The sequence below is a fragment of the Marinagarivorans sp. genome (genome assembly GCF_982758155.1).
This window is the reverse complement of the sequence record NZ_CEXWTU010000001.1, coordinates 25838-78915: the sequence shown is the minus strand read 5'-3', so window position 1 is coordinate 78915 and position 53078 is coordinate 25838. Positions and strand designations below refer to the sequence as shown.

General features: G+C 45.5%; 40 protein-coding genes. 23 read left to right on the top strand and 17 right to left on the bottom strand.

Translation table 11 applies throughout. The annotated features are described in order from the left end of the window. Positions 1-7 precede the first annotated feature (7 nt). Positions 8-475, bottom strand: a complete 468-nt coding sequence (locus AC3A8L_RS00300; RefSeq protein WP_487960210.1) for a glutathione S-transferase N-terminal domain-containing protein — start codon at positions 473-475, stop codon at positions 8-10. A gap of 366 nt (positions 476-841) precedes the next feature. After that, positions 842-1579, bottom strand: coding sequence for an SDR family oxidoreductase (locus AC3A8L_RS00295; RefSeq protein ID WP_487960209.1), 738 nt, complete (start codon positions 1577-1579; stop codon positions 842-844). Positions 1580-1690: 111 nt separating this feature from the next. Between AC3A8L_RS00295 and AC3A8L_RS00290 the strand changes: the two genes are divergently transcribed. The 7 genes from AC3A8L_RS00290 (at position 1691) to AC3A8L_RS00260 (ending at position 12016) form a co-directional block, all read left to right on the top strand. Further along, on the top strand, positions 1691-2362 hold the full coding sequence (locus AC3A8L_RS00290; RefSeq protein WP_487960208.1) for a TetR/AcrR family transcriptional regulator: 672 nt from the start codon (positions 1691-1693) through the stop codon (positions 2360-2362). Between the two features lie 217 nt (positions 2363-2579). Further along, complete coding sequence (locus AC3A8L_RS00285; RefSeq protein ID WP_487960207.1) at positions 2580-3587, top strand: AraC family transcriptional regulator; 1008 nt, start codon at positions 2580-2582, stop codon at positions 3585-3587. A gap of 211 nt (positions 3588-3798) precedes the next feature. After that, complete coding sequence (locus AC3A8L_RS00280) at positions 3799-5913, top strand: carbohydrate-binding protein (RefSeq protein WP_487960206.1); 2115 nt, start codon at positions 3799-3801, stop codon at positions 5911-5913. Between the two features lie 378 nt (positions 5914-6291). Further along, entirely contained in the window at positions 6292-8340 is a 2049-nt protein-coding gene (locus AC3A8L_RS00275) for a cellulose-binding domain-containing protein (protein WP_487960205.1), read from the top strand. Between the two features lie 236 nt (positions 8341-8576). Further along, entirely contained in the window at positions 8577-9581 is a 1005-nt protein-coding gene (locus AC3A8L_RS00270; protein ID WP_487960204.1) for an AraC family transcriptional regulator, read from the top strand. A 400-nt stretch (positions 9582-9981) separates the two neighbouring features. Then, positions 9982-10482, top strand: coding sequence for a hypothetical protein (locus AC3A8L_RS00265; RefSeq protein WP_487960203.1), 501 nt, complete (start codon positions 9982-9984; stop codon positions 10480-10482). Further along, the gene (locus AC3A8L_RS00260) at positions 10472-12016 is read left to right on the top strand and encodes a carbohydrate-binding protein (protein WP_487960202.1); all 1545 of its coding nucleotides are present in this window, start codon (positions 10472-10474) and stop codon (positions 12014-12016) included. The genes AC3A8L_RS00265 and AC3A8L_RS00260 overlap by 11 nt, the downstream gene beginning before the upstream one ends. Before the next feature lie 243 nt (positions 12017-12259). Here the strand turns inward: AC3A8L_RS00260 and AC3A8L_RS00255 are convergent, their stop codons facing one another. The 3 genes from AC3A8L_RS00255 to AC3A8L_RS00245 form a co-directional block, all read right to left on the bottom strand. After that, entirely contained in the window at positions 12260-13693 is a 1434-nt protein-coding gene (locus AC3A8L_RS00255) for a DUF1552 domain-containing protein (RefSeq protein ID WP_487960201.1), read from the bottom strand. A gap of 17 nt (positions 13694-13710) precedes the next feature. Beyond that, positions 13711-16695: a DUF1588 domain-containing protein gene (locus AC3A8L_RS00250; RefSeq protein ID WP_487960200.1), complete on the bottom strand. Its 2985-nt coding sequence runs from the start codon at positions 16693-16695 to the stop codon at positions 13711-13713. Between the two features lie 83 nt (positions 16696-16778). Beyond that, positions 16779-17003 carry a hypothetical protein gene (locus tag AC3A8L_RS00245; RefSeq protein WP_487960199.1) on the bottom strand — a complete coding sequence of 75 codons (225 nt, stop codon included), beginning with the start codon at positions 17001-17003 and terminating at the stop codon, positions 16779-16781. Between the two features lie 89 nt (positions 17004-17092). Here AC3A8L_RS00245 and AC3A8L_RS00240 point away from each other — a divergent pair, with 89 nt between their 5' ends. From AC3A8L_RS00240 to AC3A8L_RS00230, 3 genes are all read left to right on the top strand, one after another. Next, positions 17093-17977: a CZB domain-containing protein gene (locus tag AC3A8L_RS00240; RefSeq protein ID WP_487960198.1), complete on the top strand. Its 885-nt coding sequence runs from the start codon at positions 17093-17095 to the stop codon at positions 17975-17977. 597 nt (positions 17978-18574) lie between these two features. Further along, positions 18575-19285: a heavy metal-binding domain-containing protein gene (locus AC3A8L_RS00235; protein ID WP_487960197.1), complete on the top strand. Its 711-nt coding sequence runs from the start codon at positions 18575-18577 to the stop codon at positions 19283-19285. 338 nt (positions 19286-19623) lie between these two features. Next, the gene (locus AC3A8L_RS00230; RefSeq protein ID WP_487960196.1) at positions 19624-23775 is read left to right on the top strand and encodes a two-component regulator propeller domain-containing protein; all 4152 of its coding nucleotides are present in this window, start codon (positions 19624-19626) and stop codon (positions 23773-23775) included. Between the two features lie 77 nt (positions 23776-23852). Here the strand turns inward: AC3A8L_RS00230 and AC3A8L_RS00225 are convergent, their stop codons facing one another. After that, positions 23853-24530, bottom strand: a complete 678-nt coding sequence (locus tag AC3A8L_RS00225) for a serine aminopeptidase domain-containing protein (RefSeq protein ID WP_487960195.1) — start codon at positions 24528-24530, stop codon at positions 23853-23855. A 110-nt stretch (positions 24531-24640) separates the two neighbouring features. Here AC3A8L_RS00225 and AC3A8L_RS00220 point away from each other — a divergent pair, with 110 nt between their 5' ends. Continuing rightward, positions 24641-25354, top strand: coding sequence for a pseudouridine synthase (locus AC3A8L_RS00220; RefSeq protein ID WP_487960194.1), 714 nt, complete (start codon positions 24641-24643; stop codon positions 25352-25354). Here AC3A8L_RS00220 and AC3A8L_RS00215 read toward each other — a convergent pair. The 4 genes from AC3A8L_RS00215 to AC3A8L_RS00200 all read right to left on the bottom strand — a co-directional run bounded on the left by AC3A8L_RS00215 (position 25336) and on the right by AC3A8L_RS00200 (position 29537). Next, positions 25336-26805, bottom strand: coding sequence for a CehA/McbA family metallohydrolase domain-containing protein (locus AC3A8L_RS00215; RefSeq protein ID WP_487960193.1), 1470 nt, complete (start codon positions 26803-26805; stop codon positions 25336-25338). The two genes, AC3A8L_RS00220 and AC3A8L_RS00215, sit on opposite strands and share 19 nt — an antisense overlap. Before the next feature lie 200 nt (positions 26806-27005). After that, complete coding sequence (gene fghA, locus AC3A8L_RS00210) at positions 27006-27845, bottom strand: S-formylglutathione hydrolase (protein ID WP_487960192.1); 840 nt, start codon at positions 27843-27845, stop codon at positions 27006-27008. Positions 27846-27864: 19 nt separating this feature from the next. Further along, positions 27865-28971, bottom strand: coding sequence for an S-(hydroxymethyl)glutathione dehydrogenase/class III alcohol dehydrogenase (locus tag AC3A8L_RS00205; RefSeq protein WP_487960191.1), 1107 nt, complete (start codon positions 28969-28971; stop codon positions 27865-27867). Further along, positions 28968-29537 (bottom strand): gamma carbonic anhydrase family protein, encoded by a 570-nt coding sequence (locus AC3A8L_RS00200; protein WP_487960190.1) that lies wholly within the window; start codon positions 29535-29537, stop codon positions 28968-28970. Before AC3A8L_RS00200 ends, AC3A8L_RS00205 begins: the two co-directional genes overlap by 4 nt. Positions 29538-29653: 116 nt before the next feature. Between AC3A8L_RS00200 and AC3A8L_RS00195 the strand changes: the two genes are divergently transcribed. The 5 genes from AC3A8L_RS00195 (at position 29654) to trhA (ending at position 35287) form a co-directional block, all read left to right on the top strand. Beyond that, positions 29654-31015: an NAD-dependent succinate-semialdehyde dehydrogenase gene (locus AC3A8L_RS00195; protein WP_487960189.1), complete on the top strand. Its 1362-nt coding sequence runs from the start codon at positions 29654-29656 to the stop codon at positions 31013-31015. Between the two features lie 59 nt (positions 31016-31074). Then, positions 31075-32043 (top strand): hypothetical protein, encoded by a 969-nt coding sequence (locus tag AC3A8L_RS00190; protein ID WP_487960188.1) that lies wholly within the window; start codon positions 31075-31077, stop codon positions 32041-32043. A 136-nt stretch (positions 32044-32179) separates the two neighbouring features. Next, positions 32180-34219 carry an oligopeptidase A gene (prlC, locus tag AC3A8L_RS00185; RefSeq protein ID WP_487960187.1) on the top strand — a complete coding sequence of 680 codons (2040 nt, stop codon included), beginning with the start codon at positions 32180-32182 and terminating at the stop codon, positions 34217-34219. Positions 34220-34221: 2 nt separating this feature from the next. After that, a complete protein-coding gene (locus tag AC3A8L_RS00180) occupies positions 34222-34467 on the top strand; it encodes a YheV family putative zinc ribbon protein (protein ID WP_487960186.1) in 246 nt (81 codons plus the stop codon). Between the two features lie 202 nt (positions 34468-34669). Further along, complete coding sequence (trhA, locus tag AC3A8L_RS00175) at positions 34670-35287, top strand: PAQR family membrane homeostasis protein TrhA (RefSeq protein ID WP_487960185.1); 618 nt, start codon at positions 34670-34672, stop codon at positions 35285-35287. Positions 35288-35581: 294 nt separating this feature from the next. Here trhA and AC3A8L_RS00170 read toward each other — a convergent pair whose 3' ends face one another. Next, positions 35582-36007, bottom strand: coding sequence for a hypothetical protein (locus tag AC3A8L_RS00170; RefSeq protein WP_487960184.1), 426 nt, complete (start codon positions 36005-36007; stop codon positions 35582-35584). A gap of 326 nt (positions 36008-36333) precedes the next feature. Next, positions 36334-36876, bottom strand: coding sequence for a MarR family winged helix-turn-helix transcriptional regulator (locus AC3A8L_RS00165; protein WP_487960212.1), 543 nt, complete (start codon positions 36874-36876; stop codon positions 36334-36336). Between the two features lie 481 nt (positions 36877-37357). On the opposite strand from AC3A8L_RS00165, the gene ectA reads away from it, so the two are divergent. The 7 genes from ectA to aroE all read left to right on the top strand — a co-directional run bounded on the left by ectA (position 37358) and on the right by aroE (position 44732). Then, on the top strand, positions 37358-37855 hold the full coding sequence (gene ectA, locus AC3A8L_RS00160; RefSeq protein ID WP_487960183.1) for a diaminobutyrate acetyltransferase: 498 nt from the start codon (positions 37358-37360) through the stop codon (positions 37853-37855). A 71-nt stretch (positions 37856-37926) separates the two neighbouring features. Then, positions 37927-39240 carry a diaminobutyrate--2-oxoglutarate transaminase gene (ectB, locus tag AC3A8L_RS00155; protein ID WP_487960182.1) on the top strand — a complete coding sequence of 438 codons (1314 nt, stop codon included), beginning with the start codon at positions 37927-37929 and terminating at the stop codon, positions 39238-39240. A 223-nt stretch (positions 39241-39463) separates the two neighbouring features. Beyond that, positions 39464-39874 carry an ectoine synthase gene (locus AC3A8L_RS00150; protein ID WP_487960181.1) on the top strand — a complete coding sequence of 137 codons (411 nt, stop codon included), beginning with the start codon at positions 39464-39466 and terminating at the stop codon, positions 39872-39874. 10 nt (positions 39875-39884) lie between these two features. Then, positions 39885-41321, top strand: a complete 1437-nt coding sequence (locus AC3A8L_RS00145; protein WP_487960180.1) for an aspartate kinase — start codon at positions 39885-39887, stop codon at positions 41319-41321. 331 nt (positions 41322-41652) lie between these two features. Then, the gene (locus tag AC3A8L_RS00140; protein ID WP_487960179.1) at positions 41653-43074 is read left to right on the top strand and encodes a sodium/proline symporter; all 1422 of its coding nucleotides are present in this window, start codon (positions 41653-41655) and stop codon (positions 43072-43074) included. 169 nt (positions 43075-43243) lie between these two features. After that, a complete protein-coding gene (gene tsaC / locus AC3A8L_RS00135; protein WP_487960178.1) occupies positions 43244-43855 on the top strand; it encodes an L-threonylcarbamoyladenylate synthase type 1 TsaC in 612 nt (203 codons plus the stop codon). Positions 43856-43910: 55 nt separating this feature from the next. Beyond that, the gene (gene aroE, locus AC3A8L_RS00130; protein WP_487960177.1) at positions 43911-44732 is read left to right on the top strand and encodes a shikimate dehydrogenase; all 822 of its coding nucleotides are present in this window, start codon (positions 43911-43913) and stop codon (positions 44730-44732) included. A gap of 44 nt (positions 44733-44776) precedes the next feature. Here aroE and AC3A8L_RS00125 read toward each other — a convergent pair whose 3' ends face one another. From AC3A8L_RS00125 to AC3A8L_RS00105, 5 genes are all read right to left on the bottom strand, one after another. Beyond that, positions 44777-46180 carry a DUF1552 domain-containing protein gene (locus AC3A8L_RS00125; RefSeq protein ID WP_487960176.1) on the bottom strand — a complete coding sequence of 468 codons (1404 nt, stop codon included), beginning with the start codon at positions 46178-46180 and terminating at the stop codon, positions 44777-44779. Between the two features lie 19 nt (positions 46181-46199). Continuing rightward, a complete protein-coding gene (locus AC3A8L_RS00120; RefSeq protein ID WP_487960175.1) occupies positions 46200-48872 on the bottom strand; it encodes a DUF1592 domain-containing protein in 2673 nt (890 codons plus the stop codon). Positions 48873-49152: 280 nt separating this feature from the next. Further along, complete coding sequence (locus AC3A8L_RS00115; protein ID WP_487960174.1) at positions 49153-50100, bottom strand: hypothetical protein; 948 nt, start codon at positions 50098-50100, stop codon at positions 49153-49155. A 262-nt stretch (positions 50101-50362) separates the two neighbouring features. After that, a complete protein-coding gene (locus AC3A8L_RS00110; RefSeq protein ID WP_487960173.1) occupies positions 50363-51865 on the bottom strand; it encodes a tryptophan halogenase family protein in 1503 nt (500 codons plus the stop codon). Positions 51866-51945: 80 nt separating this feature from the next. Beyond that, on the bottom strand, positions 51946-53078 hold a 1133-nt coding region (locus tag AC3A8L_RS00105; RefSeq protein ID WP_487960172.1), incomplete at its 5' end, for a TonB-dependent receptor domain-containing protein.

Here is a 53078-nt window from a genome sequence, read left to right as displayed (position 1 = left end):
AGTCTACCTAGAAAAATTGCTTTTTAGCATGTGAATATTTCATGCGTTTGCCCTGCTCACTAGGAGAGGCTGGCAATAACTGTCCAAATTTTTCGGCCAAGTATAAAAGAATAGTGCCCGACTCAAATATACGCGTAGGCGCAGCCGTAGAGTGATCCATTAATGCCGGTATTTTGGAGTTAGGATTAACAGCGACAAATCCACTCGAAAACTGATCACCAGCACTAATATCAATATAGTGGGCATCATATTCTGCCCCCGCCTCCCCTAGCGCCAACAACTCCTCTAGCATAATGGTGACTTTTTGGCCGTTAGGCGTCGCCAGCGAATGCAGCTGAAAAGGGTGATTACCCACAGGCAATGCTTTTTCGTGCGTGGGGCCTGCAATCGGGCGGTTCGTGCTACTCCAATTACCACCATTTTCTTGCTGCCACTGCCACACTTTAGGTGGTTGATAAGTTTCATTAGCGGACATGAGTGCTCCTTAATTTAACGGGCGTTTAAATATTTTTAGTAACTATTCAGCTGTAGAAAAATATTGCTCACCCAGAGGGCTGATTGATTTTTTTCTAGGCATTCACGCGCCGGGAGCGCGTGTATAGTGCCCATGGATGGCTAGAACGGCCTAGAAAATGATCAATTAGAACTCAAGGGACGAGGAAACAATATTTCATCCATTAATGCTTGATCTCGACCTCCTTACCTTCGTTGCTCAAAGCGTTACATGCCCCGGCATGCGCCCCTTTAAGCGCCTCGATAAGAAAGCCGATCTCTTCGCCTAATTGGATAAACTATTATTGCCTCGTCCCCAATTTCGCAGATAGCTGAATAGTTACTATTTTTATTCTGCAGCGGGTGCATGAATAACCGCATCAGCAAAACCTTGATAAGCCGCTTGGATATTCTTAGCCATGCTATCAGGGAATACATGAAAATCGCCACTGGCTAAAGCCGTAACTATGCCATCTGCAACACTCGATGCCGGGTCGGATTCCTCAAAACCGGCCTTAGCCGCCATGTCTGTTTTAATCGGGCCAGGGTGTACACTTAAAACCTGAATACCCAGTGGTAAAAACTTATCCCTTAAGCCCTGTGTAATTGAGTATGCCGCTGCCTTAGAGGCCGAATACGTGGTAAATGGCGTGAAATTCACAATGGATGCTACAGAATTTAATTGCACAAATGCCGCTTGATCTTTACTCGCCAAAACGGGAGAAAAAGCTTGTGCCATACGCATTAAGCCATAAACATTAATCTTCATTTCGTGAGCCAAAGCCGCTTCGGCATCGTCTGCTAGCGGGTCGGCCACTTCGAGCACGCCGGCATTATTCACAACAATATCCACATCTTGCGCTTGTGCAGCCGCTTGCTTAATGGATTCTGCATCCCCAACATCCAATTTCAGCGTGATGACTTTATCGCCATATTGCTGCGCCATCGGTAACGTAGACTCCGGATTGCGCACCGCCAAATACACCTTGCTCGCGCCCTGCGTAATAAAGGCCTCCACAATCGCCTTGCCAATACCTCGATTAGCCCCAGTAACTAAAGCCACTTTACCTTCAATTGAAAAACTCATATTCGTTGCCCCTTTGTTATGCGAATAAATGGTTGTGTGAATAAATGGTTGTGTGAATAAATGACCAGCGGTTATACCGAGTAGACTAAATTCGATTTTGTACCGATCGGTATGATTGATCGTATTGTACCGATCGGTATAATGATGTCAATACCCCCTCAAGCCCTAAATATTGGAAGCGTTATGTCCGGTGGAAGAAAAATTGCATTTGATAAACAGCAGGCGCTCGCTGCCGCAATGCATGTTTTTTGGAAGAAAGGTTTTGGCGCGGCATCGCTTACGGACCTCACCACGGCCATGGATATAAACAAACCCAGCCTATATGCCGCCTTTGGTAATAAAGAGTCTTTGTTTATTCAAGCCACCGACTACTATGTAGCGCACATTGCGAACGCCTACTGCCAGCCATTGCAGCAAGTTGGCGTCCCGCTACGCGAGCGCTTATCGGCCTTTTTAATGTCTGTACTCGCAGGGCAATGCGACGAAAGTACACCCAAGGGCTGCTACATATCCCTGTGCGCCGCCGAAACAGAAGCCGAAGCCACTCCACCAGCGGCTCGTCAAAAAATACAAGAAGTCAGTCAATTGTCGTACAACATGCTACTCACACTGTTTTCCCAAGACCCAGAGGCTAAACAATTAAAGCTAGATACCAATGCCGCCGAGAACGCTAACTTTTTAATAACGGTATTACACGGCTCGGCCTCAATGGCACGCACGGGGCACAAACACGATGCACTTGCGCCCATAGTGATGCAGGCTCTCAAGGGGCTGGGTATTTAATGCATAAATAAATCATCTGCAGTCACATTCAATATTCGCTGCCACTGCGCGATACCCGTACAATATCCCCTACTTATTTAACACGGTTATATTTAAACCCATCGTGATACTTTCCTTCAGCTTACATGACCTCGCGCTTGCAATAGCCGCTTGCTGCTCCTTATTAATTGCCGTACCCGTTTTATTTTTTTCAGCGGTATCGCAAGGGCGGCTTCCCTTGGGACTATTTTTTGTCTGCATAGGCTTGGGGCTGGGGTGTAAGCTTACGATTTGGAACCCCTCTTTTGATTCAGCGCCCTGGCTACTGCATACAACGATTACGCTGGTATACATCACAACCTGCTACCTGAAAGGCCCAATGCTGTTCTTATACATCAACAGCGCCCAGGCAGTACCCCCACCGCAAAAGGCCCGAGGGATTAGTTTTATTATTGCCGCATTTATCGCCGCAATAATAGCCGTAATGCTAGGCGCCGACCGAACCGTATTACAAAATAATTTCACGGGCCACGAGTGGCTACCTTTCCTGTTTATAGGCACACTGGGCCTTGTACCTTGGGTGTTTGCCATTGCAGCGCTTATCACCGTTAACCGAAAAATAACCACCAAAAATAAATACCTTCTGTATTTAACTTATGGCTATATTGCCGTTTGGAGCTGGGGCTTAATCGCGCATTTTTTGGGAAGCTTTATTCACGCCACCCTAGGCGATCGCATCCCCCATATTATTGGCGCGACCAATAACTATATTTCTTTGTTATTAACAGCGTTTTTGTATGCTAAATCGTATCGCCCAAATCAGGCAGCAAATACACAGCAACAATCGCCAACCTCCCCGGTTACGCCACCACAAGTAAAAGAATCACGCGAAGACACAGAGGCTCTAGAGTTAATCAACAGCGCACTCACTCACGATAAAATATATCTAGATAGCCGAATTAACCTTGTTCGCTTCGCCGAACACACCAAGCTAAAAACCAAAACGGTTTCGCGCCTTATCAAGCAATATCATCACTACAGCTTTATCGAGCTGATTAACCAAGAGCGCTTAAAAGAAGCTGAGCGCCTTTTAACCCACACACACGATCTAACCGCCCAACGAGTTGGTCAAGTATCCGGTTTTGCGAGTAGCTCATCTTTTTATCGTTTGTTCAAAAATGCCTATGGCGTCTCCCCTGCCCATTATCGAAAAAACAAAGCTAATCATTCAAAGACTAAAATCTAGCGCTCTCTTTCATCACAAGCCATAAGCCATAAGCCATAAGCCATAAGCCATCCATAATAAGGAGCAATTCACGCTCCAGGCCCTTTATAAAGTACTACTTTACGTATTTTTATTCCCAATATTAAATCGATAATGATTAAGAATAGGGAAATGTGAAGTCGCGCGCCTAGAATGCGCCCAGTCTTTAAACCGGCATACTTCGGAGATAATTATGCGCTTCAAACAACTGCTTTGTGCAGCTTCATTCATCAGTACCGCCTTTGTGGCAAGCCAACCTGCGCTGTCCGATATTCAATCCGATCGCTCGCTCATCATCACAGAAACACAAATTCTGAATCAGTTTAGCGCGCAAGCGATATTCGATAAGTTGTTAGCCGATGAAGGTGACGCCACCCATTCCGCGCAAGATATTCTGGATAACTGGCCCGGCTGTCTGCGCGACAGCAACCAAACATTTAATGGCTTCCCTGTTGATTGCCGCGCCCTAACACTCGGCACCATCAGCAATTACACACCAATAGCCCTCACCAACCGCTTTGACTTAGCCGACGATCAGCAGTGTGGCGAATACCGCATTGCCTTTGCCGATGTTCGTGGCACTGGTGAAACCATTAACTTTATGATTTTTGAAGCACAGCTTCCCAACCCTAGCCCCTCGCTAGGCAAAGAAGGCTGCCGGCCTATCGCCGATTTTTGGGCAGGGTTATCTGAAGAAGATAATATCGCCGCTCGCGCTAGCGCATTACAGCAGTTTTACTTTAACGGCGTAAGCGGTATCCCCGCGGTTTTTGACGTAAACCATTTTGCCGGTGGCGAGAACGGTTCGGGCCAAATTCGCCTTAATCACCGCAACAGCCGCTTAACAACATGGTCACAATTTGAATTCCGCACCATCCCCAATTCAGGCAACCTCGTGATTGCGCAAAGCACCGCAAAAGACAACCCTTTTGACGAGCTCGCCAGCGACACAAGCAACCACCCTTTAGCCGACAGCTTTAAAACCGCCGTATTAGATGCGCTAACGGTTAACGGTCAAAACTTACTTGCCAACACAATGAGTTCGCTTGCGATAAACCTACCGGATGCATTCGCCACCGGCAGTGGTTTTTCAGATGATTTTAGTACCGATTTCGACGGCGGCGTCCTGGGTCATTTTGATGAGCAGGGTAACTTTGCTAACGATATTCAAAACCAACTCAATGCCACAGGTAGTGCATTAACGCCACAACAGGTAATTTCACGAGTCAACTCGTTAAGCTGTGGTGGCTGCCATAATCAAGGCCAAGTATTGGGCGGTAATATTAGCTTTACCTCGAACAAGCAATCCTCTGAATTTCTCAACTTTTTGCCTACAACACTTGGAACACCAATCGTAATTGAAGCCGAAAATTTTGCCAACATGTCTGGCGTTCAAACCGAAACAACCACCGATACCGACGGCGGGCAAAATGTTGGCTGGCTAGATGCCGGCGATTGGATGACCTACAACATTACTTTACCACCAAGCAATAACGGCCAATACGAAGTACGCTATCGCATTGCCAGCCCGAACAACGGCGGTAAGCTACAGTTAGAATCACAAGGTGGCAGCCAAGTATTTGGGCAGCTTGATATCCCAAAAACGGGCATTACCTGGCAATCGTGGAGCACAATTAAACAGACGGTTTCTATTCCCGCCAATACAACAACGCTCGCTATTGCTGTTTTAAATCCAGGCTGGAATATTAACTGGATTGAAATTCGTGGTAATGGTGATGAGCGCTATGAAGTAAAGCGCACACTACAAGAGACTTTTATTCCCGAGCGTAAAACCATTCTTGAAGATTTTCTTGCGGCGGCATGCACAAGCTGTAACAACCTCGTTCAAAATGGTGATTTCGAGCAAGGCGCTAATTTTTGGCAAACCTACCAACAAGCACCAGCAGCGGCTACATTCGACTTAAACAATCAGTTTAATGATGCACGTATTTTTATCGATGCTGCAGGTAACCAAAATTGGAATATTCAATTTCACCAAGCAGGGCTTCCCTTAACGCAGGGGCAGCAATACCGCTTAAGCTTTAACGCGATGACCTTTGGCAAAACCACCCAAGCTAATATTGATGTTGTGGTTGAGCAAAATGGTGGCAACTACACAGCTTACATGCCATCGCAAACGGTAAGCTCGAATCCTGGCGGCACCCACCACGAATTCACCTTCACCATGCAACAAGGCACAGACAACAACGGCCGCATCACCTTTAACTTAGGCTCGAATGGTCCTCTTGCTCCCGGACTTGCACGCGCAATAAGTATTGATGACGTGATATTAGTGCCTATTAATTAAACGTAACTATTCAGCCATGCACAAATAGGCCGGCAAACAGATCATTTTCTGGGCCGCTCAAGCCATCCATGGCCGCTATGCAAGCGTTCCTGACGCTTGAATGCCCAGAAAACAATCAGTTCGCCTTTTGGGTGGGTATGATTTCGAACCCACCTGAATAGTGACAATTAAACAAGCTTTGCCAGCACGAACAACAATAACGAACGTGCTTGGGCCCCACCCTGCCGGCAAGGCCGTTATGCCTATAACGGTCTGGCCGGCTTCTGAAAAATTATCGGCAGCAGCCGCCACAACATCCGTAATAAAATCCACATCCAAATAATTTGGATTTTTTATAAAATGACATGACCCACCGCACAATCAAAAAGGAAAACAATTATGAATCGTTTTTTTGAAGGAATAACACCTTTATCAAAATTTAAACAACTTATGCCCGCAGTACTGGCGGTGGTATCTATCGCGCACGCTCAGGCTGCAGAGATAGACCCTAGGCGCTCACTTTTTATTACAGACAAAGTCATTTTGAATCAGTTTTCGCTGAACGGTGAAAATGGTGTATTAAAAGCCATTGCCACCAGTGCTGGAGATTTTTCTACATCGCCGCAGCAATTGGTAGACACGATGGAGGCGAGTCTTTGCAATGGTAGCTCCACTGATTTTAATAACCTACCGGGTGGCTGTGGCACAACAATTAGAGGTATAAATACCACCGAAGCGATATCTCTCGTTAACCGTTTTGATCTTGCCCCTGCAGATGGCGAAAATTGCGGCGAATACCGCGTAACCTTTTCTCAGGTAAACGGCAGAAATTCTATAACGACACAGTTCGTTATTTTTGAAGCTAAGCTACCCAATCCTCATCCGGAACTTGGTTTAGAAGGCTGTCGTCCGGTTATGAACTTTTGGGCCGGTTTATCGACAGAAGATAATATTAATGTAAGGGCGCAACAACTGCGTGACTTTTATTTTAATGGGCTTAACGGTTTTAGCCCCGTAATATCGGCACACAATTACCAAGGCGAAAGTGTTACGCCAATTAGCGGGCAAATTCGTATTAATAATCGTATTTCCACGCCGGATGTCTGGTCCTTTTCGGAGCTTAATAGTCGAATAAACGGAAACACCGTTGAACTCGTGCAAACAACGGTCAAAGAAACACCTTTTGCAGACTTATCCTCAGATACTTCACTCTTCCCAGTGCAAGCTCAAGCGTTCCAAGATGCAGTAGTCAATGCCGTTTCGATAAAGGGTAAAGGTTTACTGGCAAATACTATGTCGACCCTTAACATAGATATTCCTGCGGAAGCAGAAGTGGGCCGCCAAGGTATCGTCCTGCGAGCGGCTTTAGCTGAATCGATTTTTTCAGGCGCGGTGAATGGGCAGCCCGGTGGCCACCTGCCATCTCGCCAAGAACTTAACGATGCCTTTAATGAAAATACCTCCGGCTTTGCTCAGCGTATCCAGCAGCAGCTCCGAACTGCCAATTCAAACTTAACACCGGCACAGGTATTGAGTCGTGTGGCAGTGCTCACCTGTGTAGGTTGTCACAGCAGCGCAGACGATTTGGGCAATGGACTAGAACATGTAGGGCCAGCATCCGATTTACTTGAGATGCACAGCCTTAGGTTAGAATCAGATATAACACCAGTACGTATCGAAGCCGAAAATTTTATTATGCAAAGCGGTATTGAGACCGAAACCACAACGGATGTAGGCGGCGGTTTAAATGTTGGTTTTGTCGATGCTAACGACTGGATGATTTTTGATGTAGCGCTTCCACCCAGTATTGATAATCGCTATATCATATCTTACCGCACAGCAAAGAACGTATTCCCCGGCGGTAATATTCAGCTAGAGCAACCTGGCGGCGGTGTAATTTACGACTCATTTAGCGTTTCGTTTACCGGTGGCTGGCAAAACTGGAGAACCGTAGAGCGCACAGTGACACTCCCCGCAGGAATCACACAGTTAGCCATATCGACCCAATCAGGAAACTGGAACCTCAACTGGTTTGAAATAAAACCGGCAGGTGCAGACCGCTTCATCATTAAACCGCCTGTATTAACGGAGTTTTTACCAGAGCGTAAAGTAATTATGGAAGACTTCTTGAATACTGCGGGCTGTACCGATTCTTCATGTTTGGATTCTGATAACGACGGCGTGAATGATAATTTAGACCTTTGCCCTAATACACCAGCAGGAACAACCGTAAATGCGAGCGGCTGCGAAGAACCTACAGGCGGAAGCTGCAGCGGCGTAGCCGTTTATCCAAATTGGTTACACAATGATTATAACGGTGGCCCCAATACGCATTTACTGAGTAACGAATTAATGCAAAACAATAATCAGCTGTTCCAAGCAAACTGGTACACATCTTCCCTACCGGGTAGCGATGCTTCTTGGACATCCTTAGGAAGCTGCGATTAATATTTAGCCGTACAGACTACTGCCCTATAACGGGGTAGTAGTCTCTTTTCAAACTTGAAAATGTATTTTTATCGTTAAGTTTTATGTATCAACCAATATTTGCTCTTACAGACCTAATGCTTATCTTCACCTGTTTTGGGTGTATATTTCTAACCATTGCAATCTGTGCCAGCAGTAATGCCAAGCAAATAAGCTCACGCTACTTAATTACCTTCTTTTTAAGCATAGGCCTGACCATGGGGCTAAAATTGCTTTTGTGGGTGCCCGCTCTGCTGCCTTATCGCACCGAATGGGATTCGGCAATTACCTTTTTATATTTTGCAATGAGCTTTTTTAAAGGCGGCGCTTTATATCTATACGTCGCATCCATTACAGAATCACACTTTAAAAACACCCATTTACGCAAACTTTTATTGGCCCTACCCGTGCCCATCGCTTTGCTTTATGTGTTTTTGGGCATAGAAACCCCCGACCTTACCCGCCGATTTGTTGAGACAACCCCCTCCGTTTTTATCAGTTACAGTGCGGCATTGCTTTTGCCCTGTTTATTCTCGTTTTGGTGTATTAGTCGAATTTCGAAAGCCAAAAAGCTTCTGGAGGCATATGCTTCTGAAGATACTCACCGTTGCGCTCAGTGGCTAACGCTACTTGTGATCACATTTATTATTACCTGGACCTGGGAATTGTTTACTCACATCGTCAGCGGTCCGCTTTCGTTGATCACCTTCGAAACGCTACCTCACTACTTTGGCCTGACTCATGACGCCATATCGGCATTAAGCATGATATTCCTTTATATTTACTCCTCCTCAATGGCCTTTAAAACCTTGAATCGAGCAAGACTATTTGACGAACAAGCACCACATGATCACAACGAAGGCCGCGTGGGCTACAGTGATGACTCTACTGATGAACAAGCATTACAAGAGAGTCAGGCCAACCTAGTCAGCGCGATGCTGTCCCAGTCTTTACACCTCGAAAAAAACCTCAACATTGATCGCTTTAGTAAAAGGTTGGGTTATAAGCCCCGCAGGGTTTCGCAGTTACTGAATGACCAATTAGGCATGTCTTTTTCAGAGTTTATTAATCACTACCGCGTCGAGCACGCCAAAATGATCCTCTCACAAAATCCTACAATCACTATTGCCGAGGTAATGAACCAATCAGGCTTTAATAGTGAGTCATCTTTTTATCGTATATTTAAAAAAGTGACAGGCGATTCACCCAAGCTTTACCGTTAGGCGAAACTTTCTTCAGCGCTAGCATAACGCGATAAAAACCTGTAAAGGCATCAAGCTTCAGCGGACACGAAAAGCGCCATACGTCAACAAAATACTATGCAACTTAACTCCCAACTTCCCGCTCAAGCAAAAAAGTTGGGAGTTTCTCCGTTCTACGCACAAAAAAAACACCCAGTAAAAAGACGGCATTATTATTTTTATCCTAAATGCGGTTTTTATTCCTAAATTACGGCGTTTTATTCTCAATAGGCGTTAAACGTAACTTGGGAGTTATCGTTAGTTGAACTCATAGATACCATGCGAATGCTTATTAAACAGGTAGAGGTATACCCCTCTCTTCCCGCTTAAATAGTTGGATATACGCCAGCCCTTGAGTCACTTAACCTTTGGAGCCTTCATAATGTTGAACTACCGTAAATTATTTCCAGCCAGCTTTATTGCTGCAGGAATGATCTCAGCTGCCTCAGCCAATGCCGTCGAAATCGACCCAGAACGTTCACTTTTCATTACCGATAAAGTGATTCTAAACCAGTTCCCAATGCATGAGCTATTACAGCAACTGCTAGACCAAGCTGGTGATACCAGCCAGCAACCTATCGACCTAATTAACGCCATGGTTGACGCGCGCTTAGACCCAGGCCGAGCCACGTCTCAAACTGACTTACCACTAAGCGACTATGTTCCCATTGCAATCACCAACCGCTTTGATTTGGCCAATGAAGAAAGTGGTCACTGCGGCGAATACCGCATCGCTTACCGCGCAGATTTAGGCACTGGCGACGAAGTATTCATGATTTTTGAATCTCGTTTACAAAGCCCTAATAACAACTTCAATCTTGAAGACTGCCGCCCTGTTGCCCTGTTGCCCTGTTGCCGATTATTGGGCCAATTTGAGCTTTGAAGATAACAAGCTTGCCCGTGCTGCAGCGCTAAAAGATTTTTACTTTAACGGACTGCCTAACTTCGACCCTATCCTAAAAGCTGAAAACTTCGCTGGCGGAAACCAAGCTTCCGGTCAAATTCGCTTTAATGTGAATGGTGGTACTGGACGCTCCTGGGGCTTCCGCGAAGTACGTGCAGAAGTTGACTCTAATAACACCATAAAAATATTAGCTACCACCACTAAGGACAATGTTATTGACGCACTTGCCATAGACACAAACGCCAATGACGATAATATTGATGACGCACTAGCAGAGCTATTCCAGTCTTCAGTACTCCAGAGTTTGAGCACAAATGGCGAGAAATTACTGGCCAATAGCATGAGCACCTTATCTATCGCTCTACCTAACGAAGTCCTAGCAATGAGCGACGCCGCTGGCAACGCCCCCTCTGCAGGAGTAACGCGCACCTTCGATAGTAACTCAGACTTTTCAGCTGACATCGATATCGCTTTGGCAAATGCAAATTCTAGTTTAACCCCAAGCCAAGTGATGGCGCGTGTACAAGCGCTAAGCTGTGCAGGTTGTCACAACATTGATGAGAATTTAGGTGGCGAGTTATCTGGCTTTAAAACCTTCTTCCAAGGTGTGGAGTTTTTAAGTACTGCGACCGATGCCGCTAACGATGCAACTGTTTTCAAGATGGAAGCGGAAAACTGGCTTGCAATGGAAGGCGTGCAAACGGAAAACACCTCGGACATTGGTGGTGGCTTAAACGTCGGCTGGATCAATGACGGAGATTCTTTGACTTACGCCATTAATCTCCCACCAAGCATCGATAATTTATACAAGGTAAGCTTTCGTATTGCAGGTGAAAATACAGCCTCCGCAAGAATCGAAATTCCTGGCCAGCAGTTCTCTGGTAGTTTTTTTGTCCCAGCAACGGGCGGCTGGCAAGAGTGGACGACAGTGACTCGTATCGTCAAAATCCCAAACGGCGCCGAGACTTTTACGTTGCGCGCCACTACTGATGGCTGGAACCTCAACTGGATCGAAATTCGTCCCGCCGAAAAGTTTTTGGTCAAAGACTCCATTAAAAACGTCTTCTTGCCCGAGCGAGAAAACATTATGGAAACATTCTTGAACGCTTGCATAAGCGACTGTGCAGAACCCATTTTAATACAAGCCGAAAACTTTAACGCCGAACAAGGTGTACAAACTGAAGGAACATCCGATGTTGGCGGAGGCTTAAATGTAGGATGGTTTGATGCTGGCGACTGGTTGTCTTATGGCCCAGTCAATATCCCAACCAGTGGCGACTATGTGGTCGAATACCGCGTTGCAAGTAATGCTGGCGGTGGCTCACTGCAAATCGAACAAGCCGGTGGTTTCCCTGTTTTTGGTAGCATCCAAGTACCTGATACTGGCGGCTGGCAGAACTGGACGACAATTTATCACACCATCACGCTTGAAGCGGGCGTGCAAAATATCGGCCTCTCAATTTCTGACGGTGGCTGGAACTTGAACTGGTTTAGAATTTCTCCCGCACAATAATACGGTTGTTATTTTTAGTCGGTGCTTGGTTTATTCAAGTACCGACTAAAACATCGTGGAAGAGAAACCCTATTACGCCCCGCATGGACGCGAATAAATTGAGTGAAACAAAAAAAGTACATGCACTTTAAAATCTAACCCAAGATTTTTCAAACACAAAAAAGCGGCCACTAGGGCCGCATCAAGGGACAACTAATTACTTCGTGTTAAGGAAGTAATTAGATGAAGGGTAAACCGGTAAAGCTATGTCAGCACACTGGTCGGCAAGGCGCCGTTGTTGTAGTCGGGGTTGCCGAATTCGTTGATATTAAAGCCCATGGCATTGGCAATAGAGACCAATAACCGGTTTTGTGTGTAATCACTAATACTGGTATTTTTATTGGCAGAATTAGTACTGGACGGATCGTGATTGGGTGCTCCTAATACCTGGCACAAACCCATTTTAAAATGACCACCCCCACCGCCAATGACATTGAATTGATCGTGCCAATCATGGTTACGCGATACCTCGGAATACCAATGCACAATCGAGTTATCGAGTAAGGTTTTACCGCTGGGCTCTTTCACGCTTTCTAATTCTTGTAACAACTTCACGTAAGTATCAGCACGGTATTTAGCTACCGACTCAATAAAACGGTTATTGGCGGTACCACCATCGTGCGTTGCACCATGGTAATTACCATTACCATCCGGTAAAAAGTTTAAGCCGCTGGTAAATAAATGGCCAAAATCCATATGCCCAATAACACGGGTAATATTGCAGGTGAAGGCAATACGAATCAGCTTAATATATTCACTCATATATTTATCATGCTGATTCATCGGGTTATCGAAGCTTCCGGGTAAATCACAGCTCATACCCCCTGTCGCAGGTTGCTCGGCTAATGATTGTTCAAGGTTATTAATTTCCTCTAGATGCTGATCTAAACGTGCAGAATCTTCACTACCTAACTGGCGACGAATACGCTTTAGTTCTTCGGCTACTGCGGCATAGGCGCTGCGCTGGCCATCATTAGCTGGAGTTGTAGAACCACCGCCCTCTGTAAGGGCGAAGCGCACCATTTCATCGTAAAGCGATTTAGGTGATTGGTGGCGCTGCAAGAAGGTTCCATTTCGGAACGAGCAAGACTTCCATACTTCGTCATTATTAAACCCCGAGCCGTTTTTATAACCGGTTAAAAAATAAGGTCGCTTAACGCCATCGTTATTTTCGATCATTTTATCGCCCATCCACACCTCAAGTGATGAATGGTTACCGAGCGAAAACCCGCCTTCAAGCTTAGTCCCGGTGCGCCCTGTATTTAGCTCGCGTCCGGTTAGCATCGTTAACCCCGAAGGTTTATGCCCGCCCGCCATTTTGTAGCCATCGCGCCCAGTCACGTAACCGGCTTTATTACCTAAGCCCCTTAAAAGTGACATTTTATCGGACATGGCATTTAAGCCGGTAAATGACCCTCTAAATCGTAAGTTATCGCCCTGACTATTCGGCATCCAATTTTTAACGATATCGCTACTCGGGAATACCGGCGTATACCACGGCACATAGCGAATAATATCGCCCGTAGCGGCTTGTGCATCAGCATTTAACAATGGCACAAACGGGGCTAATGCACTCACTGCAACGGCGCCACCCACTCGAGACATTAAAGCGCGGCGTGTATATTTATCTTGACTCATTATTATTACTCCACGTTTTATTGTGCGTCAGCGTTACGGAAGCGGAAGCTAGAGCTTGTCACTATTGCGTAAATCATTTCTTTTAAAGAGTAGTTGTTATTCTTGAAGCGCGTAAACATGGCGTCCGAACTACAGATGTCTTCCTGAGTAATAAAGCGACCATTAGCACGCACAAACCATTTTTCGGTATAACACGCAGCAGCCGTTTCACTGGTCGCTAATGCCTCGCTAAAATCAATTGCGCTGTCAAAGTTTTTAGGTAAATCGAAAGGTTTAATGCGCTCAAAAATTTCGCCGGTTGAATCCACATCAACGGTAAACGTGGGCCCAGGTGCTTGGCCTTGTGCAGGATCGTTATCCACTAGGGTGTACTCGGTACGGTAGCGGCCAAGGCCGTCATAATTTTCAAACATAAAACCAATTGGGTCCATTAATTCATGGCAACCCTGACAAGCACCGCCGGCTTTTAAATGCACTTGCTCAAGCTTTTGGCGGAAGGTTAAATCGTAATCGGGTGGCAGCTTAGGAAACTGCGCCAAAATATCTGCAGATGGCTCAGGGATGGGATCACACAACACATTTGTACGCACATTATTACCTCGCGCACTAATGCCCGAATCTAATTCGTGAGCCCCCAAGCGCATAAAGGCAGAACGCGTTAATAAACCTGAGCGCCGCTGCGCGTTAAGCTGCACAACTGCACCACCGGCATACTGCGGCGCACCATTAGTGCTTACGCCATACATCGCTGCCAGCGCACCATCAACAACCGCTGTACGGGTCGTAAATAGATCGCCTAATTTTGCATCTTGCTCTAGCGTTAAATAAGCACTCACGCGGGCCACTTCATCACGGGCAGCACGTACGCTCGCAACACCTTGATTACCATCGCCGCCAGCTTTAACTCCGCAAATATCTGTACCGCAGTAACACACCGCGCCCTCGCTCAGCTTACAATCGGTCGCACCGCTGTAAAGGCCCTGGCACTGCTGCGTACTTGCGCATTCGCCGGCTAAATCTTCTTTTGTAACACCTTGAATAACAGCCGCTGTCTCTTGCAAAGCATTTAAAGACAGCCAGTTATCGTAGAAGAAACCAATACCCTCAATTGCTCGAGCATCGTCTAACATTTGCGCCGCTTTGGCTTTCACCTTAGCGCTGGTATTTAGCTCGCCCGCTTCTCCGGCGGCGATAAGGTCACTATCAGGGGCGCGATCCCAAATCAAAAAAGCTAACTTCGAGGCAATTTCGGCACCGGTTAGCGGTGTGCGGCTAGCCGTTTGTGCGTACATTTCATAGCTGGTTTGCGGCGCCAAAATTAACGCGAGGGTTACTGCCTCTACTGCAGGCTTACCACCACCGGCCGCTGTTGCGATAGCTTTAAAGGTGGTTACCTCGGCAGTACTTAACGTACGACGGAACAATAAACGGCCATATTGTTTGAGGTAATTTTCAACACAACCGGCATTCGTTATATTACAGCCCATTAAATTCGCGTAATTATTCGCTGCGCGGGTGCCTATTGCTTTCCCCCAGTTATCCAATGCAGATATTTGAAAAAAGTTAGCGCCTTTACCGTAGTTAGTCGCAAAACCCGCGAGCACAGTATCGTCGGCTAAATCTTTAGCAATATTGGCAGGGTCAATATTTAGTGAAGGAAAGGTATCAACCAATAAATGAGACAGTTGATGTTTAGTCAGCATGCGCAGCGGCGAATTTAAGTGATCCTGCGCCGTACCACCCGCTTCACAAGCAATTGGCTTTTCCTCCTCTACGCCTTCGTTCCAGTTTTGCCCGCGAATGTAAGCGGCTATATCGGCCGAGCATTGCGCACCACATAAGCCTGGGTTAGCGCGTGGCATTGTTTGGCGTAAATAATCCGCAAGGTTTAACACCTGCCCATCCGTAACAAACTCGTTGCGATCGGAATATATCTTTTGAATACCCAAGCCTTCGCCGTTTTCACCATGGCAACCAGCACAGCCTTGCTCTTTCGACATGTATAAAGGTTTACCGCGAGCGGCATCGCCCACAACACCACTTTGATTAGCGCTGACTTTAAATTCAATAAAATCAAAATTAGCACCACCGGTATCCATGGTTACACGCACAACATGTTCGCCAGCATCCAGCGCAACATTGTTGATTATTACCGTACCAAAGGCCGTCCAACCATTGGTTGGCGCTGCAACACTACCCACTGCAGCGCCGTTAACACGAACGGTAACGGTTTTATTCACATTGATCGCCGCTAGGCTTACACCAATATTGTATATTTTGTCTTCAGGTACGCTAATTTTGTACTCTAGCCATTCGCCGGCCTCGGTCCAATTCACATCACAAGTACCACCACCTGCGGCTTTAGGTTGGAAATCAACCGGCTGATTCACATCACCGCAATTCCCTTTGTTGCCCGGGGTTGTATCCTCAAAAGCGACAAAGTCTTCTGACTGAATAAGAGCAGGTACATCGACCGAAGGAATAACAGGCGCCGCGCTAGATGAACTGCCAGCGGCACTCCAATCAATGCCGTTATAGTAATCAACAATGTAGCGCGTAACATTGAGCGCACAATCGCCTTCGCACTCAAAGCCTTTATTCAACGGCATCTCATTATTGTTGTAGGTTACCAGCGCTTCAAAGCTCGGATATTCCGTATTACTTAGCAGTGTAAGATCTTGACCAAAACCTTTGCCGTTTGAGTCGTGACACATTTGGCACTGCGCAAGGTAAATCTCTTCGCCTAAAGCAAAGTCTCCGGCGGTATTAGTAACGGAAGATGCTGCCCCCGAAGTAGACGATAAAGGCTGACTAGAAGACGCCGGCGCGCTTGAACTAGGCAGGCTAATCACCGAACTCGCGGTAACGCTGGACACGGACATCACACTGGATGCCGCCGTGGAACTCGGGGTTGGATCAGAGCTGGAAGATTCCGTTGTACTGGTGCCAGTACAACCTACCAACGCAAGTGCCATTGCACCTGCAAGCACACGATTAAACATGGGGCCACCTTGATATGTTTGCGCCTAACCGTGATTTTTACAGTAACAACTCTGGAATAAGCCGGCGCTATTTTTATACATTTTTAACACCCAATAACCGTTAATGGGTGCATTACGGTCCAATGTAGCATGGCAATTACACCCGCATTCAAAGTCTCATCAAAACTGTGATACATCTCGTGAAATATCTCATATGGTAAAAATAACACCAAATGAACTAGAGGAATTTCTTTTACGCCGTCTCCCTGTAGGTCCTGAAGACTATGAGGCGCCGTTAGAGCAGGTACAAAATCCAGTAATGACTGCACCGAGTAAAACCAGCTCCAAGGCTCAAATACTTCCCTGAACTTGAACTACACTCGAGTGATTAGTAGACAACGATTGGGGAACCACTCGCATGAGCGCTCAAGTGCACGCAGAACAACCAAACTCCCACAGCGGCTCTTACATTACCTTTCGGCTAGGCAATGCGCGTTTTGCTCTTCAAGTCGATTGCGTGCGCTACATTACCGCCGCCAATACGCTTAAAAAACGCGAAACGCCAGACGAGCAAAAAAATAGCCACACGCTCTTCGACTTCAATGGCGAAGCTGTTGCGCTCTACCATTTCGGTGACGTTATTGGCGCGCACTCACAAGCAAAAAGTGTTGAAGAGCTCATTACGTTGCTAGATCAACGCAAGCAAGACCACATCAACTGGATTAAAGCTTTAAAAAATAGCCTGCAAACTGGGGAACCCTTCAAGAAAGCCACCGACCCGCACCAATGCGCTTTTGGCCAGTGGTACGACAACTACACACCCGATGATGATGAACTTGCAGACATTCTGGCTCGGTTTGATGCCCCACATAAACGCATTCACGCACTAGCCGAAAAATTACTGAATATGGCAAAAACACCAGAAGGCGCTCAAGCAGCGCTAGGCGTGTTAGAAGACGAAGAAAGATCGACCCTCAATGAACTCTTAGAAATTTTTGGACTAGCCGCTTCTCGCCTAGAAGATATTTTGAAGCCCGTCGTTATTATTATTGCTTTAGACAAAACCCATTACGCCATTGAGCTCGACCATATTGAAGATATTCAATCGTTTACTGAAGATAATTGGCTGCCCGATATTCCACAGCACCCGTCACAATTACACTGCTGCGATGGTTTTTTTCAAACTCCGGACAATAAACTTTTTTTGAGGCTTAACCCCACAAAAACGCGCGCAGTAATTGAGGCGAAATGGAACCAACATGAACAATCTAGCGCAAACGCTGACAACCACATATCAGCCTAGTTTTTTCTACACAACATTTATCCGTAATTAATTATTTTACTTAACGAATAATTATTCACGAATGTTCTAAGCCCGTTAGTCGAATGGCTACTACTCAGTATTTAACGCACAACTAAAAAAATAAACGTAAGCCCGGTGTTAAATGCCTAAAAATAAAGATTTGTTATTTTAGCGTGAGTAAAATCCCACAACATTATGGGTAAAAAGTAATCCGTATAAAATTTTCAGTCGCAAGTGGTATTCATCATAAAAAGTGATCTAAATCTCACAAAATCTACGCAACCCAATGCATCCAGTATCACGTTCTATTCAATGCCAATACGCCCGAACAATAGCGCTGTAGCACGGCATGAGGTATATGCGGATGCATTCACTAGAAAAGCCACTATTACCGGTGAACTTCCACAATGCGATACACCGATCAAACACCAATAATTCACAACTTCAGGAGATAAAAAACACTCCGCGATAGACTGTTTAGCTATATAATAATAATTAAATACTATAATTTACAAAATTGTGAGACCAATTCTTGAGCGGGCTTGAAATATAGCCTAAAATTTGCACACTTTTTGCAGAAACCAATAGTGAATAAATATGCAATCTTTAACAAAACCTTGCCAAAGCTGTAACAAATCCATGAATGGCGGCATGTACCGCGCCAACCATATATGCCCTCATTGCTTTTTTGAGCACGAAGGCGGCAAGCGCTCCAATGCACGAGTGCCACAAGCACCGGTACAAGAAGCTCCAGTCACAAAAACATATGAGGCAAAGCCAAAAGATCCGGCGACTGAATACCTTGTAACAGAGCATGAAGAAACCCCGGCGGATACCGCCCCAGCCCCCATCAGCGAAGAGACTGCTGAAGCCCCAACCCCAGAAGAGGCTCCTGTCAGCGAAGCGATTATTGAGGCGCAAGCCCCAGATGAGGCTCCCGCGCCAACAGAGGCCGCTAACAGCGCTAATATAGTCCTCACGACTAAACCCAAAGCACAGCAAACCGTGCTTGCCGTTATGGGTGAAGTTAGCGCCGAGTGTGTACTCAGCATTACCCTGACGCCGGAGCTATTCAAAGAGGGCAAATTTATCGGCAAAAAGAGCGAAAAAGTGCTCGCAGCTCTTAAACAAGGTAAGCAAAACGCACTAGAACAGCTTCGCCAAGCCGCTCAAGCACAAGACGCCAACATGGTGACCGATGTAGCCGTGAAAAACGGCATGAAGATGATTGGTAACGAAAGCGCCAACATCACCGTTAGCGCAACAGGTAACGCCATTGTCGCCGAGCTTGAGGGCTGCGAAGCCTAATACTTCCGCTAACACCCTCTTCGAGTAAAAGCCTCACCTAGAGGCTTTTTTTATACCCAAAATAACCACCTCCTCTCCCTCGTACCGTCACTTCCCGTCGCCTACCAGCAAAAAACTTATAAGAACTCAATTCTGCTTCGTATTTAGTAATAAAAAATCCACGCCAAAAAAAAATTTCAAAGCGATTTAGCAAGTCCCTATACAGCGGCTATTCTTAAATTGGCTTCTTTCATTATCTATCGGTATTTGCTTCGCCATCGGTACTTGGCGAGCAAACACTTCACTGCTTTATAAACGGCACTACTTTATAAACTGCACTAATTTAAAAAGAGTTAATAATGTTACGTTCTTATATTTACAAGCTCCTAACAACTTGCCTTCTAGCCTCTTTATTGCCGCAGGCCGCTATGGCTTCGCAATATCCCGAGAAGATGATTTTTCAAAATATCTTGGCCGAGCAAGATATAGGGCTGGGTGAAGTCGAAGCGTTTGTCCAAGATAAAGACGGCTTTATGTGGTTTGGCGGGCGCAATGGCCTGCTGCGTTACGATGCCTACGAATTCAAAAAGATTAGCATAGAAATAAACGAAAAAGATGCCAGCAGCCCTCAAGATATATCTCAAACTGCCGACTTATTTATCGATTCAAAAGACCAATTATGGGTAGGTACTCGCTGGGGACTTTACTTATACAATCCTGAGCGTGAAGAGCTCACTCGATTATTCGCAAAGAGCGGCGCGGATATTAATTTCAATCAAGGTAACTTTAATCGGATTCTTGAGTTAAGTAATGGTGACTTACTGGCTGGCACCTATCACGGTTTAATTCGTTTTAATCCCAACACGATGAATGTAACAAAAATAACAGCCACAGGTAATAGTGACGGCCCAATCAGCGACGCTATCTACGATATGTTTATGGCAGAAGACGGCACAATATGGATTGGAGCGAGCGCCGGGGTAAGCCACCTAGATCCTGAAACCATGCATTTTGACCATATTGCCCCCTATACCGAAGATCCGTCCGCCACCAAAGAAAATGCCATTCAAGCACTTAAAGCCGATAAAAATGGTCATATTTGGGCCGCCGCATCCTTAGGACTCTACCGCATAAACCCCGAAACCAAAGAAATCGTTCGCTACCTGAATGACCCCAAAGACCCACGCAGCATTTCTGACGATATTCATGAAGATGTCTATTTGGATTCAGAAGGCATTCTATGGATAGGCACAGACCGTGGCGGGCTAAACTATTACCATTACGAAACAGATTCATTTCGCCACTTCAAACATAATGAATCAGAAAAAGGAACACTGTCATCCAATATTACACGGCGTATTTTTGAAGACAAAAACAAAGATCTCTGGGTCGGCACCTACCCTTCAGGCATCAATTTTCACGATAGATCCAGTTCGGCTATCAATGTGTACCGTCACGATTCAAATAACCCCTTATCCCTCGGAGACAACTTAGTAACCGACATAAAAGAAGATGCAAAAGGTAACTTCTGGGTAGCAACAGACGGGGCAGGCCCGAATTATTTTGACCGCACCACAGGAGAATTTAAAAATTTCTTAGGCACAAGCGCATCTCCGGCGCGCATTAGCTCAAAAAAAATGCTATGCGGTTTGATAGATAGTGATGGAGACGTTTGGTTTGGCACGTGGGATTCCGGAATATTTATTTATAACAAAGCCGAAGATAAATTTGATCAACTCCCACTAGACACCTCACTACGCTACAAGGGCGACACACAAAAAGTACTAACAGACACGAGCATTTGGGATATATACGAAGACAGTAATCATGAGATATGGATAGCAAGCCATAACTCTGGTTTAATAAAATACGACAAGACAACCAAGTTATTTCATTATTTCAACCACAGCGCAACAATAACGAACTCACTGTCAGACAATTTACTCTGGACTATTTTTGAAGATAGTCAAAAACGATTTTGGGTAGGCGCTGTTGGCGGCTTAAATTTGATGGATCGAGAAACGGGAACGTTCAAACGGTACAAATCAGACGCAAGCATAAAAGGTAGCTTGAATAATGATTTCATTAATGTAATTGCAGAGGACAAGAATGGCACCATATGGATTGGCACTAACAATGGCCTACATAGCTTAAACGAAGAAACAGAAGATTTCATACTGTATAACGATGAAAGAAATGGCTTTTCAGACAACGGCATTAGAACCATTGAAATAGATGGTAACAATACATTGTGGCTTGGCACAAACAACGGGATTATTCGGTTCAACCCTAAAAACGGCGACGTTAAAAATTACCGACGTTTCAATGGCGAAAAAATAGGGGGCATCTCCACAGGGGGCTCACTATTAACCTCAAAAAATGAAATCATCATGGGTGGCCCTAGCGGCCTTAGAATTTATAACATTAACAAGCTTAAAGAGAATACAACAAAACCCCCAGTCGCGTTCAATGACTTCAGAGTATTCACAAAATCGATTCAACTTAATGCCGAAGATGGCTTGCTTCAAAAAGCGATCAACAAAACAGATAGCATTACCTTAAATCACAAGCAATCTATGATCTCGTTTAACTATTCAGCGCTAAACTTTAGAGATTCAGAAAAAAATCAATACGCTTACAAACTAGAAGGGTTTGATGATCATTGGCGAGAAGTCGGCACACAACGACAAGCACTCTACACAAACCTTAACGCGGGAAAATATATCTTCAAAGTTAAAGCCAGTAATAACGACGGCATTTGGAATGAAACGGGAAAATCCCTTCAAGTTATTCAACTTCCCCCGCCCTGGCTAACATGGTGGGCCAAGACTCTTTATGCACTTTTAATCCTTGGAAGCCTTGCGCGCTTCATTCAACTGCAACGTAAAAAACGTCAACAAGTAGAAGAACAAAACAGATTACTAGAAATTCGAGTAGCAGAACGAACTACCGAGTTAAGCGCCAAAAACGACGACATACAGTGCATGCTCAGCAATATGCGCCAAGGGCTATTCACCATTGAAACCGACGGCTCAATTCACCCCGAGTACTCTACCCATTTAGAAAGTATTTTTGAAAAAAATGAGCTCGCAGGGAAGAATGCCTACGATCTACTCTTTGGCAACGCTCAAGTCGGCAGTAATGAGCTTAATCAAGCAAAAGAAGGTATTGGTGCAATTATTGGTGAGGATGAAATGAACTTCACCTTCAACAATCACGTTTTAATCACTGACTACGAAGCAACTATTGCAAATAATACCAAATGCCTATCGCTCGACTGGAACGCCATTGTAGACACTGATGACATTGTTCAGAAATTAATGGTCTCTGTTCGAGACGTCACATTACTTAAACAAATGGAAAATGAAGCGGCCAGTAAAAAACGAGAGCTGGATATTATCAGCCAGCTACTGAACCTGCCTTCACCCAAGTATTTAAAATTTTTAAGCGCTACAACCGATTTTTTAAACGACAACGAAACCCTTATTCGAAATAATAATGCCAAAGAAGACACTGTCGTCTCTGAATTATTTAGAAATATGCACACCATCAAAGGGAACTGCAGGACCTATGGCTTCACACACTTTAGTGATGTAGTCCATGAGGTAGAAACGCTCTACAGCGAATTAAATAAAGGCCAAAGCGAATGGGCGCAAGAAAAATTACTCAACGACATTACCCTTGTTCGCAAGGTATTGGCAGAATACGAGTACATTTACACAACCGTTTTAGGCCGGCAATCACAGGATAACGATCGCAGCAGTGGCTTCTGGATGGACGAAGAAACCATTCTAAGAATGAACGACAACATAGATAAAGTAATTATCGATAACCCTTCAAAAACTCAGCATCAATCATTAAATGATATGAGAACGGTACTCGCGCAAGGTGTATCTTCTAGCCTTGAAGACACACTCAAAGATGTTATCGATTCGCTCCCCTCAATAGCGGAGCAGCTCGATAAAGAGTCCCCCATCGTCGACATAAACAGTAATGGCATACGCATTAAAAACGACCATCAAGAGACCATCAATAATGTGTTTGCTCACCTATTACGTAACTGTTTAGATCACGGTATAGAAATAGCTTCTGAGCGTATAGAAAAAGGCAAAACAGCCGCCGGAACCATCCAAGTTGTTAGCACGAGCAAAGATCAAAAATTCTATCTCACGGTTAACGATGACGGCAAAGGGTTAAACATAAAACGGCTCTACGGTATTGGCGTCAAACAAGAACGCTGGCAAGCTGGCGATGCAGTAGATACCCGCACTATTTGCGATATGATTTTCGAATCCGGTGTCTCCACAAAAGAAACCGTTAGCGATATTTCTGGGCGCGGCGTAGGCATGGACGCAGTAAGAGCCTTTATTCGAAAACTGGGCGGCGATGTTTACATAGAATTAACAGGAGAGCAGCAAGAAGGCGTAGAAACCGGTAAGGTTGAATTTGCACCGGTGAAATTCATTATTGAATTACCCGACACCATCAGCGTGGTACCGACAGCCGAATAGCTACCGAAATTAACGCCATAGTAAAGTAAAAATACTTTTACACGATAGAATGGCTCTTATTACAGGGCCATTTTAAATCACAAGGCCGCTATATACGCCAAAATAATAGCCGCGCACGCATCAGGCTTTGCTTGCAGTATAAAATGCGGTCCATTAATTTTCTTCACAACGAATGTCTTAAACCTATATTTAAAATCACTCACTTTATGTGCTTGCACAAGCTTGTCGGCGGTCGCTTGAATATAGAGCGCGGGTAAGTCACAAGTCGCTGATGTAGCAACCAGCCTAGACATTGTATTTATTCGAGCCTTAATAATAGCTGGCGGCAAATCACTAATAATAGACTGCAGCTGATCAATTAATTCACGACGAGCATTACGACCAATAAGGAAATACTGATGAAAATAGCTCGCAAAAGGGAGATTAGCTAAAAAAGCACCGGGGCAACGAGACCCTAGAAATAAAAGCTCCCGCGATGGGGGAGAAAGAAATGTCGCAACAAAGATAACTCCCTTCATTTGTTCCAAGCCTTCGGCGGCTAGTGCAGCGCCAATAGGCTCCGAAAATGACTCGGCCAGTAAAACAAAATCTTCTTGTGGTAACCGCGCCCTTACAAACTCAGTAATTGATGCGTAATCCTGGCCGCAGGTATCTGGCAGCGGTATAATTTCGCAATCCAGCTCCGGTAATGCTGCCACTAATGGATCAAACAATTCACCGGTGCCGTCCATACCCGGTAATAGCACTAATCTCACAAATCGCTTCCTTTTTAAAACGCGCAGCTTTTTAAAAACTCGCTGTTTCATCAAAAATCAATGTTATTCAACTTGGTCAGCGATGGCTACAGCTCTGGTATAATCAACACATGAAAACCAAAACCTATCGCCTAGACCGCTTTATTCGCAAGCATACTAACACTCCCATGAGCAGTGTTCGATTACTGATTGCACAGCAAAAAATACTCGTGGATGGGCAGCCGGCGCAGAGCATTCAGCAGTCAATTGGCGAATTCACAACAGTCACGCTTAACGGCATAAACTTACAGAGCAATCAACCTCGCTATATCTCATTACACAAACCCAAAGGTATTGTAAGTGCAACGAAAGATACCAAACACACCACCGTGCTCGACTTACTACCCATACACGACCAACAAGGCTTACATATTGTGGGGCGGTTAGACTTTAACTCTACCGGCTTAATTTTACTCACCAACGATGGCCGCTGGTCAAAGGCCATAAACGATGAAAATAAAAAGGTACCGAAATTTTATACCGTAACACTGGATAAACCCATAACGCCTGATGTCGTTGTTGCATTTAACACCGGTATTTATTTTCCTTATGAAGACATCACCACAAAGCCCGCCGGCTTGAATATTATCTCGCCATTCAAAGCCGAAGTGATACTGACCGAAGGGCGTTACCACCAAATTAAACGCATGTTTGGGCATTTTCAAATAGAGGTTCTAACGCTACATCGCTTTGGCATTGGGCAATTTCGATTAGACGAAACGCTTATGGAAGGGCAATATAAAACCATCACCCCACTTACCGCACATCAGTTGGTCACTTCATAGAAAATAGGATTACTGTAAAACCATAAATCCTGCCAAGGGTCTTCGCCCGACGGATCGAGTTGTGGCTCAAGCTCATCTCGAATAGAGGTGCCTCGCAGCCGAATATAGCCTGATGCCTGTATATCCGCTACGTTTAGCGACAAGGAAACGTAACCTTGACGCTGAGGTATTTGATCCATATAAAAACGCTCTACGACTTCAACGCTAGGGTTTATTGTTATCTCAGGATCAACGGTTTCGGTAAAAGTGCTTCCTCGAATCACATCTACTCGCGCTAAAGTTGGATTATTACCTCGGGCATTTTTTGTATCGGGATCACGCACTCGAATTGTTATTTTTAGCGTATTACCACGCTGAAGTATTAGCGTTTCGCCCATTGTGGCAGCGGGAGAAATAGCTTCGTGCACAGGGAGTTCCCGATGGTTTTTATTCACCAATGTAAAACTCAAATCATCGATTAAATCACCAGTAACTACAAACGCCTTACCGGCCCTTAAGCCCTCAAAAATACTAGTGTAGTTTTTTTCTGCATAAATATAGGTTTTGGTATATTCACCCGGCCAAAAATCTCTACCGCCTTCGGTGTAATGTATATGGCTATCTGAATTCGCCGTTATCCACCAGTTGCGCCCTTCCGCTAACATGCTATCCCAAAAACCGCCTAGTTGAGCTGTCATTTGGTCATAGCCGCCCATCGTCGGAAAGCTACTGTAACCACCGCGCGAGCCAAAAGCTTTTAGACTGCCATCCGCATTCAAGCTAGCCGCTTGATGCCCTGGCGAAGCTTCCATACCAATTACAACATTCGGTGCAATATTATTCCAAGCACGCATTTCAGCTGGCGAAACAACCGGATAGTGCCCAAGGTCGTAAGCACTTCGGGACGGATGATTCGCGATTAATAGTGGCGATGGGTCATAGGCCTGCATAGCAACCAGCGCAGTTAGCATATTGCCTTCGGTGTTACGCTCCGCACTGCCACCGGGCTCATCCTCACGATTAAAATCACGCTCAAGTTGAAACAGTTGCTCTGCCTCATTCAAACTGTATGGGATAATTAAACTGCTGTGTTGTGCCGCAGGGGTATCAAATTCCATACCGTAAAATTGCAACACCTCAGGTATTGCGCTGCGGGATGCAACTAGGTCGGGATAGGCCTGCTCGCGGTTAATAAGGCTGTGACCTGGTCCCCCATGATCCGTAAGTACCATCCAATCTAGCCCATGTGCATGTGCCATTTGGGCATTTAACGCTACCGAATATTTACCGTCAGAACTATAGCGACTATGAATATGATGATCACCAGCCAACCAAGAACGACCTGACTGCGGTTCCGACACAAGAGCGGCATGCTGATTTTCACTTACCCTAAAGTGTGGCGCACGAGATTTATCTCGGGAATAGTTATCCTCCCCGCAAGAAACCAGCATCGCCATTGCAATAGCAGTCATCGAATATTTTTTTAAACAGAACAGCGTCATAACCATTAACTACCGCAAAGGCGCAAGGCCTTGAATAATTTTATTTGGCCCGAGTCTAACTCAATTCACGGCTTACCCGGAGCTGCACATTTTTTAATTTGTGAGGCATTTCTTATTCAAGCGGTTTATCGAAAGCTATAGCGTCGACAGGCCAAAGAAATAATATGCCCCTAGGCCTTTAAATATTGCGCATGAAACTCAATATGTTCACGTATAAAGCTCGCAATAAAATAGTAAGAATGATCATAGCCCGCGTGTAGCCGATATTGTAATGGATAATGCTTTTCCTTCGCCGCCGCTTGCAGTAATTCAGGCTTAAGCTGTGCCGCCAAGAAAGTATCGTCCGCGCCCTGATCAATAAGCATAGGCACCGCCTGCACTGACGACAAAATCAACGAAGTCGCGTCATAAGTATTCCAAGCCAGACGATCATCCCCCAAATAACCGCTAAATGCCTTTTCGCCCCAAGCGCATTGGCTGGGTGCGCATATCGGCGAGAACGCAGAGACCGAAACGAAACGAAGGGGATTTTTTAACGCCGATATTAATGCGCCATGCCCCCCCATAGAGTGACCACTAATAGCGGAAATTTCGGAAAGCATTGGGAATTCTGAACGCATTAATCCAGGGAGTTCATCATTAATGTAGGAATACATTTGGTAATGATCAACCCAAGGCTTTTGTGTCGCATCGACATAAAAGCCCGCTGCCAAACCAAAATCCCACGCAGCTTCGGCATCATCCGGCACGCCATCACCACGCGGGCTAGTATCCGGCGCAACTATCGCTATACCCTGTTCAGCGGCATATTTTTGCGCACCGGCTTTAGTGACAAAATTTTGATCGTCGCAAGTTAAACCCGACAACCAATACAATACCGGTACGCATCCGTGCTCGGCTTGGGGGGGTAAATAAATTGAAAATGCCATACCACAACTCAATACCTTTGAGTTGTGGCGGTAACGCAACTGCTGACCACCAAACATTTTATGCGAGTCAATTAATTCCACGCCATGCCCCTCTTTAAGTTTAATAGAGTACAACCGAGCGAATACTTTCGCCGCTGTGCATTAAATCGAACGCTTTATTAATATCATCCAAAGGCATGGTGTGAGTAATTAAATCGTCGATATTAATTTTCCCATCCATATACCAATCCACAATTCGCGGTACATCGGTACGGCCCCGCGCACCGCCAAAGGCGCTACCTTTCCACGATCGACCTGTCACTAATTGAAATGGCCGCGTGCTAATTTCTTGGCCTGCACCGGCAACACCAATAATATAAGATTCGCCCCACCCCTTATGGCAACACTCCAGCGCATCGCGCATCACCTTAACGTTGCCAATACATTCAAAACTGTAATCGGCGCCGCCATCGGTTAATTGCACAATAGCATCCACAGTGTTTTCAACATCGTTAGGGTTGATAAAATGCGTTGCGCCAAACTGCTTGGCTAATGCCGCTTTTTTAGGGTTGGTATCTACACCAATAATTTTATTAGCGCCGACCATTTTTGCACCCTGTATTACATTTAGGCCAATGCCACCTAAACCAAATACCACAACATTTGAACCTGGCTCTACTTTCGCATCAAAAGCGACAGCACCGACCCCCGTCGTTACACCACAACCGATATAACACACCTTATCAAAGGGCGCGTCTTCTCGAATTTTGGCGACTGCGATTTCAGGCATTACGGTGTAATTTGAAAATGTGGAGCAACCCATGTAATGCAAAATGGGCTTACCTTCTAACGAAAATCGCGATTTACCATCGGGCATAACACCCCGCCCTTGCGTGCTGCGAATGGCTTGGCATAAATTGGTTTTAGGGTGTAAACAAAACTTACACTGGCGACATTCCGGTGTGTATAAAGGAATAACATGGTCGCCAGGCTTTAAGGAAGTGACGCCGGCACCAACCTCCACCACAACACCCGCGCCTTCGTGTCCGAGAATAGCCGGAAATGCGCCTTCGGGATCATCACCTGATAACGTAAAAGCATCGGTATGGCATACACCTGTAGCTTTGATTTCAATTAATACTTCACCGGCCTTCGGCCCCTCTAAATCCACTTCCGCTATTTGAAGGGGTTTTCCTGCACCAAAGGCAATCGCTGCACGCGTTTTCATGACTCATCCTCTTTCAGGTATTCATTTTTTAAAGACACATAGTTTTTGGCGGAATAGTTAAAAAAAGCTTTTTCACTGTCCTTTAAAGGCCGAGCTTTTTTACATGGACTCCCTATATATAAATAGCCGCTTTCTAGAACTTTACCCGGCGGCACCAAAGTACCAGCGCCGATAACAACTTCATCGGGCACAATCGCACCGTCCAATACTGTAGCGCCAATACCGACCAATACACGGCTGCCTATAGTGCAACCATGTAAACAAGCACCGTGCCCAATAGTGACATCATCGCCAATAATCAGTGGCCACCCATCAGCATTAAAATCACTGGCATGGGTAATATGTAAAATTGCATTATCCTGCACACTGGTACGCGAACCGATACGAATGCGATGCATATCACCACGAATAACCGCGCATGGCCATACAGACACATCATCCCCTAGCTCTACATCACCGATCACTACCGCGCTTTTATCCACAAAAACACCGGCTCCGAGTTTTGGCGTTATACCTTTAAAGGCTCGTACGGGGGAAACCATCGCTTGCTCCAGCTTATTAATCATCAAGGAATTGCATAATAACGAGTTACACCAAAGAGTGCAGGCAGAGTTCGCTATATCGCAGTGCGATGATACGATTAACCACTTTTACACAGACATAATTATTCACGAGGTTTTTTATGTTGACAGCCACAAACCCAACTACAGGGGAAGTGTTGTATCAGCAGCCTGCTTTAAGCCCTAACGAAATAGACCGAGCGTTAGCGCAAGCACAACTCGCATTTAGCACCTGGCAACATACGACTTTCGATGAGCGTGCCGCGGTTTTACGCCGAGTAGCGACACAGTTGCGCCTGCAAAAAAGTGCGCTTGCGCGTTTAATGGCGCTAGAAATGGGAAAACCCCTCTCCCAGGGTGAAAAAGAAGTCGAGAAAGCCGCTGGCTGCGCTGAGTACTATGCCGAACACGCCGCCCGTTTTTTACAGCCAGAAACACTACCCTCCGACGCGTCCCATAGCTTTGTTTGCTATCAACCGCTAGGGGTAATACTAGGCATACTGCCTTGGAATATGCCGGTATGGCTGGCTTTTCGCTATTGTGTACCGGCGTTAATGGCCGGCAATACCTGCGTAATGAAACACGATCCGAATACACCACAAACCGCGCAAGCTATCGTCGACGTATTCACTGCTGCGCAAATTCCCGACGGTATTTTGGTTAATTTAGCCATCGATACTCCAAGCGTAGCCCGTGTTATAGAAGATACTCGCATTGCCGCCGTTTCTTTTACGGGCTCTAGCGCCGCTGGGCGCAAGGTGGCTGCAACCGCCGGTAGCGTACTTAAGCCATTAGTTTTAGAACTGGGCGGTTCTGACCCCTGCGTTATTTTTGCCGATGCCGACTTAGAGCAAGCCGCAAATGTCGCGGTGCAATCGCGCTTTAATAATTCAGGCCAATCTTGCATTGCCGCAAAACGCATTTTGGTCGAAGAAAGCATCTACTCCGACTTTATTCAGAAGCTAAAAACACGTGTGGCCCAACTGGTTGTAGGCAATCCACTAGAGCACGACACCCAAATTGGCCCTCTAGCCCGCGACGACTTGCGCCAAACGTTACACGCCCAGGTGCAAGCATCGATAACAGCCGGCGCTAGCTGCCTAGTGGGCGGCTACCTTCCTGATGAAGCCGGTTATTTTTACCCTGCTACATTACTGAGTGACGTAACAACGGATATGCCGGTATTCACCGAAGAAACTTTTGGCCCTGCTATGTGTGTCAGCGTATTTAAAGGTGCCGAGCAAGCATTGGCGCTAGCCAACAACACGGACTACGGATTAGGCGCTTCGGTATGGACGGCAGACGAGCAGCTCGCGAATCGGTTTGCTCAACGATTGAACGCAGGGCAAGTTGCGATCAACGGGTTAGTAAAAAGCGATACACGCCTACCCAGTGGCGGCATCAAAAGCTCCGGCATAGGGCGCGAGCTTGGGCCGCAAGGGATTAGAGAATTTGTGAACACTAAGCAAGTATGGATTAAATAGCCGGCCAAAAACCAAGCCTAAAAATTATTACACACTAACAAAAGCACTACAGGAAGATCATGATTTCCAGCATTAAAGGGGTGCTCTGTACCGTGGGCGCTGTCGTATTTTTGCTCAGTAATGGACGGCACTTAAACGCCGAGCCCTTCAGTTTTGTCGCCCTAGGCGATACGGCCTATATCACACCTGACGACTACCCAACGTACGAGCAACTCATCCGCAATATCAACCACTATCACCCTCAATTTACGATTCATGTGGGCGACTTATGGGGTTCTGGCCCTTGTAGTAATGACAACATGCATCGGCAAAAAGAGTATTTCAACCGGTTTGAGCAAGCCCTTATTTACACCCCAGGCGACAACGAGTGGGTTGACTGCCACCGTAAACTTTGGGGAGGATATTCCCCCCTAGAGCGCCTAGCATTTATCCGAAAAACCTTTTTTTCGACGCCCCAAAGTTTAGGAAAAGTACCCATTGCATTACAGCGTCAAAGCGAAAACCCAGATTACAAAACCTATGTAGAGAATGCACGATGGCAACATGATGACGTGTTGTTTGCAACGGTGCACGTCACAGGATCAAGCAACAACGCTGCCCATGCCAAGGAGTCACATGCACGTAATCTAGCCAACATCGCATGGATAGATGCGTTATTTGAAGACACTAAAAGTGCGAAAAAAAATGCCGTCAAAGCAATTATCATTGCCCTGCATGCCGACATGTTTAATGAGCGAGGCAAGGTATTGCCGCACTATAAAGAAACAGCAAACCACATTATTGCGGGCGCTAAAGCCAGCGCATTGCCGGTGTTACTCATTCATGGGGATAGCCACCAATACATCGTAGATACCCCCTTCAAAAAAGCGTCCAATATTACGCGCCTGCAAGTCCATGGCTTCCCTGTTATTAAAGCGGTTAAAATCGGCGTAAATACAGCGTCATCCAGCCCCTTTAGCTTTAGCTTTAGCTTTAGCTTTAGCACCATTAACGCTATCGCAAAGCCCAAGCCGCCCGCTAAAGAATGAAATCCAGGTTCTGGGTTCACACTTAGCTTGAATTTCAAAAGAATCTTCGCTGTACCCCTCGCAACTCCTCAATTTGCCCCTATATTGATTAAAACGTCTTGATTTGCGTTACTCATTCCAACAATAAGGTTTAACAATGTCTGCGAACCCCTTACTTGAACGCCACGAACTTCCCCCTTTCAGCGCGGTTAAACCCGAGCATGTGGTACCAGCGGTTAAAGCCCTAACGGAAGATAACCTAAAAGCACTGGCAGACAGACTCACTCACTTAGGAGAACCGAGCTGGGAAAATCTAGTGGCCGCTATAGAAGCTGATGGCGATAAACTCAGCCAAGCTTGGGCGCCTGTTGGGCATTTGAATCTCGTTTGTAATACACCTGAGCTGCGTGAAGCTCACGAGCAGGCATTAGCGCTACTTAGCCCTTATTACACTGCGTTGGGGCAAAATCGTGCGTTGTGCGAGGCCTATCAAACCCTCAAAGATAGCCAGCAATTCAACACTCTAAATCAAGCTCAGCAAACCACCATCGAGCATGCCCTACGCGACTTTAAGTTGAGTGGTATTGATCTGCCAGAAGACAAACAAAAACGTTATGGCGACATTCAAGCTGAACTATCACAGCTAACCAGTAAGTTCAGTAACAACGTGCTGGATGCCACCCAAGGCTGGCACTACCACACAGAAAACGCCGATGATTTGAGCGGCCTGCCAGAATCCATTCAAGCTGCCGCCAAAAATGCCGCCACACAAAAAGAAAAAAGCGGTTATGTACTAACACTCGACGGCCCGATATACATGGCCGTAATGACCTACGCAAATAACCGCGAACTGCGCCACACGATGTACGAAGCCTACAATACGCGTGCTTCTGACCAAGGCCCTAGCGCCGGCAAGTGGGATAACGCTGAACTGATGGAGAGTATCCTCACCTTGCGCCAAGAACTGGCCCAACTATTAGGCTTTAAACATTTCGCCGAATATTCCTTGGCGACCAAGATGGCGCAATCACCAGAGCAGGTCGTAACCTTCCTTGAAGATATGGCCGGTAAAGCCAAGCCTGCCGCACAACAAGATTTAGACGAGCTAAAGGCTTGGGTCCTTAAAGAATTCAATGTAAACGAGCTACAGCATTGGGACATTACCTTCTACAGTGAAAAACTGCGCCAAGCCAAATACAGTGTTTCTTCAGAAGAGATACGCCAATATTTCACGCTGCCCAAAGTATTGAGTGGCCTGTTTAGCGTAGCGAACAAGCTTTACGGTATTGACGTACAAGAAGTGCACGATAAAGACTTGTGGCACAGTGATGCGCGTTATTTTGAAATCAGCAAAGATGGCAACAAAATAGCCGCCTTTTACTTGGATTTGTTTGCCCGTGAAGGTAAACGCGGCGGTGCCTGGATGGACGATTGCCGCGTGCGTCGCCAAACCGAAAGTGGCCTACAACTACCGGTTGCGTTTTTAGTGTGTAATTTTAACGGCCCAGTAGGCGATAAACCTGCGCTACTAACTCACAACGATGTCACCACGCTATTCCACGAATTTGGCCATGGCCTACACCATATGATGACGCGCATGGATATTGCCGCCGTCAGTGGCATTAATGGTGTCGAATGGGATGCGGTAGAATTGCCGAGCCAATTTTTAGAAAACTGGTGCTGGCAGCCTAGCGTTTTAAAAACACTATCTGCCCATGTAGATACCGGCGAAGAACTGCCCGACGCTTTGATCGAAAAAATGATTGCTGCTAAGAATTTTCAATCTGGTTTATTCCTTGTGCGCCAAGTAGAATTTTCGTTATTTGATATGCAAATTCACAGCCTTTATGGCACCTATGGTTTTGCTGGTATCCAGGGCACTCTCGACGAGGTTCGCAAAAAAGTCGCCGTTATTCAAGCGCCAGCCTTTAACCGTTTCCCAAATGCCTTTAGCCATATTTTTGCAGGCGGCTATTCTGCCGGTTATTACAGCTATTTATGGGCCGAAGTTTTATCCGCCGATGCCTTTGCTGCGTTTGAGGAAACCTCGATTTTCGATCCCACAACAGGGCAACGCTTTCTCAACGAAATTTTATCGCAAGGCGGCAGTCAAAGCGCAGCTGTACTCTTTAAAAATTTCCGCGGCCGCGAACCGTCTGTAGATGCATTATTACGCCATTCAGGTATAGCCGCATAATCATGACTGTAAAAAAACGTTTTATTGCGGGCGCCGTATGCCCTAAATGCAAAGCGATGGACCGCATTGTTATGTATCGAAAAAACGATAAAGACTTCCGCGAATGCGTGGAATGTGATTTCAGCGATGAGATGCATTTTCAGAATCAAAATCGCGAATTAGAAACTCGAGTCAATGTTAGCGAAGTTCAAAAAACAGCGGAAACACAAGTTGTGAAGCTAATTACACCAGATGATGCCAAACATTAAAAAATCTTCTATTATTACTACAACTCGAGCTAATCAGCCCGAGTTGTAGTGGTCAATCCATATTCCCTGCAATCTATTCGCCTGTTGGGCGAACCTCATTTCCAACCCGTTGAATAAAGACAAAATATCAACGTGAAGGCACTCCATCATAAGACTCAATCATAAAACCCAAAGAAATTGACGCGATCAAAAGGACTAGCCCATGCACCATGGCGAACGATTCAATAGCATTTCCCATTTAATCGGCGCCATTGCAAGCTTAGTAGGGCTCATTTTTTTAGTTGTTTTAGCCGTTGAACAAGGGGATGCCTGGAAAGTTGTTAGCTTCAGCGTTTATGGGGCTACGCTGTTTTTTTTGTATTTTATCTCAACGCTTTATCATAGCTGGCGAGGTAAAGGAAAAGACTTCCTCAGAATGCTCGACTACCAAGGCGTTTACTTGCTAATTGCCGGCACTTACACACCATTTACCCTTGTCAGCCTAAGCGGCTGGCTCGGCTGGACAATATTTTCAGCCGTGTGGCTACTGGCTATTATTGGCATCATATTGGATGCCATGCCGGCAAAGGGCGGGCGAACCATACAGCTGGTACTGTATTTGGTAATGGGCTGGATGATTGTCGTCGCCTTTAAACCGCTCTGGATAATACTCACGCCGACAGGAGTGATGTGGCTATTTATTGGCGGTGTTTTATATACCGTAGGGGTGATATTTTTTGTACTCGATGACAAGGTGAAGCACTTCCACGGCGTTTGGCATCTTTTTGTTTTAGCCGGCAGCGTTACCCACTACTTTACCGTTTTGCATTATGTGCTGTAACAACAATGACAGTCACAGTAACTAGTCAGCCAGGCACAAATAGGCCAGCAAGCTGATCAATTCGCCTTTTGGGCGGGCATTATTTCGAGCCAGCCTGAATAGTTACCAAAAAAATTAAGTACCCTTTTCGCTTGAACCTAGAAACCGCAGTTGAGAGTCAAAAAGATGCGTATTCCCTTGATGTGCATGGCGTGTAGTAAAAATGTGTAGTCACCTTATAGGTGATGAATCATTTTTATCGCGCGTCAGGTGCGCCAAGGGGATGCGTAGACTTTGATAGTTTAACTGCGGTTTCTAGGTTGAAGGTAAAAGCTCTTCAAGTAAATCGTGAATCTCGGCTTTTAAATCTTTATCGGCAATTTTATTCGAGCTAACTTTAGCGTTTTTCAAATTTTCAATCGCGGCATCACGCTGCCCTAACTCTACCTGTAGTGTCGCCATTGCAAAAGCGATAGATGACATGAAATCCTTAGAGTTAATGGCCGTGGCCTTAGCGAGCGCCTTTTGGTAGATCGTTATCGCCCCATTCAAATCTTCAGTGAAATCGGCCAACGTCTCCCACTGCACGGGATGATCCTTCTCGGTATTTTCATGCGTAAGACAAATCGTTTTTAGCACCGCGTACAGTGAATCAAAAGTTTCTTGATCATCCTTATTGGCTGCCGTCATTAGCTCGCCCGCAAGATTATGTACTGACTTGTATATTTTGGTATTCATCATACTGTATTGCCTTTAACCTAAAAAAATCCCGCAGCCGCGAGGAGTTGTAATCGAGAGGTTTTCATTATTTATGCGCCCAGCCCAAAAACGAAAAAGCCTCAGCGAGCACTCTCACTAAGGCTTAAAAATTCCCGACGACTGAATTCGGCCGAATGCTTACCCGCCCCTAAGGGGCGTACACTAAATAACTTCCCGTTTTTGAATTCCTGGGTGCTTGCTTGCCTTCGTTAAAAATATTTGCAATAGCCGGCTATTACGCCATATTTTCGCCTCGTCAAGCAAGCACCCACAAACCCAAATTCCAGCAACTTATTCAGTGCACGCCCCTAAGCTTTACCCTGATACGCATCATGGGTATCTAAAGCCGTATCGTGCCGATCAAGCATCCCAATATCTAACACCGGCGACGCATCTATATGCTGAGCATCCATCATATGCGCAACGCGCTGTAAAGATGAGATGATCATTGTTTTTTCCCAATCTTGGAGGTTGGTGAATTGACGCGCAAATTGATCTTGTAATGGAATGGGCGCCTTCACCAGCATCGCCTGGCCTTCGTCCGTGAGGAAGGCGTGCACTTTGCGCTTATCCGATGTCGAGCGCTCACGAAAGACCAAGCCTCGCTTCTCAAGACGATCAATAATCGTTGTCACAGTGGCCTGGCTTAAGCTCATCTCGCTTGCCAACTCACCGATTGTTACCTGCCCTTTATCACGCACAGTTTGCAGTAATAATATTTGCGGCGCCGTTAGGCCTGTCGTCTTGGCCAAATGCTTTGAATGTAAATCGGTAGCTCGAATAACGCGACGCAGCGCTACTAATACATTATCAATACTGTCCAAATCCAATATTTCCTCAAACCACGCCATTATTTTAGTGTTCAGATTATACACAGACCTCTCCCGCAGAGTGAGCCTGCCCATTAAGAAAGCTACCTTTATACCGTGTTATTGCCATTAATTCGCAGGCTCCAACACCACCCCAGGAAACAAAGCTTAGACCTCAAAACAATATACCCCTCGGCAACTCTTTCATACCCCCCCCAAAAGGGCCAAATTACTTCATCTCCAAGCGATATAAAGCTGCAGAATGAAAAAATCACCTCATTAAACGGCTGTTAGCGGGCGTTCGTGAGTATTTACTGATCAAAAATCAGACTCGACATATTTTTTATTTAGTGTACTATATTTACAGCACTAAGCAATAGAACCTTAAAACAAATGAAATAGGCGTCAACAGGCAGATTTTGGCGCAACAAGCCTATAAAACGATCAAAACGGTTCTTCATTTTGTTTAGTTGCGTAAATATTACGACACTATGTTTCTGCTATACGGAGCAACAAAATAGTTATGCACAACGAAACGGTTTTTCGAAAACCGGAGAAAACTGACGGCATGAGAGTTCATGCGTTGGTTCAGCAGTGCCCTCCTCTCGACCCTAATTCCAGCTACTGCAACTTACTGCAATGCACGCATTTTCCAGACACCTGTATAACCGCCGAGCGCAATGGCGAACTAGTCGGCTTTATTAGCGGATACCGCCCCCCTAACACAAGCAACACGCTATTCATTTGGCAGGTTGCCGTTAGCGAAAGTGCCCGCGGCTGCGGCTTAGCCAGCAAAATGCTGCAAGAACTCTTAGCCCGCGAAAACTGCCAAGATGTGCAATTTATAGAAACCACCATCACAGCCGATAACGCCGGCTCTTGGGCACTTTTCACCAAATTCAGCCGTCAGCTTGGCGCCCCCCTCGAGCGCAGCACCTATTTTGATAAGCAAGACCACTTTCTCGGGCAGCACGATTCCGAACTGTTGGCGCGTATAGGGCCCTTCGCCCTCAATCGCTAAGAATCAATACCTCCATACCTTTTTAACCCTTTTTAGTGCTCGCGCTATTGCGAGCACTCAACGGAGTACACATGAAAATTTTTGAAGAGATCGAATCGGAAGTACAATCTTATGCACGCTCTTTCCCGCGCGTTTTCAACCGCGCCCAAGGCGAGCATATGTACGACGAAGAAGGTAATCATTACCTCGACTTTCTCGCCGGTGCCGGCACGCTAAATTACGGCCATAACCACCCGCTCTTCAAAGAAAAATTACTCGATTACATCCAAGCCGACGGCATTACCCACGGCCTGGATATGCACACCAAAGCCAAAGGCGAATTTTTACAAACCTTTAGCGACGTCATCTTAAAACCCCGCGAATTAGAATACATAATGCAATTTACCGGCCCTACCGGTACTAACGCTGTAGAGGCCGCCTTAAAACTAGCGCGCAACGTCACCGGCCGCGAAAACATTATTACCTTCACTAACGGCTTCCACGGCGTTAGCTTGGGCGCATTAGCTGCAACAGGTAATTCCCATCACCGGGGCGCAGCAGGCGTTAGCCTAAATGGCGTAAGCCGTATGCCTTTTGATGGTTATTTAGGTGATGATGTTTGCACCACAGCCTACCTCGACAAGGTATTATGCGACTCCAGTAGTGGTATCGACAAACCTGCCGCTGTGATTGTAGAAACCGTTCAAGGCGAAGGCGGCATTAACGTTGCCAGCGTAGAATGGTTGCGCGCGCTCGAAGCGGTATGCCGGAAGCACGATGTCTTATTAATCGTGGATGATATCCAAGCAGGTTGCGGCCGTACGGGCACCTTCTTCAGCTTTGAAGAAGCCGGTATTAAACCCGACATTGTTACGCTGTCTAAATCACTCAGCGGTTATGGCTTACCCTTCGCGGTTGTTCTAATGAAGCCAGAGCTCGACCAATGGAAACCGGGCGAGCATAACGGTACTTTTCGCGGCAATAACCTGGCCTTTGTTACAGCCAAAGCCGCTATAGAACACTTTTGGGCAGACGACGCCTTCAGCAAAGAAATTCTGCGTAAAGGTTACTATGTAGAAGAGCGCCTACACAAAATTGCAGAGCTGTACGGCGAGGGCAACTTCGAAACGAAAGGTCGCGGCATGATGCGCGGCATTAGCTGTGTGAATGGCGAAATTGCAGGTAAAATAACCCACAAATGCTTCCAAAATGGTTTAATCATTGAAACCAGCGGCGCCGATGACCAAGTGGTTAAGTTCTTCTGCCCACTAATTATTAGCGACGACAACCTTAAGAAAGGTCTCGATATCGTAGAAAACGCTATTCGCGATGTGTGCGCAAAAGAAGATTCCATCCCAGAATCTGAAGACTACTTTGATGATGTTTTCTTAAATCAAAGCGCATAAGGGACGAGGAAACAATATTTCATCCACTAATGCTTGTTATCGACATCCTTACCTTCGTTGCTCAAAGCGTTTCATGCCTAGGCATGCGCCCCTTTAAGCGCCTCGATAAGAAAGCCGATCTCTTCGCCTAATTGGATAAACTATTATTGCCTCGCCCCTAAAGCCATTTACGGCGGCGCCCAAGCGCCGCAATGTTACGCAGTAAAATATTTAAAGGTTAGCCATGATTGTAAGAGATTTAGAAAATGCCGAGAAAGAAGGCCGTAAAATTGTAGACCCCAAAGGTAATTGGGACAGTACCCGCCTACTGCTTAAAGATGACAACATGGGCTTCTCCTTTCATATCACCACTATTTTTAAAGATGCCGATTTTCAAATGCATTACCAAAATCATTTGGAATCAGTGTATTGCATCAGCGGCGAAGGTGAAGTTGAGACACTGGACGACGGCAAAAAATACGCGATCAATCCAGGTACCGTTTATATACTGGATAAAAACGACAAGCATGTCTTACGCGCCTTCTCTGAAATGAAAATGGCCTGTGTTTTCAACCCTCCGCTAACGGGTAGGGAAGTACATAACGCACAAGGCGCTTACGAACTTGACGGCAAGTTTGAACTGAATACTGACTAGGAAAACACTCATGCATACTATTGAAAAGATTGGCGGCACCTCTATGTGTGATTATGTCGCCATTAGGGATAACATCGTTCGCAAGCCCACCCGCCAAGACGGCTTATACAACCGTGTATTTGTCGTTTCCGCCTATGGTGGTATTACCGACAAACTACTAGAACACAAAAAGAATGGCCAACCCGGCATCTACGGCTTATTTGCCAGCAGTATGGAAGAAAATAGCTGGCAAGACTCGTTTTCAGCACTGCGCCAAGAATTACACAGCATTAACGCCGCCTTATTTCTCGACAGCGCATTATTAAATAAAGCCAATGACTTTATTAATGAGCGTTTAGACGATGCACAAAAATGCCTTCAAGACCTACAAAGCTTGTGTACCCACGGCCACTTTGCACTGGCTTCGCACTTATCCACAGTGCGCGAAATGTTAGCCAGTATTGGCGAAGCCCACAGCGCTTGGAATACCGCCACGCTGCTGAAGCATGATGGAGTCAACGCTCGCTTTGTCGATTTAACCGGCTGGCGCACCGATAAGCACCTGCCCCTCGACGAGCGCATTCGCACTGCATTTTCCGATATTGATTTAACCAGTGAAATGCCTATTGTTACAGGCTATGCGCACTCTGAAGATGGCTTAATGTCCTCTTTTGATCGCGGTTACAGCGAAATGACCTTTAGTCGCTTAGCCGTAATTACCTCCGCAGGCGAAGCCGTTATCCACAAAGAATTTCACTTAAGCAGCGCAGACCCGCGCTTAGTTGGCGAACATAACGCTGTACCCATTGGCCGCACGAATTATGATGTGGCCGACCAACTTGCCAACTTAGGTATGGAAGCAATACACCCTAAAGCGGCAAAAGGATTACGCCAGAACAACATTCCTCTGCGGGTAAAAAACACCTTCGAACCAGAGCATGCCGGCACTTTAATTACTGGCGACTATATTAGCGATACACCTTGCGTAGAAATTATAGCCGGCTGTAAGGGTATTTACGCACTAGAGCTATTCGATCAAGATATGGCAGGCCTGTACGAAACGTACGACATGCAAATTCTTACTTTGATAAAACGCTTTAAAGCACATGTTGTATCTAAAGATATCAATGCCAATACGATTACCCACTATTTGATGACCAACCTTAAAACCGTCAAACGTATTCGTGCCGCATTAGAAGATAAGTTTGCTGAAGCTGAAATTAACCAGCAAAAAGTGGCCATCGTCTCTGCCATTGGCAGTGATATGCAAGTACCGGGCATTTTGGCAAAAACAGTTCAAGCTGTAGCTAGTCGCGACATCAGCGTGCTCGCCATTCACCAGTCCATGCGCCAAGTTGATATGCAATTTGTGGTTAGCGAAAAAGATTACGACGAAACAGTAAAAAGCCTACACGAAGCTTTGGTTGAAGTGCACAACCACGGGCGCGCCATCTGTTTAGCCTCGTAAATACAGTGAATACATATCGCATTATTTTTCTGATAGGCTTAGTTATTTTTATTAACACTAAAAACAACTAAGCCTATGATCAAACAGCCTGTACTTATGCCACTATGGGTGTTTTTGATGAGGCCGTTTCATTTTGGAAAAAACGATCGCTATATATGAAAGCGATCGCAGCGAAATGAGTGCAGATCGAGCGCGACATAAACTAAAAAATTAAAATATTTTGATGGAATCGCATATTAACGCTAGAAGCGAGAGAAGGGCTAACTTTAATCATAAGATCAACAACCCTCTTACTCCCCCTAAACTTCTTAATAAAAGCTAAGACTTTCCTATGATTATTTCTTTCTGTGCATTTTTATGTGCTTTTGTTGTGGTGGGCTTACTTTCCTACCGAAAAAGCCAATCTACCAAAAAAGATTACTATCTAGCCAGTAATAGCATCCCACCCAGCTTAGTGGGCCTTTCTGCTGTGGCGACGAATAATAGCGGCTACATGTTCATTGGGGTTATTGGCTACACCTACACCACTGGGCTTGCATCAATATGGTTAATGATTGGCTGGATATTAGGGGACTTTCTTGCCTCGCTCACCATTTATTCTCGCCTGCGTAAAGCGGCCGGGCGCACCGGCGCTATGAGCTACGGCCACGCTCTCAGCGCATGGCAAGGAAATAACCAAGTTCACTTACAGAAAATTATTGCGCTCATATCTTTAGCCTTTTTATTAATTTATGCCTCTGCACAATTATTAGCCGGCAGTAAAGCGCTGCATGTTTTACTCGACTGGCCCACTTGGGCCGGCGCTGTTGTGGGTGCAGTTATGGTCGCGCTTTATTGTGTCGCCGGCGGTATTCGGGCTTCCATCTGGACGGACGCGGCGCAATCGGTAGTCATGATTTTCGCCATGGCGATATTACTTGTTATGGGCATTATTGAACTTGGCGGTATTTCCGAAACATTGAGCAGCTTACACTCCATTGATAATTTTATGCAGCTAGCCCCAAAGGGGACCGCCTTTGACGGCATCAGTGGCATTGTTTTATTTTTTGTCGGCTGGACTGTCGCGGGGTTTTCCGTTGCTGGCCAACCACATGTCATGGTACGTTTTATGGCGCTCGACGATAACAAAAATATGTTCAAGGCCAAGTCTTGGTACTACGCATGGTTTATTGCTTTTTATTGCATGGCAACCGCCGTAGGTATGTTAGCGCGGGTTTACATTGCCGATACAGGCAGCTTTGATGCAGAGCTTGCACTCCCCACTATGGCGCAGCAATTACTACCGCCAGTACTAGTTGGCTTAATATTAGCCGGGATTTTTGCCGCCACCATGTCAACGGCCGATTCTTTATTGCTCAGCTGTTCGGCAGCCATTACCCACGACCTCATTAAACCCAAAACACAAAGCACCGCACTACTCAAAGTAACCACAGTCCTGCTAACCTTAGTCGCCCTAGGTCTTGCCTTAAACGCAAATGACAGCGTTTTTAATCTTGTTATTATGGCCTGGTCTGGTTTAGGCAGTGCATTTGTTCCCTTGCTACTGATATTATGTTTAGGCGCAAAACCGACACAAAGCACGAGCATTCTAATGCTAATGGCGGGATTTTTCGGCGCTTATGCTTGGCGCCACTTTGGCTTGAATAGTTATGTATACGAAGGTTTCCCAGGTATTGTTATTGGGCTATTAACGTGGGTATTTTGCCGTGGTTACAGCGCACTAACAGCGCCAAAAGATCAAACCCAAAACTAATCTTGGGCTGGCCCTTCCAACGCTATTTATGAACAAACCCGCTGCGGCTAGAACAGAGTAAACTGGATCTTGTCACTGCAGCGCCTGATTTAATCCCAACATTGCTTGAGCCCTTTGTATTATTACGGTAACTTGCGGTTTTCATTTGCGCAGTATTTCAATTTAGCTTATGACCACATCCACGACGAATACCCGTACAGAGCGCTTTTACCTCGCCAACCCTAATATTACACAATGTGCTTATGCACTGGCAGCTGGCGAAGTCATTGCCTACCCCACCGAAGCCGTGTGGGGCTTAGGTTGCGATCCGTTTAACCGCGATGCTGTTGAAAAAATTCTGCAATTAAAGAGTCGCGCGCAGAGCAAAGGCGTAATCCTTATTGCGGGTGATATATCTCAACTGGATTTTTTATTACACGATTTAAGCGGTAAGCACAAAAAACAACTTCAGCAAAGCTGGCCAGGACCGCATACATGGCTAGTACCACATCACAATCGCGTACCCGATTTTATACATGGCGATTTTGATACCGTAGCGGTAAGGGTTACAACACACCCCGTCGTTAAGGCTCTGTGCCATCATCTTGGCGACCCAATTGTATCTACGTCTGCCAACCCACAGGGGTTACCACCGGCTAATACCAACCTAAAGGCTCGCTGCTATTTTTCAAACAATCGTTTTGGCCATAGCTTGCACTATTGCCCTGGCGTCGTAGGCAATGGCAGTAAACCCAGCCAAATTAAACATTTAATGACGGGCGAAATGATACGGGCCAGCTAGGGCTATTCTGCAAAGCGCCGTCCCTTTTTATTGATTACTTTAGGAATGACTAAAAATGCAAGATCGTTATGCCGTTGTTGGCAACCCGATTGCACACTCAAAATCACCCGCTATTCACACTTTATTTGCTGCACAAACACAGCAAAACCTAACCTATGAAAAAATACTTATTGAATTAGGCAAATTTGAAAATGACGTGAAAAACTTTTTTGCCACCGGCGGAAAAGGCCTCAACGTTACGGTACCATTCAAGGAGAATGCCTTTTCTTTTCCTGACGAATTAACTCAACGCGCCCAATTAGCCGGCGCAGTGAATACATTAGTAAAGCAAGATGATGGCCGCATTCTAGGTGATACCACCGATGGTGCCGGCCTTGTTAATGATTTAAAACGTCACAGCTTTTCATTAGAAGGCGCTAGTATTTTAGTACTAGGGGCCGGTGGCGCGGTACGCGGTGTACTAGAGCCTTTGTTAGCGGAAAAACCAAAAGGGATTGTCATCGCTAACCGCACCGTAGAAAAAGGGCAACGGCTGGCCGATATTTTTAAAAGCTACGGTAATATTCGTGCCTGCGGTTTTAATGAGTTAACCGATTGTCATTTTGATACCGTTATTAATGGCACTTCAGCTAGCTTAGCCGGCGAACTCCCCCCGGTACCGACAAGCATTTTTGCCTCAACACCCAAAACCGGCGCTTATGACATGATGTACGGGAAAGATTTAACCCCGTTTTTACTCTGGGCAAAGCAACAAAGCGTCCCGCTATTAGCCGATGGTTTGGGTATGCTTGTTGGGCAAGCAGCCGAATCATTTCAACTTTGGCGCCATGTTATGCCAGACATAACACCGGTGATCAATGCGCTACGCGAAAAGTAATTAGTACGCAATAAAAAGGGCGACTATCAAGTCGCCCTTTTTCATTACGCTAAATATTTTTGGGGAATAGGTCCGTTGTGATACTTAGCCTCTCCGAAATTTTGTATGGGTAACCCCATACCATTCGCAATTGAAGTTAATAGCATATTCTGCGTAGCATTAGCGTTATCACCGGTTTTACCGCCCACTATAAATTGCTTACCCATTTTAAAGTGGCCAGCTCCACCAGCAATAAGATTAAATAAATCACTCACTTTATGGTCTTTAGAAATTTCTACATACCAATGAACAATACTGCTATCCAATAGCGTGCCGCCAGTTGGCTCATCAAATGAATTCAGCTCATTAATAAGATCCAAATACATTTTACAGCGGTACTTTTGTACCCCGCGAATAAAGTCCGAAACCTCTGCTGCACTCCCCCCTTTATCGTGTGTAGCGGAGTGCCATGTGGCATTCACTTTATTCCCTAATGCATTTAAACCTTGGGCCTGCACCTTATGGTACGAATTCCCGCCCTGATAGGGTAAAAACTGTCCGCCAGCGACGCGCGTTAAATCACAATTAAATGCCAATGCCGTTAATTTACTAAACGCCAACACCGCTTGATCAAGACGAACGACGTTGTTTTCTAAGTTGCCCGGAATATCGCAGCTTCCTGCATTGTTTTCTGCTGCACTGATAACCCGCTGAACTTCGTCAATGGAATCTAAATGTTTTTCTAAACGAATTCTGTCATCGGCGGTTAGCTTTCCTTGCACACGCTTTAAATCACCATAAACATAATCAAGTACATTCTTTTTATAGGTTTGATCTAAGCCTGCCCCACCTTGGCCAGATACAGCAAACATACGATTAAACAAACGGCTAGGCTGGCCATCGCGCAACTGCTCTGCGCCTTTATGAAACGAGACACTATTTAAACCGTCTTGAGTATGCTCCCAGCCAAAGCGGATATCTTTAAGGGGTGTATTCACACCGGTTTTCGGTAATTCATTGGCAATGAATTGGTCGATCGATGAATAATCACCAATGCCTGCGCCCCCACCTAAATTCGTGCCACCTGCAGAGAGGCGGCCTTTTTTAGGTGCCGCCCCAACCAGCATACTCACCCAGGAGTCTCGATGACCGCCCCCCAAGTCGCCATCCTTTCGCGCCATGTTGGTTAAGCCCCGATACAGCGACATTTTATTGTTCATACTATTGAGGTCGGTATAAGCACCGCGAAAGTTTAAATTACTTTCCTCGGCATTAGACGTGGATAAAGTAGGGTCAACTAAACTACTTTTTGGGTTAACTGGGGTAAACCAATAACAATATCGTGGCTTTGCTGCAACGGCAGCTTCGGCTTCTGTATAGGGTAAAAATGGCGTTAATGCCGTAACAGCAGTGGCGCCACCAACGCGCCCTAATAGCGCACGGCGTGTATATTTATCATTCTGAGACATGACGATAATCCTCGTGCTGTTATTCGGGGTTACGGAAGCGAAAAGCGGGGTTGCTAACAATGGCGACAATTAATTCACTTAGAGAATAATTGTTGGACTTAAAGTCCGCGGCCACTTTATCCACAGCACAAGCATCCTCACTATTATTAGCATCCCGCGCCATGGCATAATTTACCCAGCGTAAAGAGAAACACTCGACAGCTGTATCGCTACCCGCAATAAGCTCACTTAAACCAATACCATTATCAAAAATTTTCCCATCCAAATTTGGTGCAGGGAAATTCGCAATCGGATAAAACTCACCGCTTGCATCAACAGGTTTTCCATTAGGATAAGTATCAATAAACTGGCCATTTAGTGTGTAATTCTCAAAACCAAAGCCCACGAGATCCATAGGTTTATGGCAACGGCTACACACCGTATCACCAGCAAGGTGTACTTCTTTAACAACCTCTACCCATGTTTTGTCTGCTGGGTCGGGCAAGTCTGGAAATGCCACATCGCCTGGTGCTTCGGGCAAGTCTTGGCATAAAACGGTTTTACGTACCACAATGCCACGGTCTGTTGGGCTAGCCAAACCAACCGCCTGACCACCACCGTGCAGAACAAAACCAATACGCGTTAATAAACCTGCGCGCTCATTTTCATTGAGCATAACCTCAGTACCGCCCAAATATTGATTACCTGAAGCAAGCTGCTGGTCGCTAATACCGTAAATTTTTGCCGTGGTATTATCGACAAAAGCTTTTCGGGATAATAAAAGATCTTGAAATGTACCATCGCTTTCGCGCGTTAAATAGCTGGTGAAACGGGTAATATCTTCCGCCGCTTGGCGACCATTAATACCGAATTCAACACCGTTATTCCCTGCGCCACCAAACTGTGCGCACTGATCATTTCCGCAATAACACACACCGCCAGCGCCGTTATTACAATCTGTTGCGCCGTCATATAGTTGCCTACACTGCGCAGTTGTAGAGCACTCACCTTTAGGAGTACTTTCTCCCCCGCCGGCACCCGCCACCAAATTAAAACCCGTATCGATATGCAGGTAATCCTGATAAAACTGGCGTAAACCTTCCGTCGCACGATTATCGGCTAACATTTCATTAGCGACTTCGATCACGCCAGCTTTAGTATTCAGGCCGCCATTATCAGCCTTATTGAGTAAGGCTTCATCTGGAACAGAATTCCAAATCATAAAACTTAACCGTGCTGCCAATTCTCTTCGGGGAAGTAATGTTCGCGTATTTACTGCGTTTTCGTATTGGTATACCGTTTGCGGCGATAACAATAAAGCCATCACAACCGTTTTTATACCTTGCGAAGTACTTTCGCCGGCTTTAAATAAATTAATAAGATCAGTTGCTTGTGTATTGGTCGGCACATCGCGAAATAGGCGCTTACCGTATTGCGCTATGAACTGCTTTACACAATTTTCGTTAGTACCGCACGGCATTAATAAATCAAATTTATTCACCGCTGCACTTCCCACTTTCTCTGCAACAGACAATAAATCCTCTAAATTATTGTTATCGACAACCACACCCGAGTTATTAGTAAAACCGCCCACAAGGCTGTCTTTCATTAGCTTTTCAGGGAATAGATTATCGAAGTTTAAATTTAAAACCGAGAAGACATCTGCAATTAATAGCTCATATTGTTTTGTGGTTAATAAGCGAATAGGCGGATTAAGGTGGCTGTTAATATTTCCTTCGCAGCTCACTTCTTCAACGGTAGAACCTGGATAACCTGCCAACATAAAGTCGGTAACCAGTGTCGCGCACTGGGTATCGCAAGCGGTTTTGGCACTATTACCCAGCGGCATAAAGTTGTAGATATAATCTATCCATTGGGCGCGTGTTTTTTGCAACAAATTAATGGGGCGATCAAATACCACGCCACCTTGGCCGTCTGCGCCATGACAATTTTCGCATTGCCCTTCCCATTCATTACGACCTAACTTCAAGTTATCTGAAGATGGCATAGATGATTGCGCGCTAGACGAGATTACCGAAGTACTGACTTGTTTAAACTGAATAAAATTGAAGTTTAAACCGCCGGTATTCATCACAACACGCACTATGTGCTCGCCAACAGGAAGCACCTTACTGCCTACATTGACGTTTCTAAATGTTGTCCACCCTTGTGCTGGCGCAGCGGCCTCCCCAATAAGCTGGCCACCCACATACACGCTAACACTCTTATTTTGTCCAAGCGAAGCGAGGCTAACAAGCACCTCAAAATTTTGTTGCGAAGTTACTGCTACCTGGTATTCCAACCACTCGCCAGCTTCAGTCCAATTGATGTCGCACGTCCCTATATTGCCCTCAATAACCGGTTGCATATCTACTGGTTGATTAACTGGCCCACAGCCTCCTTTATTCTCTGGGGTTGAATCTTGATAGGCCGTGAAATCTTCAGACTGTATTTTGCTTGGGATAGCGACAGCATCCACAGCCGCCGATGAACTACTCGCTATAAGCGAAGATGAAGACGAAGGTAATACCGAGCTAATCGAACTAGAAGCGAGTGAGCTAAACACGGAAGAAGCAGTTTGCGGCAAGCTTGAATGGCTGCTGCTTACCGATACCAGCGAACTACTTGTGCTGGAGCTACTTTCTTCTGTTGTCGTGCCCGCGCAACCCGCAAGGCTGAAAGCCACGGTTGCAATAAGAGCGCGCTTGAACATAGGGCCACCTGTATTTGAGTTTCAAACTTTTTATTTGTTATTTTATTCACCATATCCAGATAAAAAACCACTAGATATCTAATCGGAATTTAGCACAGGTTTTAGAAAATAAGGACAAATCAATGCACGCACTGCCGAATATGAGACTCAAATCAAATATATATGGTAACTATAACCCTACATATAATTAAGCATGGAGGATTTTAGGCATGAGGAGATAGCGCCATAAGGAATATGGCACTAGCGGCAGGAAGGAGCATGGATGCCCACAGAAAGAGAGTTATGACTTAGAAACAACCATGACTGCGCGATATGCACCCATTGCGACAAACTCAGCCGATGACTGCTGAGGACCATTTAGGCAGGCCAGCATCTCAGCACTGAATGCAGGATCGACCGTGAGCGTATTCACATCGGCGTAAGTAATTTGAAGTTGCGGCTTGTTGCCCAGATAACTTTGGATCATCGCCAGCTCTCGGTGCTCGTAACACATAAACACGGCATGACCACCGGCCTTCAGCGCCGAAAAACAGCTATCCAATATAGCCACCCACGGCGGCGGAATAAACTTATAGGTGGCCGCACGCCTTAGATCATCAACGGGTACCATGAACTCATCGCCATAGCGCTTATAGGTTGGCGAGGCCCATAGCTGATCATAATCACAAACCTGAGGATGTAAAAACAACACAAGATCGTAGCGCCCTACCAACGGCTGCGTAAGATCACGATAACCCCATTGCACTGGCGCTAAATTCGGCGCCAATGCCCGCGAAAATTCAATATCCTGATAATCAATATCCAGCGCATCCAACCGCTTAGGCCGAAACAACTGGCAAATATCCGTCGCCTCAAAAAATTTTCCGCAGCCTGGCACCAGAATTTCATCAAAATGCCAACGCCCCATCACCACCTGACACTCGGCCAACAACGCCAAAAATAACTGACGCGAGAAAGCCGATGTACGCAGAGTTTGAAGATAGACACAGTGAAATATCCGATACCAATCTTTCTGATTATGCTGCTCCATACTCTTAAAGATTAAGCACTGCACACTCATTAAGTTTTCAAATGTTAGATTTTCAAGAGTGGGGGATAACTTCGCCTGAACACTCCTGCAGAAATCGCCGCTTGAATCTAAAAACAGATGCGGAAACTGAGAATACAGCCGATCAAAAAAATCGGCCGTTGCTTGAAGTTGAAGAGGTGGGATAGTATGAGTGGGCATGTAATTACCTTTTTAGGTAATTACATTAGCCGAGAATTGAGTCTTAAGGAAGTTATGATTAGCAAGTTGAATTAACTTTTTTCAAGACGCGCAATACTGCTCCGACCAACTAAAACCGCTCAAAGCTTTTAGACTTTAAAATATGCTCCAGCATTAAGCTATGACAGTTGGATCTTGGGACATCCCTCGTTAATTATGACAGGAAAGACGCTAGCAGACAGGTTGATTGCCAGTGTGCGAAAAGATATGGACCACTGATGAGTTATCTAATTTTTTTTGCTGGATAATTAACCTCTAAAAAACTTGCGTGATCGGGTAATAACTCCGTAGCTTTACGCATAGATTTAAGTGCGGTAGACATGATTCTATTTACATCTTTGAAGTTCGAGAGATCAATTAAAGGATCATAGCCCCTGGGGCTCACCCCCATCCCTTCAAATACTGCATACCAACTGTTAGCAGTAAAAAGATCAAATTCATCCTTATACAACCGCCCCTGAGCCTTGAACAAATCTATGCGAGTTTGCAATGAATCAGGGATATTCATTTCTCCACAAGCACGCCAAAACTCAGAATCATTTCGCTGGGTAGTGCAGTAATGCAACACAATAAAATCACGCACACTCAAATATTCAGCATTCATCACACGATTAAACTCACCTTGGGTAGCTAAACAATCGTTTATATTTGAAGGAAACATCTCAACAAACTTCAAAATTGACTGCATAGCCAAATGAATACTAGTTGACTCCAATGGCTCCAAAAAACCTGACGCCAAACCAACAGCAACGCAGTTTTTATTCCATAACTTTTTACGCTTACCCGTAACAAAGCGTAAAAACTTAGGTTCTGTCACTAACTGCCCCTGTATATTTTTTCTAAATAACGATTCTGCTGACGCTACATCAGTATATTTACCACAAAAGACGTAACCATTTCCGCTTCGATGCTGCAAAGGAATTCGCCACTGCCATCCACACTCTAAAGCCGTAGACTGTGTATAAGGAGCAGGATTTCCATTGTTTTCAGTTTGCGCCACTACCGCGCTATCGCAAGGCAAATAGCCAGACCAATCGTCATATCCCGTCTTAAGTGCGCCCTCTATAAGTAAGCCGCCAAACCCAGAGCAATCTATAAAAAAATCAGCGCTTACTTCACGACCATCTTGCAATAAAACAGATTTCACATTTCCATTATCCATCAAGTTAACAGCTTCTATTTTCGCATCAATGCGTTTAACCCCTCGATCTTCAGCGTATCTTCGCAGGTACTGAGCAACCAGAGAGGCATCAAAATGCAATGCGTAATTTGCACCCTGTAATGGACTTTTAGGATCTTGATTGAGACGCGCAAATTTGTTGAGCTGGGCCATCACAATGGAAGGCGAATAATCTGTAAACTCAGCCGTATTTCCATTTTTTTTGCTTTTTAACCAATGCTGATAAAACTCAAAACCATCAATATTGGCGCCAACAGAACCAAAATGGTGCCAATATGATTGCCCCAACTGATGCCAATCAGTAAAATGAATACCCAATTTAAAACTTGCTTGTGTTGATTGAATAAAATCTCGCTCATCAATATTCAATAAATTAAGAAAGTTCAATATAGGAGGTATGGTGGCCTCACCAACACCCACGGTGCCGATATCGGTAGACTCAACAAGCGTTACATCAACACCCATTGGCTTTAGTATTTTGGCAAAACATGCCGCAGCCATCCAGCCGGAAGTTCCACCACCCACAACCACTATATTTTTAATCATTCAGGCTCACCTAAATTCAATAATAAAAAAAGGGCAATATTTTCATATTGCCCTTTTTACACCAACTCTAATTAAATCAATTAGAAGCTATATTTAGCACCCACTACAAAACGACGCTCTGCAGCAACATTGCTACGGAAGAAGTTACTGTATTCAATGTAGCGACGCTGCTCTGATGACGTCAAGTTAATACCCTCAGCAGAAATAGAGAGATTATCCGTTATATCGAAGCTTGCTGACATATCCAGCTGACCGTATGCATCATAGAAGCTAGCAAAGTTCTGTGCTTCTTGATAATCAGGATTACTAGCACCAGAGTTTCCAGCAATAGTTTCCAAGGTCAGATCTGGAGAAAGATACTCATCGCGCCAAGTGTAGGCAATACGCGCCTGAAAGCGATCCATTTCATAAAAGCCAACAACGTTAAAAGTATTCTCAGATACGCCAGGCAAGGGCAATGATTCATGAGTATATGACTCAAGATCAGTTTTTGAATCAGAGAAGGTGTAGTTAACGGCAAAACCTAAACCATTATCAAAACCCTGCTGATAGGCCACTTCAATGCCCTTAACAATACCGCCTGAACCATTGATAGTGCTGTTAACTTGGCCCACGGTAGAACCGTCAGTAGTACTATCCGACACCTCTGTTGGCGTCGAAACACCAGCAGCGAACGAGTCAACAGCTTTAAGGAAGCTACCAACAGCCAAGTAACTAAGGTCGTCAATGTAAAACTCATAAGACAAATCGGCTTGAGTAGCACGGAAAGGCTCTAACGAGGGATTACCGACTGTTCCGTTAACAAACTCGTAACCACCACGAGCATCGTTACGGGTGAAGTTGTAGTTGGCGCCATGACCAAGGTCTTGAGCATTAGGCTGAGACATTACACGCGCCATTGCAAAGCGTACTTTTTGATCTTCACCGGTATCTAAACTGAAGTTCAAGCTAGGCAATATATCTGTGTAGCTATTGTCTATAGCGAAACTACCATTTACTAAAACTGGACCATTCCAAGAATCAGTACCGGACCAGATATCATCAGGAGTCGTCTGGCCGCCAGTAGTTGTAGTACTGGTACGAACGATACGCACACCCACATTCAATGTGTATGGAACCGACTCACCCTCAAGGTTCGCTTCAGCATAAACGGCTGTCACGTCACGCTCTACATTCCACGATTGAACCGCATCTTCAATCCAAACGGTTGGTG

Coding starts and splice junctions, on each gene's coding strand:
- AC3A8L_RS00300 (WP_487960210.1), bottom strand. CDS start 475: ATGTCCGCTAATGAAACTTATCAACCACCTAAAGTGTGGCAGTGGCAG.
- AC3A8L_RS00295 (WP_487960209.1), bottom strand. CDS start 1,579: ATGAGTTTTTCAATTGAAGGTAAAGTGGCTTTAGTTACTGGGGCTAAT.
- AC3A8L_RS00290 (WP_487960208.1), top strand. CDS start 1,691: ATGATTGATCGTATTGTACCGATCGGTATAATGATGTCAATACCCCCT.
- AC3A8L_RS00280 (WP_487960206.1), top strand. CDS start 3,799: ATGCGCTTCAAACAACTGCTTTGTGCAGCTTCATTCATCAGTACCGCC.
- AC3A8L_RS00275 (WP_487960205.1), top strand. CDS start 6,292: ATGAATCGTTTTTTTGAAGGAATAACACCTTTATCAAAATTTAAACAA.
- AC3A8L_RS00270 (WP_487960204.1), top strand. CDS start 8,577: ATGGGGCTAAAATTGCTTTTGTGGGTGCCCGCTCTGCTGCCTTATCGC.
- AC3A8L_RS00265 (WP_487960203.1), top strand. CDS start 9,982: ATGTTGAACTACCGTAAATTATTTCCAGCCAGCTTTATTGCTGCAGGA.
- AC3A8L_RS00255 (WP_487960201.1), bottom strand. CDS start 13,693: ATGAGTCAAGATAAATATACACGCCGCGCTTTAATGTCTCGAGTGGGT.
- AC3A8L_RS00250 (WP_487960200.1), bottom strand. CDS start 16,695: ATGTTTAATCGTGTGCTTGCAGGTGCAATGGCACTTGCGTTGGTAGGT.
- AC3A8L_RS00240 (WP_487960198.1), top strand. CDS start 17,093: ATGAGCGCTCAAGTGCACGCAGAACAACCAAACTCCCACAGCGGCTCT.
- AC3A8L_RS00235 (WP_487960197.1), top strand. CDS start 18,575: ATGCAATCTTTAACAAAACCTTGCCAAAGCTGTAACAAATCCATGAAT.
- AC3A8L_RS00230 (WP_487960196.1), top strand. CDS start 19,624: ATGTTACGTTCTTATATTTACAAGCTCCTAACAACTTGCCTTCTAGCC.
- AC3A8L_RS00220 (WP_487960194.1), top strand. CDS start 24,641: ATGAAAACCAAAACCTATCGCCTAGACCGCTTTATTCGCAAGCATACT.
- AC3A8L_RS00215 (WP_487960193.1), bottom strand. CDS start 26,805: ATGACTGCTATTGCAATGGCGATGCTGGTTTCTTGCGGGGAGGATAAC.
- AC3A8L_RS00205 (WP_487960191.1), bottom strand. CDS start 28,971: ATGAAAACGCGTGCAGCGATTGCCTTTGGTGCAGGAAAACCCCTTCAA.
- AC3A8L_RS00200 (WP_487960190.1), bottom strand. CDS start 29,537: ATGATTAATAAGCTGGAGCAAGCGATGGTTTCCCCCGTACGAGCCTTT.
- AC3A8L_RS00195 (WP_487960189.1), top strand. CDS start 29,654: ATGTTGACAGCCACAAACCCAACTACAGGGGAAGTGTTGTATCAGCAG.
- AC3A8L_RS00190 (WP_487960188.1), top strand. CDS start 31,075: ATGATTTCCAGCATTAAAGGGGTGCTCTGTACCGTGGGCGCTGTCGTA.
- prlC (WP_487960187.1), top strand. CDS start 32,180: ATGTCTGCGAACCCCTTACTTGAACGCCACGAACTTCCCCCTTTCAGC.
- AC3A8L_RS00180 (WP_487960186.1), top strand. CDS start 34,222: ATGACTGTAAAAAAACGTTTTATTGCGGGCGCCGTATGCCCTAAATGC.
- trhA (WP_487960185.1), top strand. CDS start 34,670: ATGCACCATGGCGAACGATTCAATAGCATTTCCCATTTAATCGGCGCC.
- AC3A8L_RS00170 (WP_487960184.1), bottom strand. CDS start 36,007: ATGATGAATACCAAAATATACAAGTCAGTACATAATCTTGCGGGCGAG.
- AC3A8L_RS00165 (WP_487960212.1), bottom strand. CDS start 36,876: ATGGCGTGGTTTGAGGAAATATTGGATTTGGACAGTATTGATAATGTA.
- ectA (WP_487960183.1), top strand. CDS start 37,358: ATGCACAACGAAACGGTTTTTCGAAAACCGGAGAAAACTGACGGCATG.
- ectB (WP_487960182.1), top strand. CDS start 37,927: ATGAAAATTTTTGAAGAGATCGAATCGGAAGTACAATCTTATGCACGC.
- AC3A8L_RS00150 (WP_487960181.1), top strand. CDS start 39,464: ATGATTGTAAGAGATTTAGAAAATGCCGAGAAAGAAGGCCGTAAAATT.
- AC3A8L_RS00145 (WP_487960180.1), top strand. CDS start 39,885: ATGCATACTATTGAAAAGATTGGCGGCACCTCTATGTGTGATTATGTC.
- AC3A8L_RS00140 (WP_487960179.1), top strand. CDS start 41,653: ATGATTATTTCTTTCTGTGCATTTTTATGTGCTTTTGTTGTGGTGGGC.
- tsaC (WP_487960178.1), top strand. CDS start 43,244: ATGACCACATCCACGACGAATACCCGTACAGAGCGCTTTTACCTCGCC.
- aroE (WP_487960177.1), top strand. CDS start 43,911: ATGCAAGATCGTTATGCCGTTGTTGGCAACCCGATTGCACACTCAAAA.
- AC3A8L_RS00125 (WP_487960176.1), bottom strand. CDS start 46,180: ATGTCTCAGAATGATAAATATACACGCCGTGCGCTATTAGGGCGCGTT.
- AC3A8L_RS00120 (WP_487960175.1), bottom strand. CDS start 48,872: ATGTTCAAGCGCGCTCTTATTGCAACCGTGGCTTTCAGCCTTGCGGGT.
- AC3A8L_RS00115 (WP_487960174.1), bottom strand. CDS start 50,100: ATGCCCACTCATACTATCCCACCTCTTCAACTTCAAGCAACGGCCGAT.
- AC3A8L_RS00110 (WP_487960173.1), bottom strand. CDS start 51,865: ATGATTAAAAATATAGTGGTTGTGGGTGGTGGAACTTCCGGCTGGATG.